At 70.8% G+C, this 56,504-nt stretch carries 50 protein-coding genes, 1 pseudogene and 1 riboswitch (1 of these 52 running past the window's edge); of the genes and pseudogenes, 28 read left to right on the top strand and 23 right to left on the bottom strand.

Going from position 1 to position 56,504, the window contains the following annotated elements; translation table 11 throughout:
- Positions 1-190, top strand: the 3' end of a protein-coding gene (locus NQU54_RS09520) for a glutathionylspermidine synthase family protein (protein WP_257630674.1). It extends 998 nt beyond the left edge of the window; only the last 190 of its 1,188 coding nucleotides appear in the window; its start codon lies off the left edge, out of view; its stop codon occupies positions 188-190.
- Positions 191-453: 263 nt separating this feature from the next.
- Here NQU54_RS09520 and rocD read toward each other — a convergent pair whose 3' ends face one another.
- Positions 454-1,674 carry an ornithine--oxo-acid transaminase gene (gene rocD, locus NQU54_RS09515; RefSeq protein WP_257630673.1) on the bottom strand — a complete coding sequence of 407 codons (1,221 nt, stop codon included), beginning with the start codon at positions 1,672-1,674 and terminating at the stop codon, positions 454-456.
- 32 nt (positions 1,675-1,706) lie between these two features.
- Positions 1,707-1,804, top strand: a riboswitch (ZMP/ZTP riboswitch).
- A gap of 39 nt (positions 1,805-1,843) precedes the next feature.
- On the opposite strand from rocD, the gene glyA reads away from it, so the two are divergent.
- A complete protein-coding gene (glyA, locus tag NQU54_RS09510; RefSeq protein WP_257630672.1) occupies positions 1,844-3,115 on the top strand; it encodes a serine hydroxymethyltransferase in 1,272 nt (423 codons plus the stop codon).
- 506 nt (positions 3,116-3,621) lie between these two features.
- On the opposite strand, the pseudogene NQU54_RS09505 reads toward glyA, so the two are convergent.
- Positions 3,622-4,167: pseudogene (locus tag NQU54_RS09505) on the bottom strand (RNA polymerase sigma factor); the annotation flags it as partial.
- A gap of 73 nt (positions 4,168-4,240) precedes the next feature.
- Between NQU54_RS09505 and trpS the strand changes: the two are divergent.
- Both trpS and NQU54_RS09495 read left to right on the top strand, forming a co-directional pair.
- The gene (gene trpS / locus NQU54_RS09500; RefSeq protein WP_069870693.1) at positions 4,241-5,254 is read left to right on the top strand and encodes a tryptophan--tRNA ligase; all 1,014 of its coding nucleotides are present in this window, start codon (positions 4,241-4,243) and stop codon (positions 5,252-5,254) included.
- Positions 5,255-5,490: 236 nt separating this feature from the next.
- Positions 5,491-6,090: a 2'-5' RNA ligase family protein gene (locus tag NQU54_RS09495; RefSeq protein WP_257630671.1), complete on the top strand. Its 600-nt coding sequence runs from the start codon at positions 5,491-5,493 to the stop codon at positions 6,088-6,090.
- 106 nt (positions 6,091-6,196) lie between these two features.
- Here the strand turns inward: NQU54_RS09495 and NQU54_RS09490 are convergent, their stop codons facing one another.
- Positions 6,197-7,813 (bottom strand): FAD-dependent monooxygenase, encoded by a 1,617-nt coding sequence (locus NQU54_RS09490; RefSeq protein ID WP_257630758.1) that lies wholly within the window; start codon positions 7,811-7,813, stop codon positions 6,197-6,199.
- A 74-nt stretch (positions 7,814-7,887) separates the two neighbouring features.
- Here NQU54_RS09490 and NQU54_RS09485 point away from each other — a divergent pair, with 74 nt between their 5' ends.
- Positions 7,888-8,610: a TetR/AcrR family transcriptional regulator gene (locus NQU54_RS09485; RefSeq protein WP_257630670.1), complete on the top strand. Its 723-nt coding sequence runs from the start codon at positions 7,888-7,890 to the stop codon at positions 8,608-8,610.
- 243 nt (positions 8,611-8,853) lie between these two features.
- Here NQU54_RS09485 and NQU54_RS09480 read toward each other — a convergent pair whose 3' ends face one another.
- Entirely contained in the window at positions 8,854-9,576 is a 723-nt protein-coding gene (locus NQU54_RS09480; protein WP_257630669.1) for a TetR/AcrR family transcriptional regulator, read from the bottom strand.
- Positions 9,577-9,697: 121 nt separating this feature from the next.
- Here NQU54_RS09480 and NQU54_RS09475 point away from each other — a divergent pair, with 121 nt between their 5' ends.
- Positions 9,698-10,831, top strand: a complete 1,134-nt coding sequence (locus NQU54_RS09475; protein WP_257630668.1) for an FAD-dependent oxidoreductase — start codon at positions 9,698-9,700, stop codon at positions 10,829-10,831.
- Between the two features lie 200 nt (positions 10,832-11,031).
- A complete protein-coding gene (locus NQU54_RS09470; protein ID WP_257630667.1) occupies positions 11,032-11,994 on the top strand; it encodes a YihY/virulence factor BrkB family protein in 963 nt (320 codons plus the stop codon).
- Positions 11,995-12,085: 91 nt separating this feature from the next.
- Here the strand turns inward: NQU54_RS09470 and NQU54_RS09465 are convergent, their stop codons facing one another.
- The gene (locus tag NQU54_RS09465; RefSeq protein ID WP_502362197.1) at positions 12,086-13,522 is read right to left on the bottom strand and encodes a D-alanyl-D-alanine carboxypeptidase family protein; all 1,437 of its coding nucleotides are present in this window, start codon (positions 13,520-13,522) and stop codon (positions 12,086-12,088) included.
- 10 nt (positions 13,523-13,532) lie between these two features.
- On the opposite strand from NQU54_RS09465, the gene NQU54_RS09460 reads away from it, so the two are divergent.
- Both NQU54_RS09460 and NQU54_RS09455 read left to right on the top strand, forming a co-directional pair.
- Positions 13,533-13,784 (top strand): SCO4848 family membrane protein, encoded by a 252-nt coding sequence (locus NQU54_RS09460; RefSeq protein ID WP_069870392.1) that lies wholly within the window; start codon positions 13,533-13,535, stop codon positions 13,782-13,784.
- 87 nt (positions 13,785-13,871) lie between these two features.
- Positions 13,872-15,473: a metallophosphoesterase gene (locus NQU54_RS09455; protein WP_257630665.1), complete on the top strand. Its 1,602-nt coding sequence runs from the start codon at positions 13,872-13,874 to the stop codon at positions 15,471-15,473.
- A 25-nt stretch (positions 15,474-15,498) separates the two neighbouring features.
- Here NQU54_RS09455 and NQU54_RS09450 read toward each other — a convergent pair whose 3' ends face one another.
- The 6 genes from NQU54_RS09450 to NQU54_RS09425 form a co-directional block, all read right to left on the bottom strand.
- Complete coding sequence (locus NQU54_RS09450; protein WP_257630664.1) at positions 15,499-17,178, bottom strand: VanZ family protein; 1,680 nt, start codon at positions 17,176-17,178, stop codon at positions 15,499-15,501.
- A 292-nt stretch (positions 17,179-17,470) separates the two neighbouring features.
- Entirely contained in the window at positions 17,471-18,244 is a 774-nt protein-coding gene (locus NQU54_RS09445; RefSeq protein WP_069870388.1) for a succinate dehydrogenase iron-sulfur subunit, read from the bottom strand.
- Positions 18,244-19,998, bottom strand: coding sequence for a succinate dehydrogenase flavoprotein subunit (gene sdhA / locus NQU54_RS09440; RefSeq protein WP_257630663.1), 1,755 nt, complete (start codon positions 19,996-19,998; stop codon positions 18,244-18,246). The genes NQU54_RS09445 and sdhA overlap by 1 nt, the downstream gene beginning before the upstream one ends.
- Positions 19,999-20,020: 22 nt before the next feature.
- Positions 20,021-20,491 (bottom strand): succinate dehydrogenase hydrophobic membrane anchor subunit, encoded by a 471-nt coding sequence (locus NQU54_RS09435; RefSeq protein WP_069870384.1) that lies wholly within the window; start codon positions 20,489-20,491, stop codon positions 20,021-20,023.
- A 5-nt stretch (positions 20,492-20,496) separates the two neighbouring features.
- Entirely contained in the window at positions 20,497-20,877 is a 381-nt protein-coding gene (gene sdhC / locus NQU54_RS09430) for a succinate dehydrogenase, cytochrome b556 subunit (RefSeq protein ID WP_257630662.1), read from the bottom strand.
- Positions 20,878-21,034: 157 nt separating this feature from the next.
- Complete coding sequence (locus tag NQU54_RS09425) at positions 21,035-21,592, bottom strand: 2-oxo-4-hydroxy-4-carboxy-5-ureidoimidazoline decarboxylase (protein ID WP_093701894.1); 558 nt, start codon at positions 21,590-21,592, stop codon at positions 21,035-21,037.
- 264 nt (positions 21,593-21,856) lie between these two features.
- Here NQU54_RS09425 and NQU54_RS09420 point away from each other — a divergent pair, with 264 nt between their 5' ends.
- From NQU54_RS09420 to NQU54_RS09405, 4 genes are all read left to right on the top strand, one after another.
- Positions 21,857-23,503 (top strand): beta-N-acetylhexosaminidase, encoded by a 1,647-nt coding sequence (locus tag NQU54_RS09420; protein WP_257630661.1) that lies wholly within the window; start codon positions 21,857-21,859, stop codon positions 23,501-23,503.
- A 536-nt stretch (positions 23,504-24,039) separates the two neighbouring features.
- Complete coding sequence (locus NQU54_RS09415) at positions 24,040-24,945, top strand: DUF4328 domain-containing protein (protein ID WP_257630660.1); 906 nt, start codon at positions 24,040-24,042, stop codon at positions 24,943-24,945.
- Positions 24,946-25,006: 61 nt separating this feature from the next.
- Positions 25,007-25,687, top strand: coding sequence for an RNA polymerase sigma factor (locus NQU54_RS09410; protein ID WP_079257967.1), 681 nt, complete (start codon positions 25,007-25,009; stop codon positions 25,685-25,687).
- On the top strand, positions 25,687-26,898 hold the full coding sequence (locus tag NQU54_RS09405; RefSeq protein ID WP_257630659.1) for a hypothetical protein: 1,212 nt from the start codon (positions 25,687-25,689) through the stop codon (positions 26,896-26,898). Before NQU54_RS09410 ends, NQU54_RS09405 begins: the two co-directional genes overlap by 1 nt.
- Positions 26,899-27,408: 510 nt before the next feature.
- Here the strand turns inward: NQU54_RS09405 and NQU54_RS09400 are convergent.
- Positions 27,409-28,305 (bottom strand): L,D-transpeptidase family protein, encoded by an 897-nt coding sequence (locus NQU54_RS09400; RefSeq protein WP_257630658.1) that lies wholly within the window; start codon positions 28,303-28,305, stop codon positions 27,409-27,411.
- 134 nt (positions 28,306-28,439) lie between these two features.
- On the opposite strand from NQU54_RS09400, the gene NQU54_RS09395 reads away from it, so the two are divergent.
- Positions 28,440-30,029 carry an acyl-CoA mutase large subunit family protein gene (locus tag NQU54_RS09395; RefSeq protein ID WP_257630657.1) on the top strand — a complete coding sequence of 530 codons (1,590 nt, stop codon included), beginning with the start codon at positions 28,440-28,442 and terminating at the stop codon, positions 30,027-30,029.
- A gap of 191 nt (positions 30,030-30,220) precedes the next feature.
- Complete coding sequence (locus NQU54_RS09390) at positions 30,221-30,436, top strand: hypothetical protein (protein ID WP_069870366.1); 216 nt, start codon at positions 30,221-30,223, stop codon at positions 30,434-30,436.
- Positions 30,437-31,236: 800 nt separating this feature from the next.
- Here the strand turns inward: NQU54_RS09390 and NQU54_RS09385 are convergent.
- Together NQU54_RS09385 and NQU54_RS09380 are read right to left on the bottom strand one after the other, a co-directional pair.
- Positions 31,237-31,950, bottom strand: a complete 714-nt coding sequence (locus NQU54_RS09385) for a B3/B4 domain-containing protein (RefSeq protein WP_206332645.1) — start codon at positions 31,948-31,950, stop codon at positions 31,237-31,239.
- Positions 31,951-32,008: 58 nt separating this feature from the next.
- On the bottom strand, positions 32,009-32,155 hold the full coding sequence (locus NQU54_RS09380; RefSeq protein WP_257630656.1) for an SCO1431 family membrane protein: 147 nt from the start codon (positions 32,153-32,155) through the stop codon (positions 32,009-32,011).
- 131 nt (positions 32,156-32,286) lie between these two features.
- On the opposite strand from NQU54_RS09380, the gene NQU54_RS09375 reads away from it, so the two are divergent.
- From NQU54_RS09375 to NQU54_RS09355, 5 genes are all read left to right on the top strand, one after another.
- The gene (locus NQU54_RS09375) at positions 32,287-33,711 is read left to right on the top strand and encodes an amidase (RefSeq protein WP_257630655.1); all 1,425 of its coding nucleotides are present in this window, start codon (positions 32,287-32,289) and stop codon (positions 33,709-33,711) included.
- A 141-nt stretch (positions 33,712-33,852) separates the two neighbouring features.
- On the top strand, positions 33,853-34,161 hold the full coding sequence (locus tag NQU54_RS09370) for a hypothetical protein (RefSeq protein WP_257630654.1): 309 nt from the start codon (positions 33,853-33,855) through the stop codon (positions 34,159-34,161).
- On the top strand, positions 34,158-36,239 hold the full coding sequence (locus NQU54_RS09365) for a bifunctional polysaccharide deacetylase/glycosyltransferase family 2 protein (protein ID WP_257630653.1): 2,082 nt from the start codon (positions 34,158-34,160) through the stop codon (positions 36,237-36,239). The genes NQU54_RS09370 and NQU54_RS09365 overlap by 4 nt, the downstream gene beginning before the upstream one ends.
- 17 nt (positions 36,240-36,256) lie before the next feature.
- Positions 36,257-37,435: an LCP family protein gene (locus NQU54_RS09360; protein ID WP_257630652.1), complete on the top strand. Its 1,179-nt coding sequence runs from the start codon at positions 36,257-36,259 to the stop codon at positions 37,433-37,435.
- Positions 37,436-37,780: 345 nt separating this feature from the next.
- Positions 37,781-38,950, top strand: coding sequence for a serine hydrolase domain-containing protein (locus NQU54_RS09355; protein WP_257630651.1), 1,170 nt, complete (start codon positions 37,781-37,783; stop codon positions 38,948-38,950).
- A 280-nt stretch (positions 38,951-39,230) separates the two neighbouring features.
- Here NQU54_RS09355 and NQU54_RS09350 read toward each other — a convergent pair whose 3' ends face one another.
- Positions 39,231-39,962: a FadR/GntR family transcriptional regulator gene (locus NQU54_RS09350; RefSeq protein ID WP_257630650.1), complete on the bottom strand. Its 732-nt coding sequence runs from the start codon at positions 39,960-39,962 to the stop codon at positions 39,231-39,233.
- Positions 39,963-40,096: 134 nt separating this feature from the next.
- Here NQU54_RS09350 and NQU54_RS09345 point away from each other — a divergent pair, with 134 nt between their 5' ends.
- The 6 genes from NQU54_RS09345 (at position 40,097) to NQU54_RS09320 (ending at position 47,248) form a co-directional block, all read left to right on the top strand.
- On the top strand, positions 40,097-40,609 hold the full coding sequence (locus NQU54_RS09345) for a gluconokinase (RefSeq protein ID WP_257630649.1): 513 nt from the start codon (positions 40,097-40,099) through the stop codon (positions 40,607-40,609).
- Positions 40,610-40,628: 19 nt separating this feature from the next.
- Positions 40,629-42,026 (top strand): GntT/GntP/DsdX family permease, encoded by a 1,398-nt coding sequence (locus NQU54_RS09340; protein WP_257630648.1) that lies wholly within the window; start codon positions 40,629-40,631, stop codon positions 42,024-42,026.
- A 52-nt stretch (positions 42,027-42,078) separates the two neighbouring features.
- The gene (locus NQU54_RS09335) at positions 42,079-42,858 is read left to right on the top strand and encodes a glucose 1-dehydrogenase (RefSeq protein WP_069870346.1); all 780 of its coding nucleotides are present in this window, start codon (positions 42,079-42,081) and stop codon (positions 42,856-42,858) included.
- Between the two features lie 231 nt (positions 42,859-43,089).
- Entirely contained in the window at positions 43,090-44,118 is a 1,029-nt protein-coding gene (locus NQU54_RS09330; RefSeq protein ID WP_257630757.1) for an L-idonate 5-dehydrogenase, read from the top strand.
- A 414-nt stretch (positions 44,119-44,532) separates the two neighbouring features.
- On the top strand, positions 44,533-45,537 hold the full coding sequence (locus tag NQU54_RS09325) for a trypsin-like serine peptidase (RefSeq protein ID WP_257630647.1): 1,005 nt from the start codon (positions 44,533-44,535) through the stop codon (positions 45,535-45,537).
- A gap of 115 nt (positions 45,538-45,652) precedes the next feature.
- The gene (locus NQU54_RS09320; protein ID WP_257630646.1) at positions 45,653-47,248 is read left to right on the top strand and encodes a CoA transferase; all 1,596 of its coding nucleotides are present in this window, start codon (positions 45,653-45,655) and stop codon (positions 47,246-47,248) included.
- Between the two features lie 82 nt (positions 47,249-47,330).
- Here NQU54_RS09320 and NQU54_RS09315 read toward each other — a convergent pair whose 3' ends face one another.
- Positions 47,331-47,582 carry a hypothetical protein gene (locus tag NQU54_RS09315; protein ID WP_257630645.1) on the bottom strand — a complete coding sequence of 84 codons (252 nt, stop codon included), beginning with the start codon at positions 47,580-47,582 and terminating at the stop codon, positions 47,331-47,333.
- Complete coding sequence (locus NQU54_RS09310) at positions 47,579-47,923, bottom strand: hypothetical protein (protein ID WP_257630644.1); 345 nt, start codon at positions 47,921-47,923, stop codon at positions 47,579-47,581. The genes NQU54_RS09315 and NQU54_RS09310 overlap by 4 nt, the downstream gene beginning before the upstream one ends.
- Before the next feature lie 419 nt (positions 47,924-48,342).
- On the opposite strand from NQU54_RS09310, the gene NQU54_RS09305 reads away from it, so the two are divergent.
- On the top strand, positions 48,343-48,945 hold the full coding sequence (locus tag NQU54_RS09305; RefSeq protein ID WP_257630756.1) for an XRE family transcriptional regulator: 603 nt from the start codon (positions 48,343-48,345) through the stop codon (positions 48,943-48,945).
- A 605-nt stretch (positions 48,946-49,550) separates the two neighbouring features.
- Here the strand turns inward: NQU54_RS09305 and NQU54_RS09300 are convergent.
- From NQU54_RS09300 to NQU54_RS09275, 6 genes are all read right to left on the bottom strand, one after another.
- Positions 49,551-50,384, bottom strand: coding sequence for a helix-turn-helix domain-containing protein (locus NQU54_RS09300; RefSeq protein ID WP_257630643.1), 834 nt, complete (start codon positions 50,382-50,384; stop codon positions 49,551-49,553).
- The gene (locus tag NQU54_RS09295) at positions 50,374-50,895 is read right to left on the bottom strand and encodes a DUF6879 family protein (RefSeq protein ID WP_257630642.1); all 522 of its coding nucleotides are present in this window, start codon (positions 50,893-50,895) and stop codon (positions 50,374-50,376) included. The genes NQU54_RS09300 and NQU54_RS09295 overlap by 11 nt, the downstream gene beginning before the upstream one ends.
- The gene (locus tag NQU54_RS09290; protein WP_257630641.1) at positions 50,879-51,088 is read right to left on the bottom strand and encodes a hypothetical protein; all 210 of its coding nucleotides are present in this window, start codon (positions 51,086-51,088) and stop codon (positions 50,879-50,881) included. Before NQU54_RS09290 ends, NQU54_RS09295 begins: the two co-directional genes overlap by 17 nt.
- Before the next feature lie 224 nt (positions 51,089-51,312).
- The gene (locus tag NQU54_RS09285) at positions 51,313-52,515 is read right to left on the bottom strand and encodes an acyltransferase family protein (RefSeq protein WP_257630640.1); all 1,203 of its coding nucleotides are present in this window, start codon (positions 52,513-52,515) and stop codon (positions 51,313-51,315) included.
- Positions 52,512-53,921 (bottom strand): polysialyltransferase family glycosyltransferase, encoded by a 1,410-nt coding sequence (locus NQU54_RS09280; protein WP_257630639.1) that lies wholly within the window; start codon positions 53,919-53,921, stop codon positions 52,512-52,514. The genes NQU54_RS09285 and NQU54_RS09280 overlap by 4 nt, the downstream gene beginning before the upstream one ends.
- Positions 53,921-54,898 carry a glycosyltransferase family 2 protein gene (locus tag NQU54_RS09275; protein ID WP_099014034.1) on the bottom strand — a complete coding sequence of 326 codons (978 nt, stop codon included), beginning with the start codon at positions 54,896-54,898 and terminating at the stop codon, positions 53,921-53,923. The genes NQU54_RS09280 and NQU54_RS09275 overlap by 1 nt, the downstream gene beginning before the upstream one ends.
- 223 nt (positions 54,899-55,121) lie before the next feature.
- Between NQU54_RS09275 and NQU54_RS09270 the strand changes: the two genes are divergently transcribed.
- On the top strand, positions 55,122-56,447 hold the full coding sequence (locus NQU54_RS09270) for a DUF6716 putative glycosyltransferase (protein ID WP_257630755.1): 1,326 nt from the start codon (positions 55,122-55,124) through the stop codon (positions 56,445-56,447).
- Positions 56,448-56,504: the final 57 nt, after the last annotated feature.

Genomic DNA, 56,504 nt, shown 5'->3' with positions numbered 1-56,504 from the left:
CGAGGAGCCCGTCCTCCGCGATGAGCCGTGCTGCTACCAGGAACTGGCGCCGCTCCCCGACTTCGACGGCAACCGGGTGGTGCTCGGCACCTGGGTCGTGGAGGGCGAGTCGGCCGGACTCGGCATCCGCGAGTCGGCAGGACTGGTGACGGATGAATACGCGCGCTTCATCCCCCATGTGATCCTCTGAGCCGCGCGAAGCCTCTGAGCTATACGGGGCCGCCGAGCCACGCGGGGCCACCGTGCCGCGCGGGGGCGCTGAGCCGTGCGGGGCCACCGAGCCGTGCGGGACCGTCGAGCCGAGCCAGACCGCTGAGCCGTACCGGGCCCCTAAGCCGCCCGGGACCACCGCGCCGCTCGGGGCCACCGCGCCGCACCGGGCCACCGAGCTACGCGGGACCGCCGCGCCGCGCCGGACCACCAAGCCGCTCGGGGCCGCCGGACCGTACCCGCTCATTCGGCCAGCACCGCCCTGAGCTGGTCCAGCGCCCACATCAGGTCCTCCTCGCCGATCACCAGGGGCGGGGCGATCCGGATGGTGGCGTCATGGGTGTCCTTGACCAGCACTCCGCGGTCCATGAGCCGCTCGGAGATCTGCCGCCCGGTGCCGTGTGACGGCTCGATGTCCACCCCCGCCCACAGCCCCCGGCCGCGCACCTGCCGCACCCCGTTTCCGATGAGCGGCCCCAGCTCCCGGTGGAGCAGCTCGCCGAGCGTGGCCGAGCGCCGCTGGAACTCTCCGGTCCGCACCATGGCGATGACCTCCAGGGCGACGGCGCAGGCGAGCGGGTTGCCGCCGAAGGTGGAGCCGTGCTCCCCGGGGCGCTGCACCCCGAGCACCTCGCGGGAGGACACCACCGCCGACACCGGCATCACTCCACCGCCCAGCGCCTTGCCCAGCACATAGACATCGGGGACCACCCCTTCGTGCTCACAGGCGAAGGTGGTGCCGGTGCGCCCGAGGCCGGACTGGACCTCATCGGCGATGAACAGCACATTCCGCTCCCGGGTCAGCTCCCGGACCCCGGCCAGATAGCCGGGCGGCGGCACCACCACCCCCGCCTCGCCCTGGATCGGCTCCAGCAGCACGGCGACCGTCTCCTCGGGCGCGGCGTCGAGTGCCGCCTCCATCGCCGCCAGGTCCCCGTACGGCACGATCGGGAACCCCGGGGTGAAGGGGCCGTGCTGGGCGCGGGCCTCCGGATCGGTGGAGAGGCTGATGAGGGTGGTCGTCCGGCCGTGGAAGTTGTTCTCGGCGGCGATGATCCTGGCCCGGCCGTCCGGTACGCCCTTGCTCCGGTAGCCCCATTTACGGGCGGTTTTGACGGCCGTCTCCACCGCCTCCGCCCCCGTGTTCATGGGCAGCACCATCTCCATGCCGCACAGCTCGGCCAGCTCGGCGCAGAAGGCGCCGAAGCGGTCGTGGTGGAACGCGCGGGAGGTGAGGGTGACCCGGTCCAGCTGCGCCTTGGCGGCCTCGATCAGCCGGCGGTTGCGATGCCCGAAGTTGAGCGCCGAGTATCCGGCGAGCAGATCGAGATACCGGCGGCCCTCGACATCGGTCATCCAGGCGCCTTCGGCGGACGCGACGACGACCGGCAGCGGATGGTAGTTGTGCGCGCCATGGGCCTCGGCGGCGGCGATGGCCCGCTCCGCGGAGCGTCCCGATCCCATCTTGTCCTCCTTGTCTCACTAGCTAGAGTGGGGGTGCGCATCGTGACTGGCGAGCCGAGCGTGGAACCGACCACGAGGAAGCGATGCGCGGCCCCAGCGCCACGAGGTGCCGCCCGCCTGGGCACCCCGGGACACGACCGGACCGTCACCGATCGCCCCGGAGGACTCGATGAGCCTGCCCCTGTCCCATCCCGCCCTGTCGGCCGCCGACCCCGAACTCGCTTCCCTCGTCGGCGCCGAGGAGCTGTTGCAGTCCGAGACTCTGCGCCTGATCGCGAGCGAGAACTATGTCTCCGCCGCCGTCCTGGAAGCCTCCGGGACGGTGTTGCAGAACAAGTACAGCGAGGGCTACCCCGGCCGCCGCTACTACGAGGGCCAGCAGGTCATCGACCAGGTGGAGACCCTGGCGATCAACCGGGCCAAGGCCCTCTTCGGCGCCGAGCACGCCAATGTCCAGCCCTACTCCGGCTCACCCGCCAACCTCGCGGCCTATCTGGCCTTCGCCCAGCCCGGTGACACCGTGATGGGCATGGCACTGCCCATGGGCGGTCATCTCACCCACGGCTGGGGTGTCTCCGCCACCGGCACCTGGTTCCGCGGCGTCCGGTACGGGGTGCGCCAGGACACCGGGATGATCGACTTCGACCAGGTGCGCGAGCTGGCCCGCGAGGAGCGGCCCAAGCTGATCTTCTGCGGTGGCACGGCGGTGCCCCGCACGATCGACTTCGCCGCCTTCGCGGAGATCGCCCACGAGGTGGACTCGGTCCTCATCGCCGATATCGCGCATATCGCCGGTCTGATCGCGGGCGGCGCCCATCCCTCGCCCGTGCCGTACGCCGATGTCATCTCCACCACCACCCATAAGACGCTCCGGGGTCCGCGCGGCGCGATGCTGATGTCGCGCGAGACCCATGCCAAGGCCATCGACAAGGCCGTCTTCCCCGGGCTCCAGGGCGGTCCGCACAATCAGACCACCGCCGCCATCGCGGTGGCCCTGCACGAGGCCGCCCAGCCCGCCTTCCGTGACTACGCCCATGCCGTGGTCGCCAACGCCAAGGCACTCGCCGAGGAACTGCTCGCCCGCGGCTTCGAGCTGGTCTCCGGCGGCACCGACAACCATCTGATCCTGATGGACCTGACGCCCAAGGATGTGCCGGGCAAGGTCGCGGCCAAGGCCATGGACCAGGCCGGGATCGTGGTGAACTACAACACCGTCCCCTATGACCCGCGCAAGCCCTTCGATCCCTCCGGTATCCGGATCGGCACCCCCTCCCTCACCTCGCGCGGTCTGTCCACCGAGCACATGCCCGCCGTGGCCGAGTGGATGGACCGCGCGGTGACCGCCGCGAAGAGCGGTGACGAGGGCGCCCTCGCCAAGATCAGGGCCGAGGTGTCCGAGCTGATGGCGGCCTATCCGGCTCCCGGTCTGCCGACCGGCTGACGCCGGGCGCGGGCCCCTGCCCGGCCTCCAGGCCGGGCAGGGGCTGCCACCACTGCTCCTCCTGGATCCGGTCGCCGGCCACCGGCACCGGAAGGCCCACGATCCGGGCGAGCACCCGCTCGACCAGCGTCTCCCCGCCGTCCAGGGGGACGCCTGCCTCCGGAGCCCTGACTTCCGCCGGGGCCCGGCCGCCCGCCGAAGCCCCGCCGCCCTCCGGCGGCATGCTTCCCTCCGGCGGCATGCTCGCTTCCGGCTCCACGCCGCCCGCCCGCGACACGCCGTGCCGCGACGGTCCGCCGGACGGCGGTATCTCCAGCGCCCGCCCGAGCGCCCGCAGCTCTTCGGGCAGCCCTTCCTCGGCCATCTCCTTCGCCTCCCCACTCGGTCCCATCGGCCGTCGACTCCGGCGCGTCGGCCGTCCCACCGGCCGTCCCCTCGGCAGTCCAGCCCGGCCCACCGGCCGTCCAGCCCGGCCCACCGGCAGTCCAGCCCGCCTCATCGGCCGTCTCATCGGCCCTCTCCGACGGCCCCAGCAGCTGCTCCAGCCGTCTCAGGGCGCGACTCAGCCGCGATTTCACCGTGCCGCGCGGCCAGCCCAGCGCCTCCGCGGTCTCCGCCTCGTCCAGGTCCAGCAGATAGCGGTAGATCACCACCCGCCGCTGCGGCTCGCTCAGCCGCTCCAGCGCGGCCAGCAGCCGAGCCCGCCGCTCGCCCGCCAGCGCCACGGCCGCCGGATCGGCGGACTCCGGTATCACCGGCTCGGCTCCGGCCAGCAGCGCCCCCTCCCGGTCCACCGCCGTTCGTCTCCGGCGCGCCGAGCGCACCGCATTACTCGTCTCATGGGCGACGATGCGCAGCAGCCAGGGCCGGAACGACGCCTCGCTCTGGAACCGCCCCAGCGCGAGATACGCCTTCACAAAGGCGTCCTGCACCACATCCTCGGCATCCGCGCCCGCCCCGAGCAGCCGGGCGGTGCGGTGCGCGATCGGCGCATGGGCCCGCACCAGCTCGGCGTACGCCTCCGCGTCGCCGGTCCGCACCCTCGCGATGATCTGTGCTTCAGTCCTCACATCTCTCATACACCGGCGGACGGAGTCTGGTTCCACACCTGAGAGAATGGATGCCATGGCCCTCGATCGTCCCCGTGCGCTCTCCGGTATCCAGCCCACCGCAGGTTCCTTCCACCTCGGCAACTACCTCGGCGCGATCCGGCAGTACGTCGCGTTGCAGGAGACCCACGACGCGTTCTACACCGTGGTCGACCTGCATGCGATCACCGTGCCGCAGGATCCGGCGGAGCTGCGTGCCAACAGCCGGCTCGCCGCCGCCCAGCTGCTCGCCGCCGGTCTGGACCCGGACCGCTGCACGCTCTTCATCCAGAGCCATGTGCCCGAGCACGCCCAGCTCGGGTGGGTGATGAACTGTCTCACCGGCTTCGGCGAGGCGTCCCGGATGACACAGTTCAAGGACAAGTCGGCCAGGCACGGCGCCGACCGGGCCACGGTGGGGCTCTTCACCTACCCGATCCTCCAGGTCGCGGACATCCTGCTGTACCAGGCCAACCACGTCCCGGTCGGCGAGGACCAGCGCCAGCACATCGAGCTCACCCGGGATCTGGCCGACCGCTTCAACGGCCGCTTCGGCGAGGTCTTCACCGTCCCCGAGCCGTACATCGTCAAGGAGACGGGCAAGATCTACGATCTCCAGGACCCGGCGATCAAGATGAGCAAGTCGGCGTCCACGCCGAAGGGCATCGTGAGCCTCCTCGACGAGCCGAAGGTCTCGGCGAAGAAGATCAAGAGCGCGGTCACCGACCTCGAGACGGAGATCCGCTACGACGAGGAGAAGAAGCCGGGCGTCAGCAATCTGCTGACCATCTACTCCACCCTGACCGGCACCGAAATCCCGGAGTTGGAGCGCCGTTACGAGGGCAAGGGCTACGGCGCGCTCAAGACCGACCTCTCCGAAGTGCTGGTCGAGTGGGTCACGCCGTTCCGCGAGCGGACCCAGGAATACCTCGCCGACCCCGCGACGTTGGACGGAATCCTGGCCAAGGGCGCCGAGAAGGCCCGAGCCGTCGCCGCCGAGACGCTGGCCGCCGCCTACGACAAGGTGGGCTTCCTGCCCGCGGCGCGCTGAGCGGCACGCCAGGCGCCGTGCGCACCACCCGGTGAGCGCGGCGCACCCCGCGCACGATGGGACACGGGCCCGCGCGGATCGCGGAACACACCGGTCCGGCCTCCTGACCAGGGGGCTTTTGGGCCGGTGCGCCGAAGGACCGAGGAATCTAGCCGCGAGGGCGGCGCAGCCGCCACACTGACACGGGTGCAACGGCCAGAACTCAGCAGCCCGGGAGGGCCAGGAGGGAGAACGCAGTGGGGACCGTAACGCTCGGCGTTTCGATCGCGGTCCCGGAGCCGTACGGCAGCTTCCTCCAGGAGCGGCGCGCGGGCTTCGGTGACCCGGCCGCCCATGGCATCCCCACGCATGTCACCCTGCTGCCGCCGACCGAGGTCGACGCCTCGGTGCTGCCCGCCGTGGAGGACCATCTGGCGCGGGTCGCGGCCGAGGGGCGGCCGTTCCCGATGCGGCTGGAGGGCACCGGCACCTTCCGGCCGCTCTCGCCGGTGGTCTTCGTAAGGATCGTCGAGGGCGCCGAGGAGTGCGCGGTGCTCCAGGAGCGGATCCGGATGGAGTCCGGGCCGTGCGCGCGTGAGCTCCAGTTCCCGTACCACCCGCATGTCACGATCGCCCACGGCATCGACGAGGAGGCGATGGACCGGGCGTTCGTGGAGCTCAAGGAGTACGAGGCCGTCTGGACGATCACCGGCTTCGCGCTGTACGAGCAGGGGGCGGACGGGGTCTGGCGGCTGGACCGCGAATACCCCTTCGGGGCGGACGAACAGCCCGACGGTGCCTCGCCCGTGGTGCCCCGTCAGGCCGCTCTCTCCCGCCCGGCAGCGCCCTCCCACTGAGCCTCGCGCCGGGATTCCATGGCGCCGTACGCGGGCCCGTCCTGGCTGGGCGCGCCCACGCGGCGGAGCCGCACATCGACACAGCCCCGCGCCCCCTAACAGGGATTCAGCCCACCGGCTCGTGCTCGGGTGAGGGCGACGGCGCGCCGGCCCATCGGCGCAGGGCGGCTTCGAGGCCGGTGACGGCGGCGGGGTCGGTGGTGTCCGCCGTGTCGGAGGAGGCCCAGGCGACCACCCCGTCCGGGCGTACCAGCACCCCGGTCACCCCGGTCACCCCGGTCGGCGTCCGGTGGTCGTCGGTCACCCCGGTCGGCGTCCCGTGGCCGTCGGTCACCCCGCTCACCCTTCCGGTCCAGGCCGCCGCGAGGCGGGCGAACGCGCCGTCCGGAGTGCGGTCCAGCAGCAGGAACCCGCCGCCGTGGCCATGGTCGACCAGACGGGAGCCGTCCCTCAGCCACAGGTCGGGGACGTACCGCCCGATCAGCGGATGGCCGCCGGGCAGATCGACGCGCTGCGTGACACCGGAGATCTTCTTGACCGCGTAGGTCGTGCCCGCCCGGGTGCTCAGCAGATCGGCGACGACCTCCCGGAGCGCGGCCGACTTGGCATCCCCGCGCATCACCCCGATCTGGGCCCGCGTCCAGTCCAGCACCCAGGCGCCGAGGGGACGGCGCTCGGCGTCGTAGGTGTCGAGCAGCCCTTCGGGCGCCCACCCGGCGACCACGGCACCCAGCTTCCAGCCGAGGTTCATCGCGTCGCCGACCCCGAGATTGAGCCCCTGACCGCCGAACGGCGGGTGGACGTGCGCGGCGTCGCCGGCCAGCAGCCCCCGCCCCGACCAGTAGGCCGCGGCCTGGCGGGCGTTGTCGGTCCAGCGGGTCGCGGCGCCGCGCAGCGCGGTCAGCGTGACGTCGGTGCCCGAGACCCGGCGCAGACTGGTCTGCACGTCCTCCAGGGTGACCGGCGCCGAGCGGTCGGCGGGACCGCCGTCGAACTCCACGGTCACCACCCGTCCGGGCTGCGGCCCATAGCGGTACGCCCCCCGGGCCGACCACGCCCAGCCGTTGGCGAGCATCGAAGGGTCGGCGATGTCGGCGACCGCCAGATGTCCGGTGAGTTCGAGGTCGGTGCCGGGGAAGTCGATGCCCGCGAGGCGGCGCACCGCGCTGTGCCCGCCGTCGCATCCGACCAGCCACCCGGTCCGCACCGGGCCGGCGGTGGTGCCCACGAGCACGCCGTCGCCGGTGTCTTCGAGCGCGGTGACCTCCACCCCGCGACGCACCGGTACGCCGAGCCGCGCGACATGGTCGGCCAGCAGCTTCTCCAGCTCGGGCTGCGGCACCATCCTCGCCCCGGCGACCGCGGCATGCGCCGCGAGGTCGGGATCGGATTCGTCCACGAGGTCGGCGTCGAGGACCATTCCGGCGAAATGCCCGGTGAATCGCGGCTCGCGCGGCCGCCCGCCACCACCGGGCGGCCGATCGTCGGCCATGCGGGAGAACGACCCGACCCGGGCGAGCGTCTCTCGCTGCACCTGTTCGGCGGCGGGCAGCAGACCGCGGCGGTCGAGCGCCTCGGCCGTCGGCACATTGATCGCCCCGGCCTTCATCGCCTCATCCGGCTCGGCTCGTCGCTCGAGTATCTGCACCGTCGCCCCGGAGAGCGCCAGCTCCGCGGCGAGCACGAGGCCCACCGGCCCGGCTCCGACCACGGTCACGTCCACATCCTGGTTCACATTCCTTGACACGAACAGCGTTCTATAAGCGAACGCTGTTCGTGTCAAGCTATGATGGCCGGGTGAACCCGAGAGAGCGACGCGCGGTGCGCCACCAGCCGCCGGACCCCGAGGCCGAAGCGGCCCCCAGGCCGCGGCGCCGCAAGACCCCGATCACCGTGGAGCAGGTTGTCGACACGGCCCTTGGCGTCATCGCCACGGAGGGCTACGAGGCGCTGACCATGCGCCGGCTGGCCGGTGCGCTCGATACCGGACCCGCCTCGCTCTACGCCCATGTGGTCAACAAGGCCGACCTCGACGAACTGCTCATCGGGCGGCTGTGTGCCGAGCTCGTACTGCCCGAGCCCGACCCCGCGGCCTGGCGGGAGCAGATCCGCGGCGTGTGTACGCAGATCCGCGACCAGTACCTGAAATACCCCGGAATCTCCCGCGCCGCGCTCGCCATGGCCCCCACCGACCTCGAGACCGTGCGCGTCACCGAAGGAATGCTGGCGATCCTGCTCGCCGGTGGCGTCGCCCCGCAGGCCGCCGCCTGGGCCATCGACGCCCTCCTGCTGTACGTGGCCGCCTACTGCCTCGAGGTGTCGATCGCGCGCCGGCGATCGGCGCACGACGACGCCACCTGGGTCCTCGACCGCGATGAACTGCTGCGCCGGTTCACCGCCCTGCCTGCCGCGACGTTCCCCCACACCACCCGCCACGCCGCCGAGCTCACCGCCGGCGAGGGCCACGACCGGTTCGACTTCACCCTCGGCCTGATGATCGACGGCGTGGCGCACCGCTGAGCGCTCCGCCGGACGTGCGCCGACCTGCCGTCGCTCGTCCGCGGCGGCGTCGTGGCCGGTCGCGCCCACGCGGCGGAGCCGCGCATCGACATGGCCCCGCGCCCCTTCGGAGCGCCTTTCGGGTCGCGGTCGGCTTCCGCCATCCGCTCGGCCCGGCGTCGCCCTCCCGCCTCATGGCCGGATCGCGGGCCTGTTCGGCGGGATCGTTCGGCTGGCCTGTTTCAGCCGTTCTGTTCGGCGGGTCTATGCATCGGGCGGGTGGGTCGCGGCGATGCCGGTAAGGACGAGATCGATCCCGGCGAGGAACTGCTCGCGGTCGTCGTGGCCGCGCATCTGGTACGCGACGGCCCGGGTGAACACGTAGTCGTCGGGATCGAGCTCTTCCCAGGCCGCCGCCGTGGCGTCGAGGAACTCGTCGCGGTCCAATCCGCCTCCGCCGGCGCGGGCGTTCGCGGCGTTCTGGCCGGCGGCGCCCAGGATGTAGTGCATCAACGCCGAGGTCACCACGAACCAGCTGCCCTCGGGTACGCCCAGTGCGCGGACCCGCCGGCCGAGGCTCTCGAAGATCCGCGGCGCCACCGACCCCCAGGGGCTGCGGGAGAGGTGGGTCGCGAGCTGTGTGGCGAGCCACGGGTGCTCGTCGATCGCCTCGAACAGGCCGAGGGCGACAGCGCGGATCTCGTCCCGCGGCGAGTCAGGGGCCCCCGCGGGCGAGTCCGGGGCCCCCGTGGGCTCGACGGCCAGAGCGGCGGCGACGACGGTTTCGGTGGCGGCGCCGAGCAGCTCGTCCTTGTTCTCCACATGCCAATAGATCGCCCCGGGCCCGGTGGCGAGGCGCTCGGTCAGCGCCCGGAACGTCAGCCCGCCCTCGCCTGTCGCGTCGAGCAGCTCGACGGCGGCCTCGACGATGCGCTCACGGGAGAGCGCCTCTGTGCGCCGCTGTGACCGGCGCGTCCGCGTTGCCATGTCGCCATCTTGACATGACTGGAACGCCATTCCAGCATGGAGCGCCATTCCAGTACTGGAACGACATACCAGAGAGGTCGGCCGGGCCTCACCCGGCGGCCTCGACCCCGAAGGAGCCACGATGCGCACTCATGTCACGATCATCGGCGCCGGACTCGGCGGCCTCACGCTCGCCCGCGTCCTGCACGTCCACGGAATCCCGGCCACCGTTTACGAGGCGGACTCCTCGCCGATGGCTCGCGCACAGGGCGGGATGCTCGACATCCACGACTACAACGGGCAGCTCGCCCTCGACGCGGCGGGCCTGATGGACGAGTTCCGCGGCCTCATCCTGGAGGGCCGCCAGGCGATACGGATCCTCGGCCGGGACGGGGCCGTTCTGTTCGACCAACCCGACGACGGCACGGGTGGGCGCCCCGAGGTGCAGCGCGGCGAACTGCGGCGGATCCTGCTCGAGTCGCTCCCGGCCGGCACCGTCCGGTGGGGGCACAAGGTCAGCGGCGTCCGTTCGTTCGGCGGGGGTCGCCATGAGGTGACGTTCGCCGATGGCGGCACGGTCGTCACGGGCCTGCTGGTCGGCGCGGACGGCGCGTGGTCACGGGTCCGGCCGCTGCTCTCCGACGCCACACCCGAGTACGCGGGCACGTCCTCCGTGGAGAGCTACCTGTTCGACGCCGACACCCGGCACCCCGCGAGCGCGAAAGCGGTCGGCGGCGGGTCGCTGTTCGCGCTCGCGCCGGGGAAGGGGATCCTGGCTCACCGGGAGAGCGGCGGGACCCTCCACACCTACGTGGCGCTGTCCAGGCCGCAGGACTGGTTCGCCGCCATCGACTTCACCGATTCCGCCGCGGCCACCGCCCGGATCGCGCGGGAGTTCGACGGCTGGGCGCCGGAGCTCACCGCGCTGATCACCGACGGTGAGACCGCGCCGGTCCCGCGCCCCTACAACGCACTGCCCGTCGAGCACCGGTGGGAGCGGGTGCCGGGGGTGACCCTGCTCGGCGACGCCGCCCACCTCGCGATCCCCAACGGCGAAGGCGCCAATCTGGCCATGCTCGACGGCGCGGAACTCGGCAAGGCGATCGCCGCGCACCCTGACGACATCGAGACCGGCTTCGCCGAGTACGAGAAGGCCCTCTTCCCGCGCAGCGCCGAGGTCGTCGCCGAAGGCAACCTCCTCCAGGAGCGCTTGTTCGACGACAACGCGCCCCACAACCTGATCGACATGTTCACCGGACATGAGCAGCCCCGATAGACCGACGACCGGACCGACGACGTCCTTCGCCGGGTGAACGTGTCCTCCTCGATCCGGGGCATATGAAGTGATCGTGCGCTCGTATTCACGCCCTCACCGAAAAGAGTGATGAGCGGAGTGTCGGTACGGGGAACCCGGATATCCGTACCGCGCGTCGGCGCGCCGAGGAGTGACACCGCGCAGAAGGGTAGTTGCTGATCATGGAATCGTTGACCCGGCTGCCTGTCGTCGGCCCCGCGCTGGCTTGGTTGATGCAGACCCACGCCTGGCGTACGTACGAGCGGCTGGACCGCGTCCACTGGACCCGGCTCGCCGCCGCGATCACGTTCACCAGCTTCATCGCGTTCTTCCCGCTCATCGCCGTCGGGGCGGCGATCGGCGCGGCCACGCTCACCCAGGCGCAGATGGCGCAGCTCCAAAGGAAGCTCGCCCAGCAGATCCCCGGTATCTCCGGCCAGCTCGACCTGGGCGCACTCGTCCAGAACGCCGGCACGATCGGAGTCGTCGCGGGCGCCCTGTTGCTGTTCACCGGCATCAGCTGGGTGGGCTCGCTGCGCGAGTGCCTGCGCGCTGTATGGGAGCTGGAGGAGGGCCCCGGCAACCCGCTGGTGCGGAAGGTCAAGGACGCCTTCGTGCTGATCGGGCTGGGCGGTGTGGCGCTGGTCTCGTTCGCCGTGTCCGCCCTGGCCGCCACCGCCGTGGGCCGGATCGCCCAGCTCATCGGCATCCCCGAGAACGGGGTCGGCGGCTGGCTGCTGCGGATCGCCGCGTTCCTCATCGCCGTCGGCGCCGACTTCGTGCTGCTGTGCTACGTCCTGACCTGGCTCCCCGGCGTGGAGCCGCCCCGCCGAGCGGTCGCCGTCGCCGCGCTCATCGGCGCGATCGGCTTCGAACTGCTCAAGCTGCTGCTCAGCAGCTATCTGAAGGATGTGGCGGCCAAGAGCATGTACGGGGCGTTCGGAGTGCCCATCGCCCTGCTGCTGTGGATCAACTTCACCGCGAAACTCACGCTGTACTGCGCCGCCTGGACCGCCACCCCGCCCGCCGCCCAGGCCGAACGGGAGGCCGAATGGGCGGCCGAGGCGGACAAGGCCCAGCCGTCCGGGCCGGAGGCCGAGGAGACCCGTGCCAGCGGGCCGGAAGGCCCGCAGGCGGCGGCGTGACGAACGGATGGCGGCGGCCGTAAGGCGGCCATGGTGGCTGTAAGGCGGCCATGGCGACCGTAAGGCGGTCGGCGGCCCGGTGGAGGGCCGCTCAGTCGTGCGAGCGGCGCCGTACCAGCTCCGGCAGCGGCCAGCGGCGGTGCACTCCGAAGGCCAGCGCGCCCAGCAGCACCAGGGAGCCGCCCGTAATGCCCACCGCGGTCCAGATCCCGCCGGAGCCCCCGCTGTCCGTGGAGACGGACGCCTGGGCGTGCTCGTGGTCCTCCTTGCCACCGGCCGAGGGGTGGTTCGCGCCCGCCGCGCCCGGCCGGACGAGGGTGCCGATCGGGTTCACCGAGTCCGCCGCCTTGAACCCCCAGTCGAAGAGCCTCGCGGTCTCCTTGTAGACCTCGTTCACCTCTTTCTCCTGCGGATTCATCACGGTGACCAGCAGCACCCGGTTGCCGCGCTGGGCGACCCCGGTGAAGGTGGCGCCCGCGTTCGTGGTGTTGCCGTTCTTGACCCCGGCGATGCCCTTGTAGGGCTCGACACCGAGGCCGGTCAGCAGCCGGTTGGTGTTCTGGATGCCGAAGCTGGAGCGGGTCTTCTTGCCCTTCTTGTCCTTCTCGAACGTCCCGGGGAACTGCGCGGTCGCCGTCGAGCAGTACTCCCGGAAATCCGCCTTCTGCAACCCCGAGCGGGCGAAGAGGGTCAGATCGTATGCGCTGCTGACCTGGCCCTTCTCGTCATAGCCGTCCGGGGTGACCACATGGGTGTCCCGGGCGTTGAGGTACTCCGCGTGTGCCTGCATCTCCTTTACGGTCGCCGGGACACCGCCGTTCATGGCCGCCAGCACATGCACCGCGTCGTTGCCCGAGCGCAGGAAGACGCCGAGCCACAGGTCGTGGACCGAGTAGGTGTAGTTCTCCTTGACCCCGACCAGACTGCTGCCCTCACCCATCCCGTCCAGGTCGGACAGTTGCACCTTGTGGGTCTTCGTCTTTGGCATCTTCGGCAGCAGCGTGTCCGCGAACAGCATCTTCAGGGTGGACGCGGGCGGCAGCTGCCAGTGGGCGTTGTGCGCGGCGAGCACATCGCCCGACTCGGCGTCCGCCACCACCCAGGACTTACCGCTGAGCTCCTTGGGCAGCGCGGGCGCGCCCGGCTTCGGGTCCACCTGGGTGCCGGGGCGGCCGAGTCGCTTCCCGCCCACCGTGGACATACGGGCGGGCGGCTTGACCGCGTCGGTGGAGCCGCCCGGCTGGTCGGCGGCGTGCGCCGGGGCGGCGGCGAGCGGACCGCACAGCAGGAGGGCGGCGGTGGCGGCCGTGGCCAGCGGGGCGGCGGCGCGGCGGGAGGGGGTGCGGCGGACGGGGGTGCGGCGACTCCCTTCGGCGTTGCCCTTACGGGTGCGGTCTCGGACGTGAGTGCTGGTGAAGGAAGGTGTGGGCACGGAGGTGAACGTACCTGGCGTCGCTGAGGAGGGCGACAGCAGCGCCGACGTATTGACGACAGACCCCCGCGTGGAGGTATCGGGGGCCGCGCCCATACTGGAACCCATGAAGCTCAGCCGCCCCGTGTCCTGGTTCCTGCTCGCCTTCGGGGTCTGGAGCTGGGTCATCTGGTTCACCTTTGTCAAAAATTTGTGGAAGGACGCCAGCGGACTCGCCTTCGACGACTCCGGCGATCCCACCGCGTACTTTTGGGTGCATCTGCTGCTCGCGATCACCTCGTTTCTCTTGGGGACGGCGATCGGGCTGATCGGGTTGCGCGGGGTGCGCGCCCTGCGTCGGAATGACGCCTCCGAGTAGCCGCTCCAGGCAGTCGTCAGCTGCTCAGTCGCTGCTCGCTCAGTCGCTGTTTGCTCAGTCGCTATTCGCTAGGGAAGGGGACCGGGGATGGTCGTGCTCTTCGTCCTGATCGCACTGGCCGCCATCGGTCTGCTGACCGGCGTCCACTGGTACGTGTGGCGGCGGCTCGTCCGCGATACGACGGCGCGCGGGGGATGGGCGCGCCGTACGGGTACGGCGGCGGCCTTCGCGCTGCCGCTGATCAGCGTCGGTGCGCTGGTCGCGGGCCGCGCGGGCGCACCCTTCCCGCTCCAGCGCGCGCTCGCCTGGCCGGGCTACCTCTGGCTCGCCCTGCTTCTGTACCTGACCCTCGCCCTGCTGGCCGGTGAGGCGGTACGGCCTCTGCTGGGGGCGTGGCTGGGCCGCCATGAAAAGTCCGCTGATGTGCGGTCGACCGGGGGCCCGGCGGCGGCCGCCGGACCGGCGGCGGCGCCCAGCGGGGCCCCGGCGACCGCGAGCGCCCCGGTGGGCGCCGCCGCGCGCAACGCCGATGGCGCGACGACGGCACCCGCCGGGGCGGCGGGCGGGCTGCCGGCGGCGCTCGCCGACAACAGCGCGCCCGCCGCAGCGGCGACGCCCAACGGCGCGGGCACGGCCGTGGCCAGCGGCTCGGTGAAGGCCGGAGACGCCACGGGTGAGGCGGTCACGGCCGCCGCGGACGGCGTAGTGACAGCTACCGCGGGCGGGACGGGCGCGGCCGTTGCGGACGGTGGGGCGAATGCCGTCGCGAACGGTGCGGTCAAGGGGGTCGAAGGTCCGGCGGAGGGCGCCACGGGTGAGGCGGGCGTCGGTGGGGTCGTGGGTTCCGAGGGTGCGGGCCCCGCGCCCTCTCGGCGGCTCTTTGTCGCGCGGGCCGTGGCCGTCGGGGCCACCGCCGTCGCCGCCGGGACGGTCGGGTACGGGACGTACACCGTGCTGCGCGGGCCGAGGGTGAAGCGGATCACCGTGCCACTCGCCAAGCTGCCGCGCGGGGCGCACGGCTTCCGGATCGCCGTCGTCAGCGATATCCACCTCGGGCCGATCCTCGGCCGCGCCCATACCCGGCGGGTCGTCGAGACGGTCAACCGCACCAATCCCGACCTCGTCGCCGTCGTCGGCGACCTCGTGGACGGCAGCGTCGCGGACCTCGGTCCGGCCGCCGAGCCGCTGCGCGCGCTGAGCGCCCGCCACGGCAGCTACTTCGTCACCGGCAACCACGAGTACTACTCGGGCGCCGACGAGTGGGTGGACCGTGTGCGCGAACTGGGCCTGCGCCCTCTGGAGAACGAACGCACCGAGCTGCCCGGCTTCGATCTCGCCGGGGTGAACGACGTCGCGGGCGAGAGCGAGGGCCACGGCCCCGACTTCGGCAAGGCGCTCGGCGACCGCGACCGTTCGCGCGCCTCCGTGCTGCTCGCCCATCAGCCCGTGGTGATCCACGACGCCGTGAAGGCGGGCGTCGACCTCCAGCTGTCCGGCCACACCCACGGTGGTCAGCTGTGGCCCGGCACCTACGTGGCCGAGCTCGCCAACCCCACCGCCGCCGGTCTCGAGCGGTACGGCGACACCCAGCTCTATGTGACCCGCGGCGCGGGAGCCTGGGGCCCGCCGGTACGGGTCGGGGCGCCCCCGGACGTCACCGTGGTGGAGCTCGCCTCGACCCGCGCCTGAGCGAACGCCGCCAGCCCGCCCCGTATCAGCGGGAGTCGGCGGCGGACCGCTGAGCCTCCGCCGCCGAGCCGGTGGTTGCCGCGGTGGCCATGGTGGCCGTGGTGGCCAGCGGACGGCAGGAAGCGTCCGCGGGCCCGTCGTCGGCGTCCTGCGCGGTCGCGACCGCGACCGGAGCGGCCCGGTCGCCGGGCCGTGCGGCGGCCTGCGTGTCGGCTCCCGTGGCGTCCCGCGCGGCCCGCGTGGCCCCTGCGGTACCGCGCGTGGCCCCCGCAGCATCCCCGGTGGCTCCCGCGGCGTCTCGTGCGGCTCCCGCGGCCCCCGTGGCGTCCCGCGCGGCCCCCGCGGTGTCTGGTGCGGCCCCTGCGGTGTCTGGTGCGGCCCCTGCGGTGTCTGGTGCGGCCCCTGCGGTGTCTCGTGCGGCCCTCGCGGCGTCCCCCGCGCCCCTCGCGGCGTCCCGCGTGGCCCCCGCAGCATCCCCTGCGGTTTCCGCGGCCCGGCCCTTCGCGGCGGTCTGCGCGGCCCGTATCGCTCGGCTGTGCGGCAGCGTGGCGTTGCGGATGCCCGAGATACGGTCGTGCGGTGCGAGCCGGTCCGGGTGGCGCAGCGTCTTCCGTACGCAGGTCACGGTCAGCGTGAACCCGGCCAGCACCGCCAGCAGTTGACCGGGGCTCAGCGCCGTGAGCACCGCCGCCGCGCCTTGGGCGCCCGAGTCGCGGACGGTGGTGAACAGGACGGACGGGTACGGCTCGTTCAGCAGGATCACCACGGCCAGGAACAGCCCCGACAGGAACGGCATCGCCAGCGCCCCGAGTAGCAGCGCCCGCAGAGTGAGCCGCCAGGGCAGCAGCGGGCCGCCGTCGTCCGCCACCAACTTCAGCAGCAGCAGCAGCTTTCCGGGTGTCGTGCCGGTCGCCAGCGGCAGGAGTACGAACCAGGCGACGAAGATCGCGATCGGCGTCCATGTCGGGGCCGTACCGCTCTGAAAGGTCATCACGGCCATGGCGAACACCGATGCAAGGACATATCCGGCCACATCCACGACCAGCGCCGTCAGCCGCCGCCCGAACGGAGCCGGACGTGTCGCGAGCGCCCGCCCGTCCAGCGTCTCCAGCGTGGGCAGCATCCGCGCGACCGGTCCGGCCAGCAGCCAACCGGCCATCGCCCCCGCCGTGTTGACGATCAGGTCGTCCACGTCGAAGAGCCGGTACGGGCAGTTGTAGAGGCCCCACACCCCGGTCCACTGCGTCAGCTCGAAGAACAGCGAGACCGTGAATCCGATAAGGGCGGTGGCGCGCAGCGAGCGCACGAAGTGATAGCGCAGGAAGATGCCGAGCGGCAGAAGCAGTAGCAGATTGAAGAGGGTTCCGGCGACGGCGGGGTTCTGGAGGACCAGCGCGTTCAGCCCGATCTTGTGGTCGGCCTCTTTCCAGATGTCTCTGAAGGTGTTCCCGGGCATCCACTGCGGATGGGCCACCATCGCGAACCGCTGACACATATCGGCGGTCTGCTTCGGCAGCGGCACGATCGTCATACAGAAGGCGGTGAGCGAGTAGTAGAGGAAGCCGTACACCGACAGCGTCCGCCCCCGGGACATCACGCCATGACGGCGGTACAGGAGGACGGCTGTCGGCAGGAGTAACACCAGTGCCAGCAGCGGGAAGAGGGCGGCGGCGGTCTTGATCGGCAGAAGGTAGGCGGTGGCCATGAGCACGACTATACGTGATGTGTATACCTCGTGTGTATAGCCTGGTCTGCGCGGTGCCCGGCGGCTTTCCCCTCCCCGCCCCTTCCCGAAGCATCGATATGCGGCTCCGCCGCGGGGCAGGGGCGGGGAGGTGAGTCGCCCGCGGCAAGCGTCAAGATCCGTCGGACACCCCATAGCCCTACGCGCCCAAGGCGACCCGCCATGACGAAGGCCCCGCCCCCGGATGTCGTCCGGGAAGCGGGGCCTTCGCCCACGAACTCAGCGCCGCGAACTCCGAGCCAAACTCAGCGCCTCAGAAGCGCCGCGTGATCAGCGCCCGCTTGACCTCCTGAATGGCCTTCGTGACCTCGATGCCCCGCGGGCACGCCTCGGTGCAGTTGAAGGTGGTACGGCAGCGCCAGACGCCGTCCTTGTCGTTCAGGATCTCCAGCCGCTGCTCACCGCCCTCGTCACGGGAGTCGAAGATGAAGCGGTGCGCGTTGACGATCGCCGCCGGGCCGAAGTACTGGCCGTCGTTCCAGAACACCGGGCACGACGAGGTGCACGCGGCGCACAGGATGCACTTGGTGGTGTCGTCGAACCGCGCGCGGTCCTCCGCGGACTGGAGCCGCTCACGCGTCGGCTCGTTGCCCGTCGTGATCAGGAAGGGCATCACATCGCGGTACGCCTGGAAGAACGGCTCCATGTCCACGATCAGGTCCTTGAGGACCGTGAGCCCCTTGATCGGCTCGACCGTGATGGGCTTGTCCGGGCTGATGTCCTTGATCAGCGTCTTGCAGGCCAGCCGGTTGCGGCCGTTGATCCGCATCGCGTCGGATCCGCAGATGCCGTGGGCGCAGGAGCGGCGGAAGGTCAGGGTGCCGTCCAGGTCCCACTTGATCTTGTGGAGACCGTCGAGGACGCGCTCCTTCGGATCGATGTCGATCTGGAAGTCCTCCCAGACCGCCTGGTCCGAGACCTCCGGGTTGAAGCGCCGGATCCGGAAGGTGACGGTGATCAGGTGCGAGGCGGTGGCGTCGGCCGCCTCGGGGGCCTGGTCGGGCTTCTCAAGCGTGGGGGTGCTCATCAGTACTTACGCTCCATCGGCTGGTAGCGGGTCTGCACGACCGGCTTGTAGTCGAGGCGGATGGACTCGGCGCCGTCCGCGCCCACCTCTCGGTACGCCATGGTGTGCCGCATGAAGTTGACGTCGTCGCGGTTCGGATAGTCCTCGCGGTAGTGGCCGCCGCGCGACTCCTTGCGGGCCAGTGCGGAGATGGCCATGACCTCGGCCAGGTCGAGCAGGTTGCCCAGCTCGATGGCCTCCAGCAGATCGGTGTTGAACCGCTTGCCCTTGTCCTGGACGCTGACGTTCTTGTAGCGCTCCCTCAGATGGCCGATCTCCTCGACGGCCTCCTTGAGCGTCTGCTCGGTGCGGAAGACCATGACGTTCTTGTCCATGGTCTCCTGGAGCGCCTTGCGGACCTCGGTGACCCGCTCGGTGCCGGTCGCGTCCCGCAGGTTCTCCACCTGGCCGACGACGAACGCGGCCGGGTCCTCCGGAAGCTCGACGAAGTCGGCCGTGGCGGCGTACTCCGCGGCGGCGATGCCCGCCCGGCGGCCGAAGACGTTGATGTCGAGCAGCGAGTTGGTGCCCAGGCGGTTGGCGCCGTGCACCGAGACGCAGGCGACCTCGCCGGCCGCGTACAGGCCCGGGATGACGGTGTCGTTGTCCGCCAGCACCTCGCCCTGGACGTTGGTCGGGATGCCGCCCATCGTGTAGTGCGCGGTCGGCTGGATCGGGATCGGGTCGGTGTACGGCTCGATGCCCAGGTAGGTCCGTGCGAACTCGGTGATGTCGGGCAGCTTGGCGTCCAGCTGCTCCGGCGGCAGGTGGGTGAGGTCCAGATAGACGTGGTCGCCCTCGGGACCGCAGCCGCGGCCCTCGCGGATCTCCGTGTAGATGGAGCGCGAGACCACATCGCGCGAGGCGAGGTCCTTCATGACCGGCGCGTACTTCTCCATGAAGCGCTCGCCGTCCTTGTTGCGGAGGATGCCGCCCTCACCGCGGGCGCCCTCCGTGAGCAGGATGCCCATGCGCCAGATGCCGGTCGGGTGGAACTGGAAGAACTCCATGTCCTCCAGCGGCAGCCCGCGCCGGTAGGCGACTGCCTGGCCGTCACCGGTGAGGGTGTGGGCGTTGGAGGTCACCTTGAAGAACTTGCCGCAGCCGCCCGAGGCGAAGACGACGGCCTTCGCCTGGAAGACGTGCAGCTCACCGGTGGCCAGTTCGTAGGCCACCACACCGGCGGTGCGCTTGACCCCGTCGACCTCGGTGAGCAGCAGGTCCAGGACGTAGAACTCGTTGAAGAACTCCACACCCTCCTTGACGCAGTTCTGGTACAGCGTCTGGAGGATCATGTGGCCGGTGCGGTCCGAGGCGTAGCAGGACCGGCGGACCGGGGCCTCGCCGTGGTTGCGGCTGTGGCCGCCGAAGCGGCGCTGGTCGATGGTGCCGTTCGGGGTCCGGTTGAACGGCAGGCCCATCTTCTCCAGGTCCAGGACCGAGTCGATGGCCTCCTTCGCCAGGATCTCGGCGGCGTCCTGGTCGACCAGGTAGTCACCGCCCTTGATCGTGTCGAAGGTGTGCCACTCCCAGTTGTCCTCCTCGACGTTGGCGAGGGCGGCGGCCATACCGCCCTGCGCGGCGCCGGTGTGGGAGCGGGTCGGGTAGAGCTTGGTCAGCACCGCGGTGCGGCTGCGCTTGGTGGACTCGATGGCCGCGCGCATTCCGGCCCCGCCGGCGCCGACGATGACGGTGTCGTACTTATGGATCTTCATGTGGATACCTCAGCCCCGGGGCCTAGCGGATGTTCGGGTCGAAGGTGAAGATCACCAGGGTGCCGAGCACGATGGTGAATCCTGCCGCCGTGTAGAGCAGCGCCTTCAGCCACAGGCGGGTGTTGTCCCGCTCCGCGTAGTCGTTGATGATCGTGCGCAGGCCGTTCGCGCCATGCAGCGTGGCGAGCCAGAGCATGATCAGATCCCATGCCTGCCAGAACGGCGAGGCCCAGCGGCCGGCCACGAAGGCGAAACCGATCTTGGTGACACCGCCGTCCAGAACCAGCTGGATCAGCAGATGGCCCAGGACCAGGACGACCAGCAGGACGCCGGACAGGCGCATGAAGAGCCAGCCGTACATCTCGAAGTTGGTACGGGTCGCCCTGGGCGTCTTGCGGGTGCGGGCCCGCGGCGGCTCGATGACCGGGGCCGGATGATCCACGTCGTACCCGGTGACCGAGTCGCTCGCGGGGGTGGTGGTCTCGGCGGACATGTGCGTCAGCTCCCGAACAGTTCGCGCAGCGTGTGCTGGAGGACCGGGTAGAAGGCACCGGCCATCAGCACGACCCAGACGCCGACGACGGCCCAGAGCATCTGGCGCTGGTACCTCGGCCCCTTGGACCAGAAGTCGACGGCGATGACACGAAGGCCGTTCAGGGCGTGAAACAGGATGGCGGCCACCAGGCCGTACTCCATCAGGTTCACGACGGGATTCTTGTATGTGGCGACCACGTTGTCGTACGCCTCGGGCGAGACGCGGACCAGCGAGGTGTCCAGCACATGTACGAACAGGAAGAAGAAGATGAGGACGCCGGTGACTCGATGAGCCACCCAGGACCACATACCTTCCCGGCCGCGATACAGCGTTCCAGCCGGCACGGAAAAACCCTCCGGAAGCGGGATTGGGGCCTGCCGGCTTCGCGGTCGGTCGGGCCCGGCCGGGTACGGTCCACCGGCCCTGGCCATCGTACCGACGTGCTGTCGGAGGGGCGGTCCGGGGGGGCTCAGGTGTGATCAAACAGGCACGGAAGGGCGATCATGCGATTCGGAACCCGGGCACTTCCGGCATAAGGGACCGATTTCCGGTCAGTCGGACGAGCCTGCCGCGGGCGATGCACCGCAGCTCCTCGGCGGTGTTGTCCCGCTCCTTCTCCCGTTCGTTGCCCAGCCGGTCCCGGATCCCGGTCAGTAGCCGGTCCAGCCGCTCCTCGGGCCGCAGACCATCCAGACAGATGACGAAAACGTGACCGAATCGACGCTCGTACGCGTCATGGGCGGCCTGGAGTGCGGTATGGGCGGCCAGTGACCCCAGGCTGTCCGCGGGCGGCAGCTCATGGCCGACGACCGACTCGTCCGCGAGCGCCTCGTCCAGGTCGGCGGGGGTGAGGTCATAGCTGGCCTCGTCCCCGGCGGCCAGCAGCGCCTCCAGATCGGGGTACGGGCGGTGGGCCGCGATCAGCCGGGCCCAGCGGCGGCTGCCACAGCAGGACAGCAGCGCGGCCTCGGCCGCGTCGGCGGGGGCGGTGTTGAGCCGGTCGAGGCGGGAGGCTGTGGCGCGGGACCTGGACCTGGACAGCGTGGACTCCTCGGACACGCATGAGGCGCGCGGGGGGAACGGACGCCCGGGACATACGGGCGCCCGGGGAGGCGAGGGAGAGGTGGGCTGGGCGTATGAGCAGTACACGGTAACGACGTACGGGGGCGGGTGTGGCGGGGGGAACGCGATATCACCCGAACGGGGAGGTTTTACTGCATGTGGTGGACGGCATTCGGGGCGCAGGGTGTTTTCCGCCCGGAATAGGGTGCTTTTCGCCCGGAACAAGGGCGGAACAAGCCCGGAACAAGGAGGTACACCGCCATGGGACTGCCGCTCAGAGCGACCAAGGCGTCCTGCGCCCGCGGTCTCATCGCGGGTGCCGTCGTCACTTCCGTCCTGCTGACCCTGGGCTGTCAGCAGGACCATGGCGGGCGCCCGGCCGCTACCCGCTCCACGCCCGCGCACCCCTCCGCGCACGCCACGACCGCCACCGCCGCGCGATCCCCCTCCGCCGTCCCGCCCCACGGCACCGCGGCCGCCACCCCGCCCCGCACCATCCCCTCCGTCCGCGACTTCACCGCGGCCTCGGGCTCCGGCTGGCGGCCCGGCGACAACAGCCGGGTGGTGGCCGACCTCAACGGTCCGCTCGCCGACGAGGCCCGCATGATCGCCGCGGAGCTGGGGCTCCGCACCGCCTCCGGCACGGCCCACCGCGGTGACCTCTCCCTCGCCCTCGCCCCGCGCCAGAGCGGCGGCGCCGAGGCATACACCCTGACGGTCGCGGACGGCAGCGCCCGGATCACCGGCCCGGCCGACGCGGGCGTCTTCTACGGCACCCGCACCGTGAAACAGGCCCTGCGCTCCGGCGGCCGGCTCCCCGAGGGCGTGATCCACGACCGGCCCGACCGCGCCCAGCGCGGTCTGAACCTGGACATCGCGCGCAAGTTCTACCCGGCCGCGTGGATCGAGGCCCGGATGCGCGAGATGGCCGATCTCAAGCTCAACCAGCTGGCCCTGCACTTCTCGGACGACCAGGGCTTCCGCATCCAGAGCACCAGCCACCCCGAGATCGTCTCGTCCCAGTACCTCACCAAGGACCAGGTCCGGCAGATCGTCGCGCTCGGACGGCGGCTGCACATCACCGTCATCCCCGAGATCGACTCGCCGGGTCACCTCGGCGCCGTCATCAGGGCCCATCCGCAGCTCCAGCTGCGCAACGCGGGCGGCACCACGTTCCAGGGGTCGGTGGACATCGCCAATCCGGCCGCGGCCCGCATCGTCGACGACCTGATGCGCGAGTACGCCCCCCTGTTCCCCGGCCGCTGGTGGCATCTGGGCGCCGATGAGTACCTCGCGCTGACGGTCAAGGACCCCCAGGCGTCGTTCCCCAGGCTGGTGGCCGCCGCGAAGGCGAAGTACGGCCCCAGCGCCACGGTGCAGGATCTGGTCACCGGCTGGCTGAACGACCGGGCCCGGTTCGCCCGGAAGCTGGGCAAGCAGCCCAAGGCGTGGAACGACGGCTTCGTCACCGGCGGCATCGTCAAACCCGACAAGGACATCGAGGTCGAGTACTGGACGGGACGGCTGAAGGAGACGGCGCGGCAGCCGCAGGAGTACCTGCGGGAGGGCCGCAAGGTGGTCAACCTCAATGACGAATACCTCTACTACGTGCTCGGCCAGCCCGGTGGCTTCACCTACCCGACCGGCGAACGCATCTACAAGGAGTGGTCCCCGGCGGTGCTCCGCAGTTCCAAGCCCGTCCCCGACAAGACCCTCACCGGACCCGACCGGGTGCTCGGCGCCCGCCTCGCGATCTGGGGCGACCGGCCCGAGGCCCAGACCCCCGCACAGGTGGCCCGGGGCATCCAGCTGCCGCTCGCCGCGCTGGCCCAGAGGGTGTGGTATCCGGGGAAGCCGCCGCTGAGCTGGTCGGACTTCACCCGGCTCGCGCATCGGCTCGGGGTCTGAGAAGCGGGTCCGAGAACCGGGTCCGAGAAGACTGGGGAAGGCCCCAGAGAAAGCCCCGAGCGGGATCCGGGAGGAATCCGAGAGGGATCCAGAAGGAATCCGCGAGGGATGCGCGAGGGGGGAAAGAAGGACGGTCGGGGCCGCCACCCCCCACAGGAGAGGCCCCGACCGTCGTTCAGGGAGAGCCTGCGAAAGGCTCGTACCCCCTACAGCGTCGCACGGCTCGGTTCCGTCACACCCCCCTTGTACGAAACCGGGGACTTCACCCCGTGTCCGGGGCCCGTTCCGCTCTGGACGTGACCGGTCGGATGCCCGTAACGTGCAGGTCCGCGCTCTGGGCGCGGTCAGAGGCTTATTTTCTCGCGTGGCCCGGAGCGGGCCACGTTCCCAGGGGGACTCAAAAGACCATGTATCCGTGTGGGAACTGCCGGGCTGTCGCCGTCGGCCCCGACGGGCGCTGTGCCGCATGCGGGACTTACCAGCAGCAGCTTCAGCAGCCGGCCGCGCCTCCGCAGCAGCCGTCCGTCCCGCCGCAGATGCCGCCGGCGCCCGGCGGCTACCCGGCCGCCCCGCCGATGGGCATGCCGACCGGCGGGGTCGATCTGCGGCGCGGGATTTCCACCACGCTCGTCACGCTCTTCGGACTGGCGCTCCCGGCGCTCATCTTCCTCCTGGTGGCGCGATCCGGCCAGTACGGCGTGATCGGGGACATGCTGGACGCGGTCGAGGGCAAGTCCGTCTCCCTCACCGAGGACGACCTCAACGACGCCGACGACCTGTTCACCGCGGCGCAGGTCATCTACTCGCTGCTCACCGTCGCGATCGCCGTGGTCTGGGCGATCTGGTTCCGGCGGCTGCGGCTGAACGCCGAGGTCTTCGCGCCCGGCCAGCACCGCTTCAGCAGCGGCTGGGCGGCCGGTTCCTGGTTCACCCCCGTGGTGAACCTGTGGTTCCCCAAGCAGATCGCCAACGACATCTGGCGCGCCAGCTCCCCGCAGGGGCCGCACGCCGTGAGCCGCGGTCTGCTCAACGGCTGGTGGGTGACGTGGATCGTCGCGCTGGTCACCAACGCCGTCGGCGGACTCCGCTACAACATCCTGCGGGCCAAGGTGGAGAGCGACGACTACACGCCTTCGCGCTCCGAGGCGAAGAGCGACATCGAGAGCCTGCACTCCATCCTGGCCTTCGACATGTTCGCCATCGTGATCTTCATGGCCGCGGCGGTCCTGGCGCTGCTGCTGGTCCGGCAGATCACCACGATGCAGGAGCAGCGCGCGTCGCTGCCCCCGCAGATGGCCGGCCCGGCCCCGTACGGGATGCCGGCGCCGAACCCGTACGGCTCCCCGGCCCCCGGGCCCGGCCCGTATGGTGCCCCCCAGATGCCGCCGACCCCGCCGCCCGGCCAGCCCGGCCAGCAGTACCCGCCCTACGGGCAGGGCTAGCCCGCGGGTTACGCCGGAAATCGACTGACCACGGATTCTCCGAGTGGGGCAGGAAGAGAGCGTGCAGCCGGACGACGCGGAACTGACCGCCGCGGTGCGCGCGGCGCAGGAAGGGGACGAGACCGCCTTCCGGACCGTCTACCGGTCCGTGCACCCTCGTCTCCTTGGTTATGTGCGCACGCTGGTCGGCGATGGAGACGCGGAGGACATCACCTCCGAAGCATGGCTGCAAATCGCCCGTGACCTGCAACGCTTCAGCGGGGACGCGGACCGGTTCCGGGGCTGGGCGGCACGTATCGCCCGTAACCGGGCGCTGGACCACATACGGATGCGCGGACGGCGTCCCGCCATCGGCGGCGACGATTCGGAGCTGGAGTTCCGCGCGTCCGAGGCGGATACGGCCGGGGAGGCGATGGAAGCCATCGGCACCGGCCGGGCGCTCGGGCTGATCTCCCAGCTGCCACAGGACCAGGCCGAGGCGGTGGTGCTGCGGGTGGTTCTCGGCCTCGACGCCAAGAGCGCGGCCGCGGTGCTGGGCAAGCGGCCGGGCGCGGTGCGCACCGCCGCCCACCGGGGGCTGCGGCGGCTCGCCGACCTGATCGGCCCGGTGATGGGGGGCGACTCGGGGGCCGACGGCATCCCAGGGCAACGTGAGTCACACCGCGGCGGCGCAACCAAGCCGGGTGTGGCGAAGTCTGCTGGTGTGACGGATTCACGCGCGCCAACGCAGAAGGACATGTGATGGCCGAAGACCACCGCTACAGCTGGCTGGATGACAATGCCGCGGAGCGGTTGCTTCGCGGCGAACCGGTCGAGGGGCAGCCCGTAGCCCCTGACGGCCGGGGCGACCAGTCATATGCCGATGCGGAGCGGTTGGCGGCCGTGCTCAGCGCCGTTGCCGGCGCGGGCCGTCCGGTGTCCCCCTCCGACGGGCCCGCGCTTCCGGGCGAGGAGGCGGCCTTGGCCGCCTTCCGGGCGGCCCGTGTCGGGGCCGGGGCCGAAGCGGGCACCGTGGCCGAGATGGGTATGGCCCGGCGGCCGCACCCGATCCGGAGATTCAGAGAGAGACAGCCACGGCTGCGCCGCCCGCTGCGGGCGGGCATGGTCGCGGTGGTGGCCGGCTGTGCGCTGAGCGGCTTCGCGGTCGCGGCCGCGGCGGGTGTGCTGCCGACCCCGTTCGGGCAGAGCGACCACACTCCGGGCCCCTCGGTGAGCATGCCGAACGGCGGATCCGGCGGGGATTCCGCCCATCCGGAGATCTCCGAGGACGGCGGTACGACGGCGCCCGATCCCAGCGGTTCGGGCGACAACGATGCCAGCGACGTGGGTTCGAGCGGCGCCCAGGGCGGGGCCGTCACCCCCGATCCCGACGGCAAGGACAAGAACGGCGACACAAAGGGCCCCTCGTCGAACAGCTCGGGGCCCGGCGTTCCGAACTGGGCCCTCACCGCCTGCCCCCAGTACCTGGCCGCGGAGTCGGGCTCGGGCACGGGACTCGACAAGAAGTCGCTGAAGAAGCTGACGAAGGCGGCGGGCAGCGCGTCCGCCATCCACGGCTACTGCACCCAGATCCTCTCCGACGACAGTACGGGCACCCCGCGCAGCGACGAGAACTCGGGCAACGGTGGCGGCGGCGCGGGCGGCGGCTCGGACAACGGCGACTCCGGCGGTTCCGGCGACTCCGGTGACTCCGGTGACTCCGGCGGCTCGGGTGAGGACGCCGGGTCGGGCAGCGGTGGCGACTCGGGCGGTGATCAGGGAAAAGACGGCGGGGACGACGGCTCGGTCCCCCAGCCCCCGCCTCCCCCGGCGGACCCCACGGACACGCCGAGCGACGCCACCACGCCGACGCCCGCGGTTGACTCCGCGACCTCCACGGATCCGGCCACTTCGGGCGACCCCACGACCACTTCGGAAACGGGTGTCGGCAGAGACTCCGGCACCCAGGTGTGACGTTTTTTTCAGCGGTGACGCTGAAAGAAACGGGCCGACTGGTCATCGGCCGCGCGGGAGCCGAGGTTCCCCCCGTACCGACGGCTCCGCGCATTCGGCGCGGGCAGAGCACGTTCCCCCGGCTCTGCCCGCGCCGCCCTCTTTTTTTGGAGGCTCGGTTCTCCCCCAGCTACCGCTGGGAGGTGCCCCCGCCGGGGCGCTTGTGCCGCTGTCGACGGTCGACCGTGCTCGGCCCCTTCGTTCCTCAGGGGCCTCCGCGCGCTCTCCCTTTCGACAGCGACGCGCCCCTTCGGCTCGCCCCCAGCTACCGCTGGGAGGTGCCCCCGGCCGGTAAGCCCAAGCGCCCGGATGCTCTACGGCACCCTGCGACTCGTCCCTAGCCACCGTTGGGAGGTGCCCCGGCCGGTCAGCCCCAGCGCCCGGATGCGCTATGGCGCCCCTCGGCTTACCCAGTCACCGTTGGGAGGCGCCCCCCGGCCGGATGACCCAGCTACCGGAGACCGATGGGGCCTACTTGTAAACCACGACCTTGTCGCCCGCCTTCACCTTTCCGAAGAGGGTCGCGATCTTCTTCTTGTCGCGGACGTTGACGCAGCCGTGGGAGGCGCCGCTGTAGCCGCGGGCGGCGAAGTCCGCCGAATAGTGCACCGCCTGACCGCCGCTGAAGAACATCGCGTACGGCATCGGCGTGTGGTAGATCGTCGATACATGGTCCCGGCTCTTGAAGTTGACCTGGAACAGCCCCTCCCGGGTCGGGGTGTACTCCGAGCCGAAGCGCACATCCATCGCCGACACCACCCGCCCGTTGACCATCCAGGCCAGGGTGCGGCTGCTCTTGCTGATGCACAGCACCCGGCCGGTCAGGCACCGCGCATCCGGTTTGGCCAGCGGAAGGGTGGTCGGCGGGTACAACTCGTCGCGGGTGGGGGTCTTGGTGGCCGAGCGCAGTGAGGTCCAGGTGCGCCGGTCCACCGAGCCGGTGGCCGCGAGGCCGTGGCCCCGCTGGTAGGCGCTGACCGACGCCTGCGTGATGGTGCCGAAGTAGCCGGTCGGGTTGCGGTGGAAGACGCCGACCGCGCGCAGCCGCGCCTGGAGTTCGCGCACCCGGTCCCCGCTGGTGTTGAAGGCGATCACGGGCGGGACCACTCTCGGCGCGGTGCGCCGCGGCGCGGGTGTCGTGGCGCGCGGCGGGGGCACCACGGCCCGCTTGGGCTTGGGCGTGGCCTTGTGGGTGAAGGTGCGATGCGGCCGCGGCGTGTCCCGCGCGGGTGTGTTGGTGCTGGTCCGGGCCTGGGGTCGGTCCTGCCCCCGGCCGTTCACGGTCGCCTCCCCAGGTCGGCATCCCGCGATCAGTGCCGCCGCCGTGGCCGTGGCCAGCGCGGTGCCGACCACCGCTGTCCGGTGCATCTGAACCCCCACTCCCCTGATCTTTTTGCTCTGAATGCTTCCCGGGGCTGCCGGGGGGCGAACATCGACGCATGCTGTGAAGAAGGACCCGTACCGGGAGAACGCCCGGTATCAGCCATCAGGAGGCGTGACCCATGGCGCGCGAGTCGGAGTCGGGATTCCCCGTCGAGCCGGTGTACGGGCCCGGTGCGCTCAGCGGCTGGGATCCGGCCGGGCGGCTGGGCGAGCCGGGGGAGTACCCCTTCACCCGCGGGGTCTATCCGACGATGTACACCGGCCGCCCCTGGACGATGCGGCAGTACGCGGGGTTCGGCACCGCCGCCGAGTCCAACGCCCGCTACCGGCAGTTGATCGAGCACGGCACCACCGGACTGTCGGTGGCCTTCGACCTGCCGACCCAGATGGGCTACGACTCCGACGCGCCCCTCGCGCACGGCGAGGTCGGCAAGGTGGGCGTGGCCATCGACTCGCTCGAGGACATGCGGGTGCTGCTGGGCGGCCTGCCGCTGGACCAGGTCTCGACGTCCATGACCATCAACGCGCCCGCGGCCCTGCTGCTGCTCCTCTACCAACTCGTGGCCGAGGAGCAGGGCGTGTCCGGGAGCCGGCTGACCGGCACCGTCCAGAACGACATCCTCAAGGAGTACATCGCCCGCGGCACCTACATCTTTCCGCCCGGCCCCTCGCTGCGGCTGGTCGCGGACATCTTCAAGTACTGCAAGGCAGAGCTGCCGAAGTGGAACACCATCTCGATCTCCGGCTACCACATGGCGGAGGCCGGGGCCTCGCCCGCGCAGGAGATCGCCTTCACTCTCGCCGACGGCATCGAGTATGTCCGTACGGCCGTCGCGGCGGGGATGGACATCGACGATTTCGCGCCCCGGCTCTCCTTCTTCTTCGTCTCCCGCACCACGCTGCTGGAAGAGGTCGCCAAGTTCCGCGCCGCGCGCCGGATCTGGGCGCGGGTGATGCGGGAGGAGTTCGGCGCCCGCGATCCGAAGTCCCAGATGCTGCGCTTCCACACCCAGACCGCGGGGGTCCAACTCACCGCCCAGCAGCCCGAGGTGAACCTCGTACGCGTCGCCGTCCAGGGCCTGGCCGCCGCGTTCGGCGGCACCCAGTCGCTGCACACCAACGCCTTCGACGAGGCCATCGCCCTCCCGACGGACACCTCCGCCCGGCTGGCACTGCGCACCCAGCAGGTGCTGGCCCATGAGACCGATGTGACGGCCACCGTGGACCCCTTCGCGGGCTCCTACGCCGTCGAGTCGCTCACCGACGCCGTCGAGGAGGCGGCCGTCGATCTGATGCGGCGGGTCGAGGACCTGGGCGGGGCCGTGGCCGCCATCGAGCGGAACTTCCAGAAGGAGGAGATCGAGCGCAACGCCTACCGGATCGCCCAGGAGACGGACGCCGGGGCGCGGGTGGTGGTGGGCCTCAACCGCTTCCAGCTGGCGGAGGAGGCGCCGTACGAGCCGTTGCGGGTGGATCCGGAGATCGAGGCCCGGCAGCGCGACCGCCTCGCCCGGCTGCGCGCCGAACGCGACCGGTCGGCGGTGGGCGCGGCGCTGTCCTCCCTGCGGAAGGCCGCCGAGAGCGAGCCGGGCACGGCCAATGTGCTGTACCCGATGAAGGACGCGCTCGCGGCGCGGGCCACGCTCGGTGAGGTCTGTGACGCGCTGCGGGAGGTATGGGGCGCGTACAAGCCGGTGGACGCCTTCTGAACGGCCCACCGGGCGGTGGGCGGTGGGTGCCGGGTCGTTGCTGCGTGCTGGGTCGCCGCTGGGTGCCGGGTGGACGGGCGTCGGGTCTCGGACGTGACGTCCGTCCGGACGTCCGGCGGCCGCTTGGCCGCTGCCGGGTGGACGGGCGTCGGCCCGGGGCCGTTGTCGGCGGGGTGGGTGACACTGGAGCCATGTCGTCGTCACCCCGCCGCGCCTGCCCGGTCTGCACCCGAGAGATCGCGGTCGTCGGCGGGCGCTTCGCCCGCCATGACCCGCCGGGGCGGCGCTCCGCGTATGAGCTGATCTCCTGCCCCGGCTCGCGGCGGATCGCGCCGCTCCTCACTACGCCGCCGAAGCTGTTCGGGGAGGAGGAACCGCCGACGCAGGGACAGCAGGCGCTGTTCTAGGCCGCGCCCAGCGCGCTGGGGGATGGCTCAGCACGCCAGGCCGCGCTGCCCGGGGGCGGGTGACGCCTCCCAGCGGCCAGGGGTGTACGGCGGGCCTTGACGCCTGCGGCGGGCTGTTCCCCTCCCCGCCCCTTCCCGAAACTGGGGCTCCGCCCCAGGCCCCAGGGTCTGGGGGCGGTGCCTCTGCCATGCGGCGGGGGTCGCGTATCGGTGCTGCGGGGAGGGGAAGGTTCGCGCCTCGTCGCTGCGTCGTTCCGGCGGCTCGGGTGCGTCAGGTCGCGTCGCTGCGGCGTGCCGGGGACCGGGAGGTGCCCGATGGGCCTTGATGCCTGCGGCGGGCTGTTCCCCTCCCCGCCCCTTCCCGAAACTGGGGCTCCGCCCCAGGCCCCTGGTATCGGGAAGATCCGCCCCTCGTCGCTGCGCGGCCCCGGCGCCCGAGTGCGCCAGGGGCCCTGGGAGGTGCCCGACGGACCTTGACGGTTGCGGCGAGCTGCTCCCCTTCCCGCGGTATCGATGCGGCTTCGCCGGGTGGTGGCCCGGGGTCCAGGGGCGAAGCCCCTGGTATCGGGGGGAGAGGGAGGAAGACCGCGCCCCGTCGCTTCGGCGTGCCGGGGGCTGGGAGGTGTCCGATGGACCTTGACGGTTGCGGTGGGCTGTTCCCGCCTTCGCCGCTTCCCGCTACATCGATATGCGGCTTTGGCATGTGGTGGGGCCTCGCCCCCCGGATTTCGGGGTCTGGGGCGGAGCCCCAGTTTCGGGAAGGGGCGGGGAGGGGAACAGCCCCGCCGGGCACCCCCGCGCTACGCCCCGCCCAGCAGCCGTGAGGCGATCGTCACCCCCGGGCCGGAGTCCGTCAGCGCCTCCATGAGCTGATCGCCGGCGGCCTTCAGCGCGGTGTCGTCCATCGGCCCCAGCGCGTCCAGTACGAACATCGCCCGGGTGGTGTCGTGGGTGAGCCGGGTGCGGGTGCACTGGCGCCAGTTCCAGCGGCGGCAGGTGACGCCCGCGCCGTCCCGCCACACCACCTCGCCGGGCGCCGGGTGCTCCACCACGGGCTCGCCCCCGGCCGTCGTCTCGAAGGTCTCGTCGCCCTCGGCGCGTACGAGCCGGGCCGCGCCCACGTAGTGGTCGAGGTCCTCGCCGCCCAGCGGGATCACATGGCCGACCGAGATCGCGTTGTAGATGTCGGTCAGCCGGTCCACCCGGGGCAGCCCGGCGGACACCCGCCGCAGCAGTGCCTCCGCGCTGGGCCGGGTGCGCTGCGGCTTCGCCCCGAAGGCGCGGAACGCCTCCCGCCAGGCGGCCAGGTGGGGATGCTCCTCCACCGGCCCGTCCCCGAACCGCTCCCGCGCCGTTGACTCGGCGTCGGCCAGCAGCCGCTCGCTCAGCTCGTCGCTCGGCCCGGGGCGCAGCCCTTCGGCGGTGATGAGCAGCGCCCGGTAGTCGGGGCGCAGGGCGAGTACGGCGGGGTCGATGGCGGCGGATTCCAGCCAGCCGGCGGCGTCGAACGTCATGCGGTTCACTATGCCATACGGTGCGGTGCAGTGTGATGGACCAGGCGGCCGCTGCCGGCTAGATGAGCCCGAGCTGGGTGGTGAGCAGTGCGAGGACGGTGACGAGCCACCAGCCGATCAGCTGTTCCAGCAGCTGATCCTGGTCGTCGGAGGGGCCTCCGGTGCGGGAGTGGAGGCCGCTGCGGCGCGCCGCGATGTCGGTCATGCGGGTGTCCTCTGTGCTCAGCGATGATCGTGATGAAAGTGATGAAAGGGGTCATCACCGTTGCCCAGGGTGCGCGGAGCAGCCACCTGGGGTAAAGGGGGAGTGGCCGAACTCACCCGAGGAGGTCCACGGTGACCAGCGTCATTCCCAAGGGTCTGGGCGAGCAGATCCGTGCCCTGGCCGGCGGCGAGGTGACCTCCCGTGCGCTGGTCGAGCAGTCGCTCGGCCGTATCGCCGAGACACAGCCCACGCTGAACGCCTTCCGCCGTATCCGTGCCGAGGCCGCCCTGCGCGAGGCCGCCGAGGCCGATCGCCGGCTGGCGGCCGGTGAGCGGCTGCCGCTGCTCGGGGTCCCGCTCGCGGTCAAGGACGATACGGATGTGGCGGGCGAGCCCACCGCGTTCGGCTGCCCCGGCGAGTTCCCGGCCAAGGCCGAGGACGGTGAGGCGGTACGGCGGCTGAAGGCGGCCGGGGCCGTGATCGTCGGCAAGACCAACACCCCCGAGCTGGGGCAGTGGCCGTTCACCGAGGGCCCCGCCTTCGGCGACACCCGCAACCCCTGGAACCCGGTGTACACCCCCGGCGGCTCCTCCGGCGGCGCAGCGGCCGCCGTCGCCGCCGGTCTGGTCCCCGCCGCGCTCGGCTCCGACGGTGCGGGCTCGGTCCGTATCCCCGCCGCCTGGACGCATCTCGTCGGCATCAAGCCGCAGCGCGGCCGGATCTCCACCTGGCCGGATATCGAGGCGTTCAACGGCATCACCTGCAACGGTCCGCTGGCCCGTACGGTGGCCGACGCCGCGCTGCTGCTGCATGTCGCGACCGGCAACCATGAGGGGGAGCTGCACCGCCCGGAGCCGGTGGATGTGCTGTCGGCGGTGGGCCGCGATCCGGGGCGGCTGCGGATCGCCCTGTCGTTCAAGACGGCCTTCACGGGGACGTCGAAGAGGCTGGACCCGGTGGTGCGGGCCGCCATCGTCCGGCTCGCCGAACGGCTGGCGGCGCTCGGCCACGAGGTCGTGGAGGCCGAGCCGCGCTACGGGCTCGTGGGCTTCTCCTTCCTGCCGCGCGCCACGGCCGGGCTCACGGAGTGGTCCAGCCGCGTTCCCGACCCGCTGCTGCTCGATGTCCGCACCCGTGGTGCCGTCCGCAACGGCCGTCTGCTGGGCGGCGCCCCGCTGCGGTGGGCGCGGTCGTACGAGGGGCCGCTGCGGCGCCATGTCGGGGCGATCTTCGAGCGCTTCGATGTCGTCCTCTCCCCCACGACGGCCACGCCCCCGCTGCGGATCGGGGCCATGGCCGGTCTGTCGGGCTGGCGGACCGACCGGGCCATGATCGCGGCCTGCCCGTACGCCTGGCCGTGGAACGTACTGGGCTGGCCCGCGATGAACGTCCCCGCCGGGTTCGCCGACCCCGAGCACCGCACCCTGCCGCTCGGCGCCCAGTTCCTCGGCCCCGCCAACAGCGAGCCCGTGCTCATCTCGCTGGCCGCTCAGCTGGAGGCCGACCTGCGATGGTACGAGCGGTGGCCCCAGGTGTCCCGGCCCGGACCACAGTGAGCCTTCTCTCACACTTTTCAGACATACCCGCTGAGAGAGAAAGGCCAGGACACGGCTACCTCCGGTAACGAGGAGGGTGCCGTCCTGAGTGGTCATGAGTGTGCGAACGCATCGCTACACTTCCGCCACATGGTGAAGAGGGTGACCGAAAAGCGTCGGCGAAGAAAGCAAACGGGTCAGATATTCGTCAATGCCTCCGGTGGCCGGAGACAGCTTCTGGCGCTCGCGGCGCTGGCTGTCGGCTGTGTCTGCCTCGGTTACCTGCTGCTGCTCGTGGCCGCCCTGTCCGGTGTGCTGTGGCACGACGACCAGGAGCCGCCCAGGACTGCCGAGCGGTCCACCACCGGCAGTGCCCCGACCGCCAGGCCCTGGTCCGGCGCCGACTCCCACGGCACCGGGGTGACCACGCCCTTTGCCGCCGCCGTACCCGTCGGGGGCGGCCGCTGGTGAGCCCCCGGCACGCACACCGTCCCGAGCCGCGCGGCCACTGGCTGTTGCTGATCGTCGTCGTCTCCGCGGTCGCCGCCGCGCTGGTGTTCGAAGGCTGGACCAATCACGAGGTCGGCTCCCAGCCGACGCGCCGCCCCTGTGCGAGTCCCATCCCGAAGGCCGCCGACACCGGGAAACCGGTGGTACGCATCGACGGCGGAAGGGTGCAGACGGCCGGAATGCCGGCCCGCACCGTCGCCCTCACCTTCGACGGGGGCCCCGACCCCGTATGGACCCCACGCCTGCTCCACCTGCTGCGCGCACACCACGCGCACGCCACCTTCTTCCTCTCCGGCGTCCAGGTGGCCCGCCACCCCGAGCTGGTGCGACGGATCCGCGACGAAGGGCATGAGATCGGCTCGCTCACCTACACCGGCTCCGATCTGGGCTCGGCCTCCGCCGTGCGCACCCGGCTGGAGCTGTCCCTGACCCAGACCGCGCTGGCGGGCAGCGCGGGGATCAACACCCGACTGCTGCGGCTGCCGCTCACCACCCAGGCCGACACGATGTGCGGCGGTGAATGGACGGCCGCGCGGCGCGCCGCCGAGCAGGGGTATCTGCTGGTCGCGGCCGACCGGCCGGATCGGAAGCCGGAGCGGGGCGTCGTCCAGCAGTACAGCCAGACGGACGGCGCCTACAGCGAGGTGAAGAAGCTCTTCGGGAACCGGAAGATCGAGAAGTACACGACGGTGTCCGAGGGGCTCGGCCAGGCCCCGGCCAGCGCCCCCGCCTCCACCGTCAGCCAGGCGCAGGGCATGGCGCTGCTCCAGGTCCAGTCCATCGGGCACGGCTTCGTCCATGCCATGACCTGGGTGCTCGGTATCACGGGCACCCTGGCCCTGCTGCGGCTGGTGCTACTCGTCTTCTTCGCGCGGGCCCATGTCCGGCGCCTGCACCGCTTCCGGCCCGGCTCGCCCTGGCTGCGCGAGGTCAACGAGCCGGTGACGGTGCTCATCCCCGCCTACAACGAGGAGGCGGGCATCGAGAGCACCGTGCGGTCACTGCTCGCCTCCACCCACCGGTGGCTTCAGATCATCGTGATCGACGACGGCTCGACCGACCAGACGGCGGACCTCGCCACCTGGATCGACGACCCCCGCGTCTCGGTGATCCGTCAGCGCAACGCGGGCAAGGCGGCCGCCCTCAACACCGGGCTGGTCCACGCCCACCACGACATCGTGGTGATGGTCGACGCCGACACCGTCTTCGAACCGGACGCCATTCACCAACTGATCCAGCCGCTCGCCCACCCGGCCATCGGCGCGGTGAGCGGCAACACCAAGGTGGGCAATCGACGTCGGATGCTGGGCAGGTGGCAGCACCTGGAGTACGTCTTCGGGTTCAACCTCGACCGGCGGATGTTCGAGGTGCTGGAGTGCATGCCGACCGTGCCCGGCGCCATCGGGGCCTTCCGCCGGGACGCGCTGATGGGCGTCGGCGGGGTCAGCGAGGACACCCTCGCCGAGGACACCGACCTCACGATGGCGCTGTGGCGGGCCGGCTGGCGGGTGGTCTACGAGGAGTCCGCCATCGCCTGGACCGAGGTGCCCACGTCCCTGCGCCAGCTGTGGCGTCAGCGGTACCGCTGGTGCTACGGCACGCTCCAGGCCATGTGGAAGCACCGCCGCGCCGTCCGCGAGGTCGGCCCGGCCGGGCGCTTCGCCCGCCGAGCACTGCCCTATCTCCTCCTCTTCCAGGTGGTGCTGCCGCTGCTCGCCCCCATCGTGGACGTCTTCGCCCTGTACGGCGTGCTGTTCGCCGACCCCGTGGAGTCGATCGGGGTGTGGCTCGTCTTCCTCGTGGTGCAGTTGTTCGGCGCCGGATACGCGCTGCGGCTGGACAAGGAAGGGCTGCGGGCGCTGTGGGCGATGCCCTTCCAACTCGTCGTCTACCGGCAGCTGATGTACCTGGTGATCATCCAGTCCGTGGTCAGCGCTCTGTTCGGCACGAGGCTGCGCTGGCACCGCATGCAGAGGTCCGGCTCGGCCGGGGAACAACGGATCGTCGAACCGGCCGGGCGCCAGAGTCTGTCCAAGTGAGCGGGGGTCGGAGAAGCATGTCCAACCAATGGCCGGGCAATGGCGCATGGCCGGGTGAGGGCTCGTGGCCGGGGGAGCGCTCGTGGCCGGGCGGCGGCACACAGCATGTGGCGCCGCGCCATCAGCCTTTGACACCGCGCCACCGGATACCGCCGGACCCGTACCGGCCGCGTGACGAGGGTGACGGCGCCGACGAGCCCGCCCCCGGCCGCCGGTGGCCCCGGCGGTTGCGGCGCACGGTGGTCGTCCTGCTCGCGGTAATCCTGGTCGGGGCCGCATCCACGTACGGCTGGGCCTGGTCCAAGCTGAACAACGACGTCGACCTGGCCAAGGTCGAGGACCGTCCCGCGAAGGGCAAGGGCACCAACTACCTCATCGTGGGCTCCGACAGCCGTGACGGCCTTTCCCAGGACGACAAGAAGAACCTGCACACCGGCTCGGCCGAGGGTCGCCGCACCGACTCCATGATGGTGCTGCACACCGGCGCCCACGGCGCCACGATGGTGAGCCTGCCGCGTGATTCATGGGTGACCCTCCCGCCGTTCACCTACCCCATGACCGGTAAGCGTCCCGGGCCCTCGAAGAACAAGCTCAACGCCGCGTTCTCGCTGGGCGGCCCCGAACTGCTGGTGCGGACCATCGAGTACAACACCGGGCTGCGGATCGACCACTACGCGGAGATCGGCTTCGCGGGCTTCGTCAACGTTGTCGACTCGGTGGGCGGCGTCCGGATGTGCCTCGACAAGCCCATCAAGGACGAGAAGTCGGGCGCCGATCTGAAGAAGGGGTGTCAGATGCTGGACGGCCGACAGGCCCTGGCCTTCGTCCGCCAGCGCCACCAGGAGGCCAACGGTGACCTCGGCCGCAGCCAGAACCAGCAGAAGTTCCTCTCCGCGCTCGCGAAGCGGGCCGCGCAGCCGGACCAGGTCTTCGTCCCGTGGAAGTCCCTGCCGACGGTTGGCGCGGGCCTGGACACGCTCATCGTGGACAAGGACACGGACATGCGGACGCTGATGTCGTTGTTCGAGGCGATGCAGCGTGTCTCGGGCGGCAACGGCAACCGGCTGAACGTCCCGGTGGCTGATCACGGGATCGCCACGTCCAAGGGCGACGCGCTGAAGTGGGACCAGGGGCGGGCGAAGCGGCTCTTCGAGCGGTTGCGGAACGATCAGTCGGTGGGCGCCCGCCGCGACTAGGGGTGTCCGGTGGGTCTTTCTCCTCCCCGCCCCTTCCCGAGCCCGGGGGCTCCGCCCCAGACCCCGAGCCCGGGGCTCCGCCCCAGACCCCGGGCCTGGCTTCTGCCCCTGTCCCCGGGGTCCAGGGGCGGAGCCGCCTTCGGCGCATGTGAGCAGTGGGGCAGGGGGTGTGCCGGGACGGGCTCGCGTCGCCGGCCGCCGGGGCGGTGTCGGCGGGGCCGGTGGCGGCTTCCGTGGCCCGGGGCCGAGGTCGGCGCCGGGCGGCCCGCGCTGGGGGATATCCCCCATGTGGATCCTGGGGTGCGCCGGATCGTGCCGCGTCGGGGGCGAAAATAGCGTTCGGCCATGACTTTGACCCTGCGTAAGCACCTCGCCGTGGCGCTCGGTGTCGTTACGCTGCTCGCCGCCGAGGCGGCCACCGCCGTCGCCCAGCCCGCCGGTCCCTCCCCCGCGGAGCGGTTGCGCCAGGACACCGAGGCGATCCACGCCGTCGGCGTCAGCGGTGTGCAGGCCCGCGTGATCGCGCCTGACGGCCGGCAGTCGGTCGCCACCAGCGGCACCGCCGACCTGAACACCGGCCGCCCGGTCCCTGCCGACGGCTACTTCCGTATGGCCAGTACGTCCAAGACGATGGTCGCCACCGTGGTCCTCCAACTGGAGGCCGAGGGGGCGCTGTCCCTGGACGACACCGTCGACCAATGGCTGCCGGGAGTGGTGCCGGGCGACGACGACCCCCGGATCACCCTCCGCCAACTGCTTCAGCACAGGAGCGGCATCCACGACGACCTGCCCGGATACACCACGCCGGAGGAGTACTACCAGCAGCGCCACGACGTCTACAGCCCCGAACAGCTGGTTGCCCGCGCCATGGCCCAAGCGTCGGACTCCCGGCCCGGCTGGGAGTACTCCAACACCGGCTACATCCTGCTCGACATGATCATCCAGAAGGCCACCGGTCACCCCGCCCACCAGGAGATCGAAGACCGCATCCTGCGCCCGCTCGGCCTCGACCGGACCCGGTGGATGGGCACCTCACCCGCCCTGCCCCAGCCGCACGCCCAGGCTTACCAACTCTTCGGCCCCGGTTCCGAGGTGGACGTCACCGACCAGATACCGGTGGACTACGAGAACCTTTCATGGGTCACGACCACACAGGACGAGAACGACTTCTTCCGCGCGCTGCTCACGGGCCGCCTGCTACCGGCGCGGCAGCTGGCCGAGATGAAGCGGACCCTCCCGGTGAGCGAGGAGCTCCAAAAGCTGTGGCCGGGCGGCCGGTACGGACTCGGCCTGGTCGAACGCCCCCTGAAGTGCGGCGGAACCTACTGGAGCCACGAAGGCGGGGACGGCGGCTACATCACCCTCAACGGCGTCACCGACGACGGCAGGCGAAGCGCGGTGGTCTCCATGTCCGAGGCGCGCGGCGACAGCGAGGAGCACATCCTGGAACAGGAGAACGCGGCCAGCGCCCTGATCGACCACGCACTGTGCGCCCAGAGCCCCAACACCCCATGAGCGGAGGCGCCGTCGGGGTACCCCCTCGAAATTGTTTGACGAATTAGTTGCGCCAGATCAAACGTTTTTTGAAGGGGGGTACCGGGAGGGGCGAGGCCGGCCCCGCAAACCGCCAGGGCCCCGCCAGGTCCCGGCAGTCCGGCGGGGCCCGAGCCACCGAGCGGAGAAGCCGCCACCGGCGCCCACCCCCACTCACCCGTCGCCCGGCGGCGAGCCTCGAGCCCCCACCCCCTGACCCATGCTCACAACACGCCCACCCGGAACTCCCGCAGGGCGGATCTCAGGGGGCCAGGATGTCCAGCTCCCGCAGCGCGCCCACGGTGATCTCCTTCGTATAGCGCTCCGCCGCCTCCGCGTCGCCCGCGCGGACCGCTTCGGCCACGCGGACGTGGAGGGTGACCGCCTCCGGGTCGGGGTCGCTGAACATCACGCGGTGCTGGGTGCGGCCGGTGAGGACCTCCGCGACGACATCGCCGAGGCGGGCGAACATCTCATTGCCCGAGGCGCGCAGGATCACCCGGTGGAAGGCGACGTCGTGGATCAGATACGCGGGCAACTGCTGGCCGCGTGAGGTGGCCACCATGTTGAGCGCGTGTTCGGTGAGCTCGGCGCACTGCTCCGGTGTGGCGTGCTCGGCGGCCAGCGCCGCCGCGGCGGGTTCGATGGCCGAGCGCAGGGCGGTGAGGGAGCGCAGCTGGCGGGGGCGGTCGGGGCCGGCGAGGCGCCAGCGGATGACCTGCGGGTCGAAGACGTCCCACTCCTCGGTGGGGCGCACCGTCACCCCGACCCGGCGGCGGGACTCCACCAGGTGCATGGACTCCAGGACCCGCACCGCCTCCCGGACGACCGTGCGGGAGACGTCGTAGTGCCGCTCCAGCTCATCGGTGCGCAGCACGGTGCCGGGTGGATAGTCGCCCGCCGTGATCGCGGGGCCGAGGGATTCCAGGAGCCGGTCGTGGAGCCCCCGGGCCCTGGGCTTCTGACCACGGCCCTCGGGCCCCTGTTCGTCCATGCGCTCAGCCTACGCGGACACTCACCCATCAAATAAGTATGACTTTTAAGTCACGGACTCTTGAATACGTCGTATCTGTGGGGTTGAGTGTCCGGCGGCGCCGAGGTCGGAGAAGACAGCGAGGTTTCACGCATATGCACGCCCCCCAGGTCGTCGTGGTCATGGGAGTGTCCGGAACGGGCAAGACCACGATCGGCCCCCTGCTGGCGGAGGAGTTCGGCGTCCCGTACGCCGAGGCCGACGACTTCCACCCGCCGGCCAACATCGCCAAGATGTCGGCCGGGACCCCGCTGAACGACGACGACCGGCGCCCCTGGCTGGACGCCATCGGTGCCTGGGCCCATGACCACACCGAGGGCGGTGGAGTGGTGAGCTGCTCCGCGCTCAAGCGGATGTACCGCGATCGGCTGCGGTCCGCCGCGCCAGGCATCGTCTTCCTCCATCTGACCGGCGACCGCGATGTGATCGCCGAGCGGATGAAGGGGCGCAAGGGCCACTTCTTCTCCGGGGATCTGCTCGACTCACAGCTCGCCACGCTCGAACCGCTCCAGCCGGACGAGTACGGGGTCGCCGTGGACATCGCCCCGGAACCCGAGGGAATCACCGAGCGGGCCGCCGCCGAACTGCGGCGGCTCGAACACCAGTAACGCACGTTAGGAACCCGCCGTGACCAGACTCAGCGTCGAGATGCTGGCAGCGGACACCGTCGACCCGATCACGTCGGCCGGTCACGCACAGCTGGGCATAGCCGTTCTCGTCGGCATAGCCGTCCTCGTCCTCCTCATCACCAAGACCAAGCTGCACGCGTTCCTGTCGCTGACGATCGGCTCACTGGCGCTCGGCGCCGTCGCGGGAGCCCCGCTCGACAAGGTCATCACCAGCTTCTCGGCCGGCCTCGGCACAACCGTCGCGGGCGTCGGTGTGCTGATCGCCCTCGGCGCGATCCTCGGCAAGCTGCTCGCCGACTCCGGCGGCGCCGACCAGATCGTGGACACGATCCTCGCCAGGGCGAACAACCGGACCATGCCCTGGGCCATGGTGCTGATCGCGGGCATCATCGGACTGCCGCTCTTCTTCGAGGTCGGCATGGTGCTGATGATCCCGGTGGTGCTGCTGGTCGCCAAGCGCGGCAACTTCTCCCTGATGCGGATCGGCATCCCGGCGCTCGCGGGCCTGTCCGTGATGCACGGCCTGGTGCCGCCGCACCCCGGCCCGCTCGCCGCGATCGACGCGGTCCACGCCGACCTGGGGATCACCCTGGCGCTCGGCGTCCTCATCGCCATCCCCACCGCGATCATCGCGGGCCCGGTCTTCTCGCGCGTCGCCGACCGCTGGGTGAGCGTCACCCCGCCGGACCGGCTGATCCCCACCCGCCCCTCGGAGGAGCTGGAGCGGCGCCCCGGGTTCGGTGTCACCGTGCTCACCGTGCTGCTCCCGGTCGGGCTGATGCTCATCAAGGCGCTGGTCGACATCGTGGTGGACGACCCGGAGAACGGTGTCCAGCGCGTCGCCGACGTCATCGGCAACCCCCTGATCGCCCTGCTGGCGGCGGCGATCGTGGGCATGTTCACCCTGGGCCGGGCGGCGGGCTTCACCCGGGACCGGATCTCCTCCACCGTTGAGCACTCGCTCGCCCCGATCGCCGGAATGCTGCTGATCGTCGCCGCGGGCGGCGGCTTCAAGCAGACCCTCATCGACATCGGCGTCGGCAAGATGATCATGGACATCTCGGAGGACTGGAACGTCTCCGCGCTGCTGCTCGCCTGGCTGATCGCGGTCGCCATCCGCCTCGCCACCGGCTCGGCCACGGTGGCCACGATCTCGGCCGCCGGGCTGATGACCCCGCTCGCCGCCGATATGTCCAGCACCCATGTGGCGCTGCTGGTGCTGTCCATCGGCGCCGGGTCGCTCTTCTTCAGCCATGTCAACGACGCGGGATTCTGGCTGGTCAAGGAGTACTTCGGAATGAGCGTGGGGCAGACCGTGCGGACCTGGTCGGTGATGGAGACGATCATCTCCGTCGTCGGACTCGGCTTCGTCCTGCTGCTGTCACTGGTGATCTAGGCACTGGCGAGCTGGGAACTGGTGAGCTGAGAACCGGAGAGGTACGTACGCCATGACGACACATCCGCTCTTCGACATCGCGGGTCGCACCGCGCTGGTCACCGGCTCCAGCCGGGGCATCGGCCACGCCCTCGCACGGGGGCTCGTGGAGGCCGGCTGCACGGTGGTGCTCAACGGGCGCGATCCGCGAGGACTCGAGGAGGCCGCGAAGGCCGCCGCCGAACTCGCGGGCGCCGGCGCGGAGGTGCACACCGCCGCGTTCGACGTCACCGACGGCCCGGCCGTCGCCGCCGGTATCGCCGATGTCGAGGAGCGGGTGGGCCCGCTCGACATCCTGGTCAACAACGCCGGGATGCAGAACCGGGCGCCGCTGCTGGAGTTCACCGACGATGCCTGGCGGCAGATCCTGGACACCAACCTCACCAGCGCCTTCCTGGTGGGCCGGGAGGCCGCCCGGAGGATGACCGCCCGTGGCCACGGCAAGATCGTCAACATCTGCTCGCTCCAGAGCGAAGTGGTCCGCCCCGGGATCGCCCCCTACGCGGCGACCAAGGGAGCGCTGAAGATGCTCACCAAGGGCATGTGCGCGGACTGGGGCCGGTACGGAATCCAGGTCAACGGGCTCGGCCCCGGCTATATCGAGACCGAGCTGACCCGGCCGTTGGTCGAGGACGAGGAGTTCAGTGCCTGGGTGAAGGGCCGGACCCCGGCCGGGCGCTGGGGCCGCACCGAGGACCTGGTCGGCGCGCTGCTCTACCTCGCCTCCCCCGCCGCGGACTTCGTGAGCGGACAGATCCTGTACGTCGACGGTGGCATGACGAGCGTGCTCTGAAGCGTGTGCGTGCTCTGAAACGTGTGCGTGCTCCGAATCGGATGCGTGCTCTGAAGCGTGTGCGTGCTCCGAATCGTGTGCGTGCTCTGAAGCGTGTGCGTGCTCTGAAGCGTGTGCGTGCTCTGAAACGTGTGCGTGCTCCGAATCGGGTGCGTGCCCTGAATCGGGCGCGCGCTCCGAATCGGTTGCGCGCTGCGAACCCCCGTGAAACCACTTGAGGAGGCTGGGCGGATGGTGCTGGGCTGTGTGATCCACGGACAGGATGATCTGCGGGTCGAGGAACTCCCCGAACCGGAACCGGCACCGGGCCAGGCGCTCGTGGCGATCCGGTACGGCGGGATCTGCGGATCCGATCTCCACTACCACCGCCACGGCGGGGTGGGCGACTTCCGGCTCCAGGAGCCGATGGTGCTCGGCCACGAGGTCGTCGGCACGGTCGTGGCGTACGGCGAGGGCGCGACCGGGCCCGCGGTCGGCACCCCGGTCGCCGTCCACCCGGCCACGCCGTGCGGGGTGTGCCCCGAATGCGCCGACGGCCGCGCCAACGTCTGCCGCGACACCCGATACCTGGGCAGCGCCGCGCGCTTCCCCCATGTCCAGGGCGGTTTCGCGTCCCGGATCGCCGTTCCGGCGGGGCAGTTGCGCGCCCTGCCCGAAGGGCTGGAGCCGCGCCGGGCCGCGCTCGCCGAACCGCTGGCCGTGGCACTGCACGCGGTGCGGCGCGCGGGCGATCTCGCGGGCCGTCAGGTGCTGGTCACCGGCGCCGGTCCGATCGGCTGTCTGACCGTCGCGGCGGCTCGCGCGGCGGGCGCGGCGGCCATCACCGCGACCGATCTGCTGCCCCGCGCCCTGGAGTTCGCGGCGGCGGCCGGGGCCACGGCGTGCGTACGGGCCGACGACCCGGACGACCCCATCTGGCCCTCGGACGAGGTGGACGTCGCGATCGAGGCATCGGGCGTGGCCGCCGGGCTCGACACCTGTCTGCGCCGGGTGCGGCGCGGGGGAGTGGTCGTCCAGCTCGGCATGCTGCCGCCGGGGCAGAGCCCGTTCGCCGGGAATGTGCTGGTCAGCCGGGAGATCGAACTGCGCGGGGCGCTGCGCTTCCACACCGAGTTCGACGACGCCCTGCGGCTGCTGGCGGCCGAGCCGTCCTTCGACGCGCTGATCAGCGGGGTACGGCCGGTGCGGGAGGCGGCGCGGGCATTCACCCAGGCCGCGGACCGCAGCCAGTCGTGCAAGGTGCTGCTGGACTTCGACTAGGCCCCGCCGGGTTTGCCCTGCGGGGTTTGCCCTGTCGGGTTTGGGCGAGGTCCTGCGGGGGGTTGGGCTGGGCCCTGCGGGGTTTGGGCGAGGTCCTGCGGGGGGTTGGGCTGGGCCCTCCGGGGTTTGGGCTGGGCCCTGTTGGGTTTGGGCTAGGCCCCGCCGGACTTGGGCTGGGTCCCGCCGGGCTTGCGCTAGGCCCCGCCGGGCTTGGGCGGTGCCCCGCCGGGCTTCGGCCGAGGTCCCGACCGGCCTCGCGCCGGGGCACCGCCCACCCCGGCTAGGGGGATCCCTAATTGTGACGTCCGGTGTCATGGCAGGTCTGAACCAGTCATGGCACCCTACCGGCGACAAAGCGTCAGACAACGTTGTCCGACGCTCTCGGGCACCTCCAATGGACTTGGAGCCGACCGCATGAGACGTGTCGCCACCTTATTCAGCGCCCTCACCCTCGCCACCCTCGGCTGGACCGCCGGAACCACCGCCCACGCCGCCCCCGCCCCGTCCCCGTCCCCCTCCGTTCGGGGAGCCGCCGGAACCTCCGTCTCCACCGAGGAACAGCGCGCCGCAGTCCGCTTCTGGACGACGGAACGGCTGCGCGCCGTCCAGGACGTCACCACCCTGCCCGCCGCCCGCACCGCGAAGTTGGCGGGCGGCGCGCCCACCACGGGCGAGCGCGTGGCCGTGCCCCCGCTCCCGGGTCCCGCCGCCCCCGCCTCCGGGCCCTCGACCCGCGCCACGTCCCCCACCGCGTGGACCGGCGGCGGCCTGATCAGCACCACGGCGGGCAAGGTCTTCTTCCAGAACGCCTCCGGCGGCACCTTCGCCTGCTCCGCCACCGTCGCCAACAGCGACAACCGGTCTGTCGTGCTCACCGCGGGCCACTGCACCGTGGACGCGGCCACCGGCACCGGCTACCGCAACTGGGTCTTCATACCGGGCTACAACAACGGCAACCGCCCCTACGGGACCTTCTCCGCCCGCGGCCTCTTCTGGGACTCCCAGTACGTCTCCACGCGGGGCAACGCCAACTGGGACTACGCCTTCGCCGTCATGAACACCCTGAACGGCCGCACCCTGGCCGACACCGTGGGCGCGCAGGGCATCGCCTTCAACTCGCAGACCGGCCGCCATGTCCACTCCTTCGGCTACGGAGGCTCCGCAGCCGAAGGCAACGGCGAGCGGCTCAACCACTGCGAGGGCAATGAGTTCGCCGACGCGGGCCGCCCCGGCTCCACGATGTGGGGCATCGACTGCGTCCAGACCGGAGGGTCGAGCGGCGGCGGCTTCCTCGCCGACTTCTCGGGCGGCGGGGGCTATCTGATCGGCAACATCAGCGTCAGCGCGGGTGCGAACGAATACCACCCGACCCTCGGCAACGAGGCCCTCGGCCTCTACCGCCAGGCGGGCGCCGCATAGGCCCGCCACTCACCTCGCACGGCCCGCCCTCTCCGTCCCCGACCAGGAGGAGGGGGCGGGGCACTCGCCGGGCCCTCGCCGCAGGCCACCCCGCGCCCCGGCGCACAATGTGCCCATGACGAGGAGCGACGACGTACCGCCACCGGACGCCGCCACCGCCCATGCCTGGACCGCTCTCGGCGGCGATCCGGTGCTGTCGGAGCGGGTGACGTACCGTGCGGTGAGCGGGGGGCTGCCCGCCCGGCTGCCCGTGGCCGAGCTGGCCCGCGCCACCGTGGGCGTGTGCTCGCTGGCCGCCGCCGAACTGGGCGCGCGGCGCTCCGGTGGGGCCGTTCCGGCGGTACGGGTCGACGAGGGCGCCGTCGCCACGGCGTTCATCAGCGAACGGCACCTCCGCATCGACGGTCGTCGGCCCACCAACTTCGCCCCGTTGTCCGGCTTCTGGCGCGCCGCCGACGGCTGGGTCCGTACGCACGCCAACTACCCGCACCACCGCGCCCGGCTGCTCACCGCCCTCGGCCTGCCCGCCCACAGCGGGCCGGACGAGCTCGCGGCGGCGCTCGTGGAGCGTCCCGCCCGCGCGATCCAGGAGACCGTCTACGCGGCGGGCGGGCTGGCCGTGGCCGTGGCGGAGCCGGGTGAGAGCGAGATCCCGCTGGGCGGGCTGCCGTTGATCGAGACCCGGCGGGTCGGGGATGCCGCCCCGCGCCGCCTCGGGGAGGCGCCCCGGTCCGCGAACGGCGATCTGCCGGCAAGCGGCGCGTGGCCCGTGAGCGCGGGCCCCGCGAGCGCGGGGCCCGCGAGCGGAGGATTGCCCACAAGCGGGGCTTTGCCCGCGACCGGAGCGCTGCCCGCGCGCGGGGCGTTGCCCGTGAACGACGGGCTGCCTGCGAACGACGGGCTACCCGCGAGCGCGACCCTGCCCACCAGCGCCATGCTGCCCGCGAGTGGTGTGCGCGTGCTCGATCTGACCCGGGTCATCGCCGGACCGGTGGCCACCCGCACGCTGGCCCTGCTCGGCGCCGACGTACTCCGCGTCGACTCCCCCCGGCTGCCCGAGGACCCCGACGCACACGCCGACACCGGCTTCGGTAAGCGCTCCAGCGCACTCGACCTCGCCGCGCCCGAGGATCGCCGGACCTTCGAGGCGCTGCTCGCCGACGCCGATGTGGTGGTCACCGGCTACCGCCCCGGTGCCCTCGACCACTACGGCCTCGGCGCCGATGCCCTGCTGGAGCGCCGCCCCGGGCTGATCGTGGCTCAGCTGAGCGCATGGGGTTGGTCCGGGCCCTGGGCCGGTCGGCGCGGTTTCGACAGCCTGGTCCAGGCGGCGACCGGGATCGCCGCGATCGAGGCGAAGGACGATGGTGACGGCCACCCCGGTGTGCTGCCCGCCCAGGCCCTCGACCACGGCACCGGCTATCTGCTGGCGGCGGCGGTGCTGCGGGCACTGACCGAGCGCCAGGACACCGGCGGCGGGCACCATCTGCGGCTCTCCCTCGCGGGCACCGCGTCCTGGCTGACCCACGGCATCGCCCCCGCCACCCCGGTGGGCGGCCCCGCCCATGACCCGGCGCTCTGGCTGGCCGAGACCGCGTCCGACCTGGGCGCGCTGCGCCACGCCCGCTCGCCGATCGCTTCCCCGGACGGCCCGCTGGACTGGGCCCGCCCACCCGGCCGCCTGGGCGCCGACGCCCCGCGCTGGCTCTGAGCCGGCTGCTGTTAGCGGGCTCTTTGGGAGCGGGTCCTCACTGTCGCCCACGACAAGGGCGGGGCGAGGCGGTTGTTCGGCATCAGTACCGCTGTCGGCCACCCGGGTAGCGGATCGGCCGTCGGCACTCAGGGGCAGCGGCGGGTGGGGACTGCTCGCCGAGCGCGTAGCACAGGGCCGCGTGCAGCTGCTCTGCCTCGGCGGGGGTCAGCGCTAGTTGCGTGATGGCCCGATGCCGCCCGTCGCTGCTGATCCGCAGCGGCAGTGCGAGTTCCCCATCCGCCATGCGGTACAGCCCCCGCCCCGGCACAGGCTCGATCTCCCACTTCGTCATGCCGAGCCTTCGTTGCTCTCAGGAGCGCTGCCGAGGCCCTTACCTTCATCGCTTTCAGGCGCGGCAAGGCGCCCACCCCTGCTCTCGGCGACCCGCAACACATCGCGCAGCGCCTCACACAGCCGATCCGACAGGAAACGCAGTTCGCGCGCGTTCGCCTTTCGGTCGCCCAACAGCGCACGGGCGTGGTGAAGGAGTCCGGCTCCCATGGCGAGCTGTAGGGCTTCGATTTCGTCTGCCCGCCGGCTCAGCGCGCTGTGATCGTCGTTCGGAAACAGGAAACACGGCTTGCCCTCCGGACTGGACCATGGCAGCAGCCGCAGGCCGCTCGACTGGGTCACCGTGCCGCCCCCGTGAAGTCGCCGTTCCAAACTGCTTTCACCCATTCAAGTGCACACCGGATCAGGTAGATCACGTCATCAGCTCCTCAGATTTGGTGGCCATGCCCTGGGCCAGGAGGACGGTCGCAGGGGCTTTGCAGCCAAAGACTGACCGTCCCAAGCGGACGTATCGCTGCCCAAGGCAAGGACGGTTGGGGCGTATCGGCGCTACCGTTGAAAACGCCCAAACGTCCCCAGGGGGAGCTTTGAACACGGCCTTACGATCAGCTATTGAGTCCTCTGGGCTGTCGCCAAGACAGCTCGCTGTCCGGGTGGGTGTCTCCAGCAAGACCGTTGAACGATGGATCGCGGACGAAGGGCTCACCCCGCATGCCAGGAACCGGGTAGATGCCGCTGAGGTGTGGGGAGTTGATGCAGAGATGCTGTGGCCGAAAGCTGTAAGGGACCGGCTGAAGACCGGCGGTGACCGGGAACTCGTCCAAAGTTACGCATACAGGTCTGCCTGCCCCTCAACGGTCTGGGCTGATCTGATCGCCGGGGCGACCGAGGACCTGTTCTTCGCCGGTTTCACGTCCTACTTCCTCTGGACGCAAGTGCCCGCTCTTCCCGAGATGCTGCGGAGGAAGGCAGAGAGCGGTTGCCGAGTTCGCTTCCTGCTTGGCGATCCGGATGGAGCGGTGACCCGACAGCGGGAAGCCATCGAGGACGTTGCCCTGACGGTCTCCACACGCGTCAAGATGACCCTGGAGCAACTCGCCAAGATAGGTGAGGTGCAGGGGCTGGAAGCGCGGTTCTCCGCGTCGGCGGATGCCATGAATCACGTCTCCCTATCCGTCTTCCGTTTTGACGACGATGCACTTGTCACGCCGCATCTGGCGCGGCTCGTTGGCCATGATTCGCCATTGATGCATCTGCGACGCCATGGTGACGTGGGGATGTTCTCTCGCTTCGCGGAACACGTGGAGGAGCTGTGGACCGGTGGCGTCCCCGTTCCAGGGGTCCCTTCGGCCGCGCCGCGATAGCGGTTGCACCAACTGCGGTGGGTCGGTACAGGTGTGGCCGGTAGGTGCGGCCCAAGGGGTGATGCCGGCCAGCGGGACCAGCCGCAGCTTCAGTGCCCCGCTCCTGTGGTCGGCTCGGTCGCGCCCCGGTCGATCGAGCGGCCCCTGCCATCTGCCACGAGGGAAGCAGGCGACAGGGGCCGATCCAGCAAGCCGTTGGGGAATGTCAGGTGTTCACTCGCCGTCGCCTCCCTGCGGGGCTGGGGCGCGGGTGCCTCCGGAGGCATTGGTCCTCCGTCGTGCTTTCCTCCGTCGGCCTGCGCGCTCATCAGGTCACGCGGGTGCCTGAACGGGACTCCGCGCCAACCTTCCGCGTCGGGCGTGCGCGTCTCGTACCTGTCGACGGCCGCAGCGTTCATCTACCAGCCTCCTCTTTCGCGATGAGCCATGTCGCCGTACCGTCGAGGACATGGCCCGTGACCGCAGGGGATTCCTCTGCGGTTTGGTCACCCGCCCCGGTTGCTCGACCTGTCCAGGGTTTCCAACCGCCGGGGCGGGAGCTCATAGGTTCACGGTAGAGAAGAATTCCAAGTAAACCACTTGATATTTCCGTAGTCGGGTAAAGATCATGAGCGGAGCTGGTTGGCCCATTCGGACAGTCGTTCTCTGCACTTCTCCCCGAACAAGGCGAATCCTTCATATGCTGTGAACTCATCCAGGTATGCCGACACATCCCGATGGTCCCGGAAAATCATCGCGCCCGTCTGCGTCTCGACTGTGGCGATTCGAGTGTCATAGATGGTGAAGGTGTTCAGCGGGCCTACCGGAACATGGGTGTCGAAGGGGATGATTCCGAGGCGAACGTTCGGCAGCAGGCTAATCGACGCTAGCCGGTCGATCTGCATAGCCATGGCAGGGGCGGGAAGGAACGGCCAGCGTACGGCCTGTTCGGTCAGGATAAACGTGAAACGCTTCGACGTGTCGTACAGGGCCGACTGTCGTTCCAGCTTCCTGGCAATCGCCCTACTGTGGTCTCCTGGGATGTGGGCGAGGCTTGCCCTCACATATTCTGGGGTCGCCAGCAGGCCAGTCACCATGGACAGGAGGAAGTACCGAAACTCTGTGGAAGAACGTTCGAACCCGGCCAGTTCATTTTGTTTCTTCTCCAGGCCGGTGCGGCGCTGAGACCAAACGTCTTGCCATTCGGTGTTTGCGGTGCGAGCAAGGGCCGCCACCTGAGAGACGAGGTTGGACGGTGCCTCCAAAGCGCGGAGAATCAGCTCTACATCGACAAGGCTCGGCGTGAGCTTCGCTCCCTCGATATTGCTGATCTTCGTCTGGGACATATTGCAACGCTGTGCGAGCCGGGTCTGAGTGATCCCGGCTCGCTTGCGGAGGGTCTTGAGCGTGTCGGCCAAGTCCGTTCTGGATTGCCTCAGCTCTTCCGGCTCAAACGTCAAGACCCTTCACGTACTCCTCAAAGGGCACCGACTCGGCCAAGGCGATACGCTGATATTCGAGGTACGGCGTCACATTGCCTTCGTGTACTTCACGGCTGATCTGTGTGCCGTCCGCCTGGTAGTGCATGAGGACGACTTCCTTTTTGTCGAAAATCCAGAAGTCCTGAACGCAGGCCAGGGGATTTTCTCGGTCGGTCACGTCCATGATTCTGATATCTTCGCCAGCCCATGCGTGCGGCCTGTAGTGCATGAACTCGTAGCGGAGATACGTGGAGAGCGGGCGGGTAACGATGTGTACGCGCCCCTTGCTCTTTCCTGTGCGGCGTATCCGCTTCAGATCCTCGGTGTACTCGTTAGAGTGTGTGTGGGGATCGATGCGTTCACCCGCCAGATAGGCCCGGATCTCTTCCTCTTCTTGCGGGACCTTGTAGGCAGGCAGAGTCTCAAGCCGCCATGCCTCGCTCCGGAAGTCCCGGAATTTGGCCTGCCACGCTTCACCCTCCAAGAGCACGGATGGCCTCCCTCATGACGTGCTCGGGGATCTTCACCAGTGCCTCACCGTTCGGGGGCTGGAACGCTTCACAGATGTCGCCTTGCACGACGATCCCGCCGTCAGTCTCGTCCCGGTAGATGTTGGGACAGTCGTTTTGACTGCACTCCCCATTACCGCTGCCGGTGAGCCGGGTCAGTTTCTGCCGTGTCATGCCGAACCCCCCTCGTTCGCCACCCTGGTTGGGCCGACTGGCCATACGGTACGAGGGCGGTCACAGGCCGTCCATGCGGGATCGCCAATATTCGCGTTGTCGGGTAAAGATCTTGCTATGCACGCCATCGATCAGGTGCTGTCGCCGCCATGACGAGCAGGGCTCCCCTCGCCGTGGAACAGCCGTGGAACGGCCGAGGGGAGCCCTGGGAGGGCGTGGCCCCCTTACAGCCGGACCGTGGTCAGCGAGCGCTTGATCACGGGGGTGAGCTTCTGTTCGACGAAGCGGTAGAGCACCCAGGCCAGGCCCAGCATCACCAGGACGGTCAGGGCGAACGTCCTGTAGGAGGGGATGCCCAGCTTTTGGTGGAACGCCCAGACGGCGACCCAGCCCAGATGCTCATGGACCAGGTAGAACGGGTAGGTCAGGGCGCCCGCCACGGTCAGCCAGCGCCAGTCGGCCCAGTTGAGCTTGGACAGCGCGATCAGCGTGACCGCCACATAGCCGAAGGCGACGACGGCGATGATGGCCGTGGCGGACCGGTAGGAGAAGGCGTCGACGTTGGCCGGGTGCCACAGCTCGCGGATCGCGTAGTGCTGGCCGATCAGGAAGCTGATCCCGATGATGCCCCATGCCAGGGCGTCATGGCCGAAGCGGTGGAGCAGATAGATGCCCATGCCGCCGATGAAGTACGAGGAGTACTCCGGCATCAGGACGACGTCCAGCAGCGGCAGGTCCGACGCCTCGGCGAACGCCGAGCCCAGCGTCCAGACCGCGCAGAAGAGCACCACCCGGTGCCGGGTCGCTCCCGGGAGCACCACGAAGAGCGCGAAGAGCGCGTAGAAGCGCAGCTCCGCCCAGAGCGTCCAGCACACGCCCAGCACCCGGTCCACTCCGAGCGGCTGCTGGAGCATGGTGAGGTTGACCAGCGCGTCGCTGGGCGAAACCGCCTTGTAGGCGACCCAGGGGAGCGCGAAGACGCCGGTCACCAGGATGATCGCGACCCAGTAGGCGGGGTAGAGCCGGGAGACGCGCGAGGCGAAGAAGGAGCGCAGCGGCCGCCCCCAGCCGCTCATGCAGATGACGAAGCCGCTGATGACGAAGAAGATCTGGACGCCGAGGCAGCCGTAGGCGAAGTAGCTGGAGAGGGTGGGGAACTGCGTGCGGGGCGAGGAGCCCCACGCCTGGGTGATCTCCCCGTCGCGGCCGCCGTAGTGGTACGCGGCCACCATGAGCGCGGCGAGCAGCCGCAGCCCGTCCAGCGCCCGCAGCCGCACCGGATGGCCACCGCCGCGCGCGGCCGCCTTCGCGGTGCGCCCGGCGGATGGCTCCAGGGCCTTGTCGGGGGTGCGCGGCGGCGACGGCGTGGGAGCCGTCGCCGCCGCGTTGGATATCGGCCCGGCGTCGGGGGCGGGCGGCGCGCTCATCCGGTGGCCGTCCGCTTGAGGGCGGCCCGCTTCAGGGCCCGGGCGCGGCGCGCCACCCTGCGCACCGTCTCATTGCGCGGGATGAAGGCCAGCTGCGAGGGGACCGCCCCGGGCAGGGCGAGCGCGGTCAGCCGACGCTTCTTGAAGTAGCGCCAGGTGTTGTTGTCCAGATGGGCGGCGAGATAGCGCTCGGCGGCGGGCCGCAGATCGGGGTAGATCTTGGCCTGCATGCAGAAGCCGACCGCGGCGACCAGCCCGGTCAGCTTCTTCCCCGCCCGCTCGTCCACCCGCTGGGCGGCGGCCACCGCCTTGTGGTCCTCGAGGTCGGGCAGCAGCGCGTCCACGATCGTCACCGGCATGCGGTTGCTGTTCTGGTACGGGGTGAGCCGCTCCAGCAGCACATCGGTGCCGATCTTGGCCACCGGCAGCCCGTAGAAGACGTCGGCGGTGAGCAGCGCGGTGGAGAAGCAGCCGATGACCAGGGCCGGACGCATCCGCTGGTACAGCACCTCGGCCAGGACCGGGGTGTCCATGACGGTCAGCTCCGCGCCCAGCTCCGCGGCCTTCTTCTCCAGCATCCGCGACCAGCGGGCCGGGGCGGTGGGGTGCGGTTTGAAGACGACGGTGCGGTGGCCCAGCGCCACGGCGCCGCGCAACATCCGTACGTGCAGCTCTTCCTCCTCCTGCGGAGTGAGGATGTCCAGCGCGGACAGGTACTGCCCGAGCATCATCGCCGGGCCGCTGCCGACGGCGATCCGCTCGCTGGCGGAGGCGACGCCGCGCGGGGCGGCGTCGGCCACCTCGGCGAGCACCTTGGTGAACACCTCGGTCGGCAGGATCTCCGGTTCGACGCCGAACTCGGTCAGCAGCAGCGGCCGCAGTCCGGGCACCAGGTCCAGGTGGAGCAGTCGGCGGATCCGGGTGCCGATCAGCGGATGCAGCTTGTTACGGGTCGGGCCGTAGCTCATCAGCCCGTCCGCGTAGACGTCGATGGGCGCGCCCTGGAACACATTGGCGATCGCCATCGCCGGGTTGACCTGGATGGACTCCAGGACCAGCTCGACATTGTCGTCGCCGAGGTTCCACAGCAGCCGCAGATGGCGCTCCCACAGCGGGGCGTCGTCCAGGCGCGGGGCCCAGCCGCCGGGGTGGAACGGCGAGATCGCCTCGTTCCAGGAGAGCACCCGGTCGAAGCGGCCGCGCAGCCGCTCGAAGCCGGGCATCTCGTCGACCGGCGGGGTGGTCTCCGGCGTCGCGGCGTTGTTGCTGACCAGCAGCAGCCGGCGGTCGGCCGGGCCGACGCCGCCCGCGTCGATGGCGGCCGCGAGGGTCGCCGCCCCGTAGAGGGTCGAGGCGAGGAAGATCTGGGTGCGCTTGCGCTCCGCCAGGGGCTTGTAGGCGGACATCAGGCCGCCACCTCCGCCCCCGTGGACCTGCGCTTGACTCGCCGCAGCCGTGCGGCACGCTCGTAGTCCATGGAATCCAGTGCGTCCTTCAATACGTCCTGGGGCATGCGTTTCATCGCCGCCGCCGACATGGAACGGAGTTTGCGGGCCACTTGTGGTTCGAATCTCTCGATGTTGCCCAGGTGGTGGGAAATGATCGCGCAATAGGTGCGGACGGCCTTCGGCAGCAGGGCGTCGGCGTCGCGGTCCCGTGCGGTTTCCTCGATCACCTGGTCGAATGCGCGGATGAAGTCCAGCTGCCGCACATCTCCGATCTGGGTGAGCGAGGAGGACACCCCGCGCCGGTAGAAGACGCCGTGCAGACCGAGGACGGCGAAGCTGGCGGCCTCGCGGTGCAGCCGCCAGATCCAGGGCCGGTCCTCCGCGGTGCGCAGTCCGTGGGTGAAGTGCAGCAGCCCCTGGTCGAGCAGGCGGCGGTGGTACATGCCCGCCCAGGCGTAGGGGTAGTCCACGGAGGTGGAGCGGTCGGCCGGGAGGATCGCGTCCCGCGGGTCCATCACCATCTCGCGGCGGCCGTGCGGCACCCGGGTGATCGAACGGGCCCGCGCGGTGCACTGGACGTGGTCCACGCGCACGAAGTCGCATCCCAAGTCCTCGATGGCCGCCACCAGTTGCTCGTAGTAGCCGGGTGCCAGCCAGTCGTCGCCGTCGAGGAAGGTGAGGTACTCCCCGGTGGCCTTGTCCAGGCCGGTGTTCCGGGCGGTGGCCAGCCCACCGTTCTTCTCGTGCCGTACGTAGACGGCCCCCGGAAGGTCGCGTTCGGCGCGCTCCAGGATCTCCGGCGTCCCGTCGGTGGCACAGTCGTCGACGAGAATGAATTCGAAGTCCTCGCGCGCGTTCGCGCGCAGACTTCTGAGCGTGTCGGGGGCATAGGTCTGCACGTTGTAGAACGGCACGATGACGGAGAGCTTAACCACGCGGGTGACGGTAGGTCTCCGGTCGGCATTCGTCTTGACCTAGGGTGTACGTAAAGGTGAACGAAGAACGTCGGAACGGTTAACCCGCCGCTCCAGCCAGCCGATTCTCCAATCGTCGACGTTCTGTTAACCCTTTGTTGCTCTTGCGTTGGGCCGTGAATCGACAACGCTTCCTAGCGTCTGCGACGTGTCCTCACGTACCAATTCTCCTGTGCGAGTCGCCGTGCTCGCCGACTCCGACACCCGGTGGAAATGGGGCGCGCTCACCGCGCATCGCCTCGTACCGGACGGGTCGGATTCCGCCTCCGGCCGTCGCCTGGACGGCTTCCTGCTGCGCGGCCGGGCCACGCCGACCGCCCGGCAGCTCACCGAGGTCGGGGTGCGTGCCGACGCGATGCGCGAGGTCACGGGCGTGGAGTTCGTCCGCGCGGTGGACCGTGAGCGCTATGACGTGATCGTGCTCTCCCTGGTCGGCGGCGCCGTCCAGGCGATGCTGCACGGACTGCGCCACGCCTGGCAGGGCCAGGCCCGCCGCCCCGTGGTCGTCACCGGCTACGTCGGCGTCGTCTACGAGAAGCTGGCCGACGGCCTGCTGCTGCGCCACGGCGCCGATGTGGTGCTGGCCAACTCCCGCCACGACGCCGACCGCTTCCGCGACGTCTATACGGGCGTCGGCGCCGACGCGGACAGCGTCGTCGAATGCGCGCTGCCCTTCCTCGGCGGCGACCGCTACGACGAGAAGGCGCGGCTGGGGCGGAAGCACCCCGGCGGCACGGTCGTCTTCGCCGTCCAGCCGTCCGTCCCGGACAACCGCGCCGACCGCACCTATCTGCTGCGCCGCGCGGTCGAGCACGCGCGCCGCCATCCGGACCGCGAGGTCGTGGTCAAGCTGCGCAGCAAGCCCGGTGAGCACACCACGCATATCGAAGAGCTTCCCTACCAGAAGCTGATCGCCAAGTTCGGCGACGATCTGCCCGCCAACCTCCGGCTCGCCTACGGCAACATGGGCGAGGTCCTGGACACCGCCGACCTGCTGGTCACGGTCAGTTCCACGGCCGCTCTGGAGTCGCTGCACCGCTCCATACCGACCGCCGTCCTCACCGACCTCGGGGTGCGGGAGACGCTCGGCAACCACCACTTCCTCGGCTCCGGCTGCCTGGCCTCGTGGGACCAGCTGGACGCCGGGCACCTGCCCGAGCCGAACGCCGAATGGCTCAGCCGCCAGGGCATCGCCGCCGACGGGCCGTACGAGACCTGGTTCGACGCCGCGCGGGAGCGCGTCGCCGAGCTGGCCGCCGAGCGGACCCTCGCGCCGCTGGCCCCCTTCTACACCCCCACCACCGCGCCCGGCTATCTGCCCGGCCGGCTCGCCCGGTACGGCTTCGAGCCGGACGGCTCGCCCCGCCCCGGGGCCTCCGCCGAGGACGAGGCGCAGGTCTCCGCGTTCCGGCGAGTGGTGCGCAACACGATGCGTGAAGCGGCCCGCGGTGCCTATCGCCACGGCGTCCAGCGCGTGGCTCCGGTGATCCGGCGGATGGGGGAACTGTGAGCGACGTGCGCGCGGCCGCCGGGTCGCAGTTGACGACGATGCCCGCACCTCTGCGCC

This window comes from Streptomyces malaysiensis subsp. samsunensis, assembly GCF_024519315.1.
GTDB lineage: Bacteria > Actinomycetota > Actinomycetes > Streptomycetales > Streptomycetaceae > Streptomyces > Streptomyces malaysiensis.
Note: the sequence above shows the minus strand (reverse complement) of the source record. Positions and strands in the feature narration are given on the sequence as shown.

Bases quoted from the DNA above. Each gene is read 5' to 3' on its own strand.
- rocD (WP_257630673.1), bottom strand. From the start codon at position 1,674: ATGGGATCGGGACGCTCCGCGGAGCGGGCCATCGCCGCCGCCGAGGCC.
- glyA (WP_257630672.1), top strand. From the start codon at position 1,844: ATGAGCCTGCCCCTGTCCCATCCCGCCCTGTCGGCCGCCGACCCCGAA.
- trpS (WP_069870693.1), top strand. From the start codon at position 4,241: ATGGCCCTCGATCGTCCCCGTGCGCTCTCCGGTATCCAGCCCACCGCA.
- NQU54_RS09480 (WP_257630669.1), bottom strand. From the start codon at position 9,576: ATGGCAACGCGGACGCGCCGGTCACAGCGGCGCACAGAGGCGCTCTCC.
- NQU54_RS09475 (WP_257630668.1), top strand. From the start codon at position 9,698: ATGCGCACTCATGTCACGATCATCGGCGCCGGACTCGGCGGCCTCACG.
- NQU54_RS09470 (WP_257630667.1), top strand. From the start codon at position 11,032: ATGGAATCGTTGACCCGGCTGCCTGTCGTCGGCCCCGCGCTGGCTTGG.
- NQU54_RS09465 (WP_502362197.1), bottom strand. From the start codon at position 13,522: ATGGGCGCGGCCCCCGATACCTCCACGCGGGGGTCTGTCGTCAATACG.
- NQU54_RS09460 (WP_069870392.1), top strand. From the start codon at position 13,533: ATGAAGCTCAGCCGCCCCGTGTCCTGGTTCCTGCTCGCCTTCGGGGTC.
- NQU54_RS09455 (WP_257630665.1), top strand. From the start codon at position 13,872: ATGGTCGTGCTCTTCGTCCTGATCGCACTGGCCGCCATCGGTCTGCTG.
- NQU54_RS09450 (WP_257630664.1), bottom strand. From the start codon at position 17,178: ATGGCCACCGCCTACCTTCTGCCGATCAAGACCGCCGCCGCCCTCTTC.
- NQU54_RS09445 (WP_069870388.1), bottom strand. From the start codon at position 18,244: ATGAGCACCCCCACGCTTGAGAAGCCCGACCAGGCCCCCGAGGCGGCC.
- sdhA (WP_257630663.1), bottom strand. From the start codon at position 19,998: ATGAAGATCCATAAGTACGACACCGTCATCGTCGGCGCCGGCGGGGCC.
- NQU54_RS09435 (WP_069870384.1), bottom strand. From the start codon at position 20,491: ATGTCCGCCGAGACCACCACCCCCGCGAGCGACTCGGTCACCGGGTAC.
- NQU54_RS09420 (WP_257630661.1), top strand. From the start codon at position 21,857: ATGGGACTGCCGCTCAGAGCGACCAAGGCGTCCTGCGCCCGCGGTCTC.
- NQU54_RS09415 (WP_257630660.1), top strand. From the start codon at position 24,040: ATGCCGCCGGCGCCCGGCGGCTACCCGGCCGCCCCGCCGATGGGCATG.
- NQU54_RS09405 (WP_257630659.1), top strand. From the start codon at position 25,687: ATGGCCGAAGACCACCGCTACAGCTGGCTGGATGACAATGCCGCGGAG.
- NQU54_RS09400 (WP_257630658.1), bottom strand. From the start codon at position 28,305: ATGCACCGGACAGCGGTGGTCGGCACCGCGCTGGCCACGGCCACGGCG.
- NQU54_RS09395 (WP_257630657.1), top strand. From the start codon at position 28,440: ATGGCGCGCGAGTCGGAGTCGGGATTCCCCGTCGAGCCGGTGTACGGG.
- NQU54_RS09390 (WP_069870366.1), top strand. From the start codon at position 30,221: ATGTCGTCGTCACCCCGCCGCGCCTGCCCGGTCTGCACCCGAGAGATC.
- NQU54_RS09385 (WP_206332645.1), bottom strand. From the start codon at position 31,950: ATGACGTTCGACGCCGCCGGCTGGCTGGAATCCGCCGCCATCGACCCC.
- NQU54_RS09380 (WP_257630656.1), bottom strand. From the start codon at position 32,155: ATGACCGACATCGCGGCGCGCCGCAGCGGCCTCCACTCCCGCACCGGA.
- NQU54_RS09360 (WP_257630652.1), top strand. From the start codon at position 36,257: ATGTCCAACCAATGGCCGGGCAATGGCGCATGGCCGGGTGAGGGCTCG.
- NQU54_RS09355 (WP_257630651.1), top strand. From the start codon at position 37,781: ATGACTTTGACCCTGCGTAAGCACCTCGCCGTGGCGCTCGGTGTCGTT.
- NQU54_RS09350 (WP_257630650.1), bottom strand. From the start codon at position 39,962: ATGGACGAACAGGGGCCCGAGGGCCGTGGTCAGAAGCCCAGGGCCCGG.
- NQU54_RS09345 (WP_257630649.1), top strand. From the start codon at position 40,097: ATGCACGCCCCCCAGGTCGTCGTGGTCATGGGAGTGTCCGGAACGGGC.
- NQU54_RS09335 (WP_069870346.1), top strand. From the start codon at position 42,079: ATGACGACACATCCGCTCTTCGACATCGCGGGTCGCACCGCGCTGGTC.
- NQU54_RS09330 (WP_257630757.1), top strand. From the start codon at position 43,090: ATGGTGCTGGGCTGTGTGATCCACGGACAGGATGATCTGCGGGTCGAG.
- NQU54_RS09325 (WP_257630647.1), top strand. From the start codon at position 44,533: ATGAGACGTGTCGCCACCTTATTCAGCGCCCTCACCCTCGCCACCCTC.
- NQU54_RS09320 (WP_257630646.1), top strand. From the start codon at position 45,653: ATGACGAGGAGCGACGACGTACCGCCACCGGACGCCGCCACCGCCCAT.
- NQU54_RS09315 (WP_257630645.1), bottom strand. From the start codon at position 47,582: ATGACGAAGTGGGAGATCGAGCCTGTGCCGGGGCGGGGGCTGTACCGC.
- NQU54_RS09305 (WP_257630756.1), top strand. From the start codon at position 48,343: ATGCTGTGGCCGAAAGCTGTAAGGGACCGGCTGAAGACCGGCGGTGAC.
- NQU54_RS09290 (WP_257630641.1), bottom strand. From the start codon at position 51,088: ATGACACGGCAGAAACTGACCCGGCTCACCGGCAGCGGTAATGGGGAG.
- NQU54_RS09285 (WP_257630640.1), bottom strand. From the start codon at position 52,515: ATGAGCGCGCCGCCCGCCCCCGACGCCGGGCCGATATCCAACGCGGCG.
- NQU54_RS09280 (WP_257630639.1), bottom strand. From the start codon at position 53,921: ATGTCCGCCTACAAGCCCCTGGCGGAGCGCAAGCGCACCCAGATCTTC.